The following is a 57,671-nucleotide window of genomic DNA, read 5'->3' on the forward strand; positions in this document are numbered from 1 at the left end:
TAAGTAATCAGCTCTTGCATTTGCAATATGTTCATGGATTCGTGCAACTTTCACACGTTGTTTATTCCAGTTCGAAGAACCTTTCTTTCTTCTAGAAAGGATACACTGTGCCTTTGCTAACTTCTCTTCTAATGTACGAAAGAATTTATGGTTCTTGTATGTTGTACCATCAGAAAGAATGACAAAATTTTTTAATCCAACGTCAATTCCACAAGTGGATTCCGTTTTAGGCATTTCTTGTACCTCTGTTTCGACGAGGATAGATACAAAGTATTTACCACTTGGGTTACGGCAAATCGTTGCATTTAGAATACGACCTTCTACTTCACGACTTTTGGCAAAGCGAACAAAGCCAAGTTTCGGCAATTTCATTTTGTTGCCTACAATTGCAATGTTTCCGTTCGTTTGCTTAGTTGTGTAGGATTGAATCTTATTCTTTTTAGACTTGAAACGTGGAACATCATTTTGTTTCTTGAAAAAACGTGAAAAAGCATCTGCGAGGTTTTTTAATGTGGATTGAAGAGCAATACTATCTACTTCCTTTAACCAGATTGTACCTTGCTTCTTTTTTAATTGAGTGAGCTCGGCAGAGCAAGAAGGATAGGTTAATCCTTTTCCTGTTTCTTTATAGGTGTTATTCCATAGAGCAAGAAAATGGTTAAATACAAAGCGACTGCAACCAATCTTTTTAGCAATTACTATTTCTTGTTTCTTATTTGGGTAGATACGAAATTTATATGCTTTATTTACTAACATAGGTTGCACCTCACTTTGTTATAGGATATCTACAGTATACAAAAAAACGTAGGCTTACGCCTACTGACATTCATCTCCCACCTACCGTTGGGCTAGCGCCCTTCACACGCTTGAGGAAGGAGTATTCTATCAGAAAACGATAAAATTAGATAAAAATATCAGATGAAAGGTGAGGAAACAGTGAAAAGGATTACCATTTCTTTTATTTCATTGTTATCGCTAATGATATTATTGAGTGGATGTAGTCTAAATGCTGATTCAAAAACAGATTTGTTTCAATATAAGAATTCATATGTAGGTGACAACAGTGCAGTTGGAAATATCGTAAAACAATTGGCACATAACAAAGAGTTAAATCAAATTTCACTTGAAACAGAAATAACGAAGGCGAATCATGAATTGCTTATTTTACAAAATAGTGATGCTGTGCAAATGGATATTAAAACAATAAAACAAGCTTTTGAGCAGTTGCAACACCAAGAGCAAGGTTTAATCCATGTATTTCAGACATTAATTCAAAAAATTAGTATTCATCAAGATAGGACGGTGGATATTACATATACTTTTGAAAGTCCATTATAAGAAGGGAATGTACATATCCCTTCTTATTTTTGTTAGGGTTAGAATTAACTGTACAAGTAGTTATATATTCTTTTGCTTTGCATAGCTGTAATTGACGTGGAAAGAAAATGGATATTATAAATGCTTATTTTGAAGGAGATAAAATTACATATACGTTGCCAATGAGGAGATTCCGAATCAATTTACGGTAAATTCTTACAAGTGATAATTGTTTATTGACGTATAAAATATAAAGACCTATACTTTTGTTAGCGATTTCAATGATAATGATTTTCAATATTGATTATATTTCATTTAATGGGAATTTGTTGAAATATAGAAATGAGGGGTTAGCATGAGGTGGAAAGTACGTACTTTTTTACTAATTATGTTATTAGGTTTCATAAGTTTTCCATTCCGTGGGTTTGCTGCAACAGCGGCAGATGATTTAGGAAAAGCAAATAAATCCGTTATACAAGCACTTCAGCTTGTGCAAGAAGGGGATATAAATGGAGCTTCCAAACAATATGAAGCTTTTAGGTCCACGTGGCTTTCCATTGAAGAGGGAATTAAAAAACAATCTTCACAAGCGTATCGCGATATTGAAGATTCGATGGGGCAGGTGCAATTTGCGTTTGCTCAACAACCAGCAAATAAAGAAAAGGTAGAGACAGCACTTCAAAAATTAAAGGACGTAGATGATAAATTTATTGCCGGTAAGTTCTCTGCTACATCTACTCAAAAAGACGAGGGAAATACAAAAAAAGCGGATGTGGCTAGCTTGATTGTTCTTTTAGATGATTCGCTTTCCAAAATCGATAAACATGACATTAAAGGAGCGAAAAAGGATATTGAGACATTCCGCTCTTCATGGTTGGATGTAGAAGGCGTAGTGTTGACGCAGTCCTCCAAAATATATGGAGATGCTGAGCGTGATATGGTTACTTCGTATGCTATGCTTTCTTCCGATTCTCCTGATATAGCAGGGGCTAAACAAACAATCGAAGACATGCGGAATTACTTAGCGCCGCTTGTTGAGAAAACGAGCTACAGCATGTTAGATGCAACTACTATTCTATTGCGAGAAGGATTGGAAGGGCTATTGGTTGTTGTAGCGTTGCTCGGATTCTTGAAAAAGGCTGGACATGAAGAAAAAAGCAAATGGATTTGGATTGGTGTTGGAACAGGGCTTGGCGTTAGTATCATTCTCGGTGTTATTGTAAATATGCTTTTCTCCGCAGGTGCATTTGGAAGTAATAACTTTCTAATTGCTGGATGGACGGGAGTATTTGCTGCAGTAATGCTGATGTACATGAGTTATTGGCTTCATAGTAAATCTAGTATCGCGGAGTGGCAGCGGTATATTCGTAGCCAAAGTACAAAAGCATTGGATACAGGAAGTCTCTGGTCATTAGCGATTCTGTCATTCCTTGCGGTATTTCGTGAAGGAACAGAAACTGTATTGTTTTTCATTGGTATGGCATCTTCCATTAAAATATCAAGTCTGCTAATCGGCATTGCGCTTGGAGCTTTTATACTCATCATCCTATCGTATTTAATTTTAAAGGTAGGCTTGAAAATTCCGATGCGTCCATTTTTCTTAGTTTCAAGTATTCTCATGTTTTACTTGTGCTTTAAATTCACAGGAATGGGTATTCATGGCTTGCAACTTGCTGGATTATTGCCAGCTACGCACCTTTCAATACCAACTATAGACTTTTTCGCGATTTATCCATCATGGGAAAGTACGATTCCACAAGTAATTCTTCTAGTTGTCGCAGTAATACTTGCAGTATGGAATAAGAAAAAAGATACAAAATTAGAACCACAACAACAAAAAAAACAGGCATAATAGGAGGAAACAATATGAAATCTCGTAAACTAATTTTACCGGTTATAGTAGCAACTTCTCTAGCACTAGGGGCTTGCGGAACGCAAGGAGAAAAGAAAGCTGAAAGTACGAAAACTACGGAGCAGGCATCTGAGAAAAAAGCAGTCTCTATTGCTGATGGAGCAACTAGTATGAAACAAACTGTGAGTGATTTGAAAGCTCAATTACAGGCAAAAGATGCTGCTAAAGTAAAAGACGATGCAGAACAATTAGAGAAAACATGGCAAACGTTTGAAGATACAGTAAAAGAAAAGAATGCTGATCTATATGAAAAATTAGAAACACCGCTTCATACAATCGAGGCAGGTGCAAAGGTTGAACCGCTTGATGTACAAACTTTAAATAAAGCAGCGGAAGATTTAGATACTGTGTTAACTGAAGTAGGAAAACTAAAATAATAAAACAAAAAAGCATCTTATCGAATAAGATGCTTTTTTGTTTTATTAATGCTATGTTCTAAAAGATTGTTGCTATTGTATTTTATATTCATAAATTCCAGAAAAAGATTTACTTATCTTTCTCCATATATTCTTTAATCTTTCGTTCTTCCCACTTTTTTCCGAATATCCCTAATGGAAGAGTTGTCAAACCGTGTATAACAATACCTATTCCCCAGCCTCCAAGTGGATATAAAAACCATAATTTACTTGAGTCAGAGATCATATTTATTAAAAAAAGCATCAGATTAACTAGTATATAGACCGTTAAATGAATGTAAAACGCTTTTAAATTCTCCACCCTTTTTTTAGCTCGTAAATAAATCTCATCTTGCTCCATCTTTAAACACCTCTTTCATTATGGTATCTTTTTTACACTCGATTCGATTTCACCATATATTTCTAATAACAAAATGGTGTTTTGCTTTTTTGCAGGCATTCAATCTCAGCAACAAATTATACGAACATAGCCTTTATTAAATAGGCAATGCATATAACTACGGAATACAGTTATTTTACCGGTTGTTCCATTTGTTTTTGTTTTAATCGCTGTTCTAAAACGCTAATCATAAAGGGGAAATGATTCGCTTCTCTTAAAACGTGATCAGCTAGTAAAGGATTAATTACATTTTTAACTTGGCATGTTTGGATGAAATCCAGTCCTGCTTTTTTGAAGTTTTTTAATTTAATAGTCGCATTTTCGCTATCTTTATTCATTTTACCGATAATAGGATATGTCGGGTGTTTCTTGTATAACATGGATTCAACATCTCTAGCCTGATTGAGGAGGACCTAAAAATCGTCACCGAATTTCGACGCAGTATGAACTAAATTTCTTTCTGATTGATCAAGCAGAGAGGCAATAAAACGAGAGTGCTCCATCATGATTCGTAACCAAAATACATTTTCACTAATGATTGAATCTTGAATCGGATCCATTTTCCCCTCGTTAAATTTCTGGAGTGTTCTCATAAAATATTCCGCTTCTCGTGCAGTATGGTCCACTAATAGTGGGAAATTAAACCCTTTTGCTTTACAATTAATAATTAAAATTAAAAGATTTCTTTTATAATTACGGAAAGCGTAAACTAGCTCAATACTTTCTTCATTTAATTTCCGAACTGCTTGAACTGTGTGAGGAACAGAAAATGCTTTTTGTAAGTGTCGGTCAAACAAATGATAAAATTGATCTACTTGTTGAATTAAACTTTTCTCATGTCTATCAAACCCTTCACTCAGAAAAAGAGCATGCTCTTTCATAATCCGCAGCCAAAATTGATTTTCTGTTAATGATCTTTCAATAAATAATTGTTCTGTTAACGACTCAGGGGGGGCGCTTTCAATTCTGGAGGTAGAGCATAGCGCGTTGAGGATCCATAACAAAGTGTTCAGGAACATGTTGATTTTGAGACATATAATCACTCCTCATCTTTTGAGTAGCATTACTGTGTTATGAGAGAAGATACATATAATTCGGGGATAAATGGTAATTAATTTTTGACACTAAAAATAAAGAAAACTTCATTTAACCGCAAAAGAGTTTTCGTTTATGCTTTTAGCTTTAACAGATGTATAATTGGTTGAATGATGACTATAATTTCAAAACATAACATTTGTTTATTTTATTTTTCTTATACTGAAAGACAGAATATATAAACTAATATGCCTCCAATACTAGGATAATTCCAATAAGTATTTAATTAAAGCCAAGCAATCGTCTCATAATTGCTTGGCTTTATAATTCAAAACTCTTATGATCTTATTTTTTTTCATACCATGGATTTAAGTGAATAAGTACCTCATATACTTCCGAATCCTGTTTCATAATCGTTGTTTTTATTTCTCTACAAATATCGTGCCCTTGTTGAATACTTAAATAGGCTGGGACACTAATCCTAACATCGATTAAAATATAGTGCCCATGGTTGCGCGCGCGTATTCTGTCAATTCTTTTTACATATGGATGTGCAAGAATCATTTTCTTATATTCACTACATTTTTCAGTAGGAAGACCACCTTCCATTAATATATATATAGCTTCTTTTCCCATACCAAATGCAAGCTTTAATACAAAAAAAGAAACGATGATTCCAGCTAATGGGTCGCCATAAGCGGCAAATGGGATTGGATAGATATTGTTTAGTAAAGCAATTCCAATTCCGATTACAGCTGCAATGGAAGCATAGACATCAGCGAGATGATCATAAGCAGTTGCGATAAGCCCTTTACTGTTTGCTTGTCGACCGATTTGTATTGTATATACATATAAAATTTGTTTCCAAATTAAAGAAATAATAGCCGCTATAAAAGCAATCATATGGGGCTCAGTTGCTGGATGAAACAATGCTTTTATTGATTCATAGGTCATAAATAAAGCTGCAAAAATTAAAATAATAGCTACAAATCCTGAAGAAACGACTTCAGCTTTTCCGTGACCATACGGATGGTCTTCATCGGCAGGTTGATTTGAAATTTTCATTGATCCTAAAGATACTACAGATGCTACAACATCAGCAGCGTTATGAATACCATCAGCTAATAACACCTGACTTTTGGAAAAGATTCCAACTGTTATTTTAATGAGAGTTAAAAGCACATTACTTATAACACTAATCCAGGCTGCAAATAAAGAAGATTTCCGACTTTCATTCATATTCCTCTTCTCCTTGTTTTTTAATTCTAAAATGAAACTAGTTTATTTGATTGGATATTCTTGTTAAATTATCTATCTCTTTTTCAGGATATTCTTTGGAAAAACAAACTACATTTTAGAGGGTTTAAAATCCTTTCATACCTTATCAAATTATAAGTGGGTGGGTCTATACAAACATTTTTGCCTAGAAATAGATATTTAGGATGAGACTTACATTCTTTCTTTTATGCTTATTTTTTTACTTAATGCAAAAGTGGTATCGAATTGTTATGCATTGTTCATATGTAATTTAATGGGCGATTTCAAGTTGCAAGCTAAAACAATTCATGAAAGATTTCAAAGTGAGTATCTTCCATATATATTCGAACAGGTAACGCAGCAGAAAAAAGAGCATGTGGAATCAGAAATAGAAAAAAGGTTAAAGAAATGAAAAATTTAAAAGATGCAAATAAAAAGTTAGATGAGAAAATCGTAAAATTAAATCAACAAATTGAAGAATTAAGCGAAGAGATTAAATCTTATTATGAGAAAGAAATAATTGAAGACGAAGTATTGGAGTTCATGAAGATTATCATGTTGCATCGTACCAATAAAATACATGAACTGAACACGGTAAAGGATAACAAAATTGGAGTGCAGGAACGCATTGATCGCGTATCGCGCAGACTATACAGCAAAAAAATATCTTCCGCCGCATGAGGTGCTCAATAGGTTTATGAAAAAAATGTAGATACAAAAAAGTTAAGAGCTTTTTTATTTCAATTTTTCTTTGTGCTAAAATAAAAACAAGATTTATGCAAAGCGAAAATGGAATGGGCTAGTCTAAAAAGGACAGGGGAACAAGTATTTTTGGAGGCTTGTTCGAAAAATTTCTTTTAATATTTTGGTGATAAAAGAAATAAAGATTGGGATGTCGAATAGTGAGGAAAAACATAATTTGTATAATGTAGACCATAAAATTTCACGAAAATTACGAACCTAATCTACAAGGTCAGTATTTTTATGCTATGAAAATATTATTTTGGATAGGCTTGAATTTCGGCTTTGGGAAAGGTTACTTAAAACGCAATTGTCTACATACTCGGTCTAGGGTTAAGAAGGGAGATATCCTCAAATTTTTAGAATGTATATTGAAATAGGCTAAAGCTCTTTTGCTTTTGCAGGGGGAAAATATAAAAGACATTTAACCGGCGAAGTGTTGGATTATAAACAATCATTTAAGATTCAAAACCACAACATACTTATTCCTGAACTATATTAATATTAGGTCAGGAATAAGCTTGTAATTTTGTGAGGAGTTAAGTACTAAAAAGACCTAATTTTGTTTAGGTATTTGTAGTAGTTTAAAGGATTTTGGAATGGTTATGATATAATAAAATTCAAATATACTAAGGGGGATTAATTAAATGATTTTTCAAAGCATGATAACAGCTATTATAGAAAAATTACAAGAGACGGTGAATCCCTATTGGATAATTGTGTTTGGATCAACGGCTGAGAACAGAGAACGGGAAGATAGTGATATTGATATAGCTTATTTAAGTGACATAACTTTAGGGAATTATGAACGTTTTTTATTAGCACAGGAGTTAGCAAACATCGTTAATAGAGATGTTGATTTAGTTGATTTATCCGAAGCTTCTACAGTTTTTCAAGCTCAGATTATACATACAGGAAAGACAATATTTTGTTCTGATGAAGAACGGAAGATTATTTTTGAAATGAAAACTTTAAAAATGTATTCAAAATTGAATGAGGAACGCCAGATAGTATTCGATGATATAAAGAAAAGAGGTTCTATATATGAAGAATGAGGTTATTTTAAATAAAATTTCCACAATAGAGCGTTGTATAAAAAGAATCCAAGATGTGTATGGAAATGACCCTGGAAATTTAGAGGATTATACAAAGCAAGATTCAATAATATTGAACATACAAAGAGCTTGTGAAGCGAGTATTGATTTAGCAATGCATATTGTTGCTGGGAAAAAGTTAGGACTACCTCAATCTAGTCGAGAGGCCTTTGATTTATTGGTTACAGCAGGCTTACTTAGCGCAGAGCTAGCAAATAAGTTAAAGGCGATGGTTGGATTTCGTAATATTGCTGTTCATGATTATCAAAGTGTAAATTTAGATATTGTTCGTCAAATTATTGAAAAACATTTAACCGATTTTAAACTATTTACGAAAGAAGTTATGGGGATATTAGAATTTTAGGCAAAAGAACAGAATAATGAAGTTGAGAAAGAAAGTAATTATGAGACTTCTGAACCAGCCATTGAAACGATCACTTATTGTCGTAAGAAGAAACGTGGTCATATGGATGAGTCTGTCCAAAACCTTCCGATTGAAATGGTTGAATATCGTTAGCCTAATGAGGAGCAGGTTTGTTTGTGTTGTGGTGGTGCTTTCTTCGAAAAAATTTCAAAATCTGCACAATCTGTTACAAATCAAATTAAAGCGACTTCAAGTAATTCAAGTGATATTTTGCAAAATAGTTAAACTATCGTTCGAGTTGTAAATGAATTATCACACATTGCAAATACATACGCGAACAGTAGTAGTAATGTTGAGGGAAGTATGAAAGAGCAGGAAATGTATGTACAAGATATTGCAGAACTAGCAACTTCTTTAAGGTGGCTTTTACAAGAGTTGCAAGAGTTAATTGGAGAGTTTAAAAGTTAATAGAATAAATAAGGTGTAGGATTAATCCATTTGAAAAAACTTTTTTGATATTGGATAGAAGAAACAGTATATGTAGCAAAGAAGGCACAACTGTACATAAAGGGCTCATTCTAATTAGAATGAGTCTTTTTGTTAATTAGAATTTATATTACGTAAATTGCGGGATTACTTTAATAAATGTAAAAAGTGAGTCGTTTGGGCTGCAATTTTGATTGAGGTAATTGTCTCTTTAATAATGTAACAGTGTGTGTGAACTACTCGCCACTTAGCAAACCTTGAAGTGGGAGCTTCTCAGTTCCACGACGAAAGCAACCTTTCATCTCCCTGAGCGTTACTTCGGAGTGTTCCAACCCTAGATGTCCAACGCTTGGACGCTCTTTTGGTACGGTTGATATTTTACGCAGGAACCGAATGGCTTGGTTTTCGCACTCTATTTTCTTCCTGCAACCTCATATATCAAGTTATCAAGGAACTTCATATAGCTAGTTTATCAAAAGTTTTTGGCTATGCTAAACCGAAATTCATCTCCCACCTACCGTTGGGCTAGTGCCCTTCATACGCTTGAGGAAGGAGAATTCTTTCGGCAAATTCGCTAAAGTGACACTTGATTACCTATAAAAACTCATTGTATTTGATGTATGGTCGATAGATGTGTAGATAAATGAATTATACAACTAAAAGAATATTTTTTTGTATATTTTATTGGAAATAGAGCATGATATTACCAAAATCAATGGAGGTGTGTAAGAAATGCAAATTCGCGAAAATAATAATTCAAATGAAATTTTGGTAGCAGCTGCAGCAAGTGCTATTGAGCAAATGAAGTATGAAATTGCTCAGGAGTTTGGTGTTACACTTGGACCGGATTCAACAGCACGAGCAAATGGTTCAGTAGGTGGGGAAATTACAAAACGCTTAGTGCGTATGGCGCAAGAACAGTTATCAGGGCAATATAAAATTCACTAAGAGAAAATATGTGTTTGAACCAAAAGATAGGGAAGGAGTGTGAAAGTATTATTCACACTCCTGTTTTATCGTGTATAGGTAAAGTGTTTAAATCAACTAAATGGCTAACGTTGCTCATTTAATGACAGTTAGCTTTTTAGATGTACTCCAACAGTAGAGTAGTTGATTCATTTAATGTTTTCAATGGAGATAAATTAGCATTCATAAGCTAAATTTCATGGAAAAATAGAAAAACCACCCTTAATGAGTGGTTTCTAATAATTATTTTTGGATTATACATTTAAAATTAGGCGATAAGATAATTGGGCAAAGCTAAATCAATAAGAGATACTTTATACAATTCTATTATTTTGGTTCTGGATAATGATTGTAGTACGAGATTCTAATAAATTCTTGGTAGACATTTGTTAATTTAGCATCTCTAAGAGCATCGTTGAATCTTTGCATACGTACACTACCTTGAGCGTAGCCTCCACCAGGAGTATAAGGATTTCTAGCTTCAAAGTCATCCATAAATGCTTTTAATTTTTTATAGTCTTGAGATTGATAGAAAGCAGCGGCTTCTTCAGGAGTAACATCAAAGTAAGAAGATGTTGAGTTATAAGAAGCTGCTTGAGCAGTAGGTGCCTCTAGCATAGTTGCAGCTCCACCAAACATAGTAAGTGCCATAGAAGACACAATGATTTTTTTAAACATAATAAAACCTCCACATAGAATATTTGGATTAATAGCAATACTGTAATCATTATAGTTACAATGAAAACAGTTATCAAATGCAATGTTGCATAATTTATGATGTGAACGAGAAGTCCTTCAATCTCTAAATGAAGGAATGTAACAGGGAATTAGTAGGTTAAAAGTGGTATACATACTATTTGGATTAACAAGAAAACCAAATAGAAAGGCTATTTTTAGTTGGAGAAATTTAAAAGCCCCTGTCATTAAAGATAGAGCCTTTCAAAAAGGAATGACAGTTGATAACTGAAGGCACCATTATTGGGATTTGAATTCCATTCGTTTTGTGTTGAGAAATATAAATTCTATTTTGTAGAAGGTGAGATGAAGAGATGCTTCTTATAGATTTTGCAATACGAGAAAGCAAAAGTAGAATTTAAATACGTCTTTAAACAAGGGATAGAAGAATTACTTTTGCTTAGCAAAGTATGTTAAGCCTCATTCAAAGTCATGTAATAGACTATAAAATAATTCTTTTAAAATCAAATATAGTCTGGCTAAAAATTAGAGGGCATCAATTCATTGAAGCAGTAAAAAAACTGTTTTCAGGATAGGTGTCCTTTTTGTTTTAAAAAGATTATATATTTTCTCAACAGGACAAATGGTAATCATCTATAAGTACTACTTATAAGGATAATAGGAAAATAGAAATTAATAATAAAGGAGAATACGAAATGATAACATTAGTATCTGATAGAGATCTAGCTGAAATCCGCGAAGAGGATGTAGATGTATTAAAGGTAATGGCACATCCGGTTCGATTACAAATTGTAAATGAATTAATGCACCATAAAATGTGTAATGTTACACAGTTAACGGAAATATTAAGACTCCCGCAATCCACTGTTTCACAGCATTTATCAAAATTGAGAGGAATCGTACTCCGTGCAGAAAGAAGAGGATTAGAGATGCATTATTATATTAATAATGCTAAAGCTCGTCAGATTGTAGGAATTTTAGGCTTGTAAGTAAATAATATGCAAAAAAGTTCCCTGTTATAAAGCAGGGAACTTTTGTATGTTTATCAAAGTGCGCACCATTACAAAGAAACATGAAATTTAGATAGGATGTCAATCTAGAATTAGAATATTTTTATATAGAGCGAATGGGGGGAAGGGATGAGCATCAGCTACATTACATCGTGAAAGCAATCTATAGTTAAAATGACACACATGTAAAATTGCATACAATCTATCCTTGATACCTAAATAAAAATGTAACTATAATGATTACATTGAATAGATATCCAAATTATTTATGCACATAGGATATCAATGGTAGTGATAGAAAATGTATATGAAAAAGATAATTTTAGCTATTTCACTTGATTTTGTTCTACCGTATGAAAATAACACGTATGAAATAGTTCAAATTGTTCAGTAGTATTATGAAATTTTGAGTAATAGAGATACAATCGTTAATTCTTATTAAAAGAATTTATAGCGCAGGAATTATTTTAACACAATGAAATGCAAAAAGGGCTAGCTAAAAAATCAAAGCAAGCTCTAGCAGAAAGCTTATGTTTAAAAATCCAATTGTAACGAAAATTCGTCAAGCAGCTCCTTTCTTTGAAGCAGCAGAATATCATCAACATTTTTATAAAGAGAACCCGGTGAAATATGCTCAAGAGCGCAAAGAATCTGATCGTGAAGACTTTATTAAAGAAAATTGGCAAAAAAATAATAAATAAGTGTTTAAAGGTCTATGAAAAATAATTTCATAGACCTTTATTATATTTCGATATAAATTTTCTGCTTACTTATTCTGTTCATTTTTCAACTGCAACGCAATCAAACTCGCAAAATCATGCACAAGTGTGGCAGCTAAAAGGGACGTGATTTGCGCTTGATCATATGGCGGTAATACTTCTACTAAGTCGAAACCAATATAATTAAAACCGCTTAATGCTCGCACCATGTCCAGCGTCTCTCGACTATTAAATCCCCCTACCTCTAGCGTACCTGTACCAGGCGCACAAGATGGATCTACAAAATCAATATCAAATGTTAAGAAACATGGCGTATCACCAATTGTTTCTCGCATTTGCTGGAGAATGCTTTCAAAACCACGATTGCATAATTCTGCTGTTGTAATGACGTTATAGCCTAAATCACTACTAGCTTCTATATCACCAGGATGATTCAACGTTCCTCGGATTCCAATTTGGAATACCTTATCTGGTTGTAATAATCCTTCCTCATGTGCACGTATAAATGGCGAACCATGCCAATATTTTTCTTCATAATATGTATCCCACGTATCTGTGTGAGAATCAAAATGAATCATCGCGACAGGGCCATGAACTTTAGCTGCTGCACGAAGACTTGCTAATGTAATAGAATGATCTCCGCCAAGTCCTATTGGAATGATTCCTTGCTGCATTAATCCAAAAACAGCTTCTTCAATTAAATCATAGCTACGATGAATATTATGCGGGATAACAGAAACATCCCCAATATCAATTGCATTTGTATCATCAAACGGGTATACATGGTGAATTGGATGATAGGGAAACAACGTCATTGATGCTTGACGAATTGCTTGCGGGGCAAAGCGCGCACCAACGCGAAATGACGCTGCTGTATCAAATGGCATTCCTAAAATAGCAATTTTTGCTTGGTCATTACTAGAAGGTAACCTCATAAATGTACCTGTCGTACAAAATTCTGGTTTTACGTCTGGTGTGAGTGGATATTTCATTTTGCATTTCCCCTTTTTAAGCATGATTCTTCACATTTAAGGAAACATCCCTTAAATCATTTTTTCTTTTATTATGCAAAAATTGTGCCATGTAAAAAGGGATGCATTACTTTCTCTCCTTGCTTTTTGGCCTATGTAAAATTGAATAAACCATACTATAATGCATAAAAAGGACGTAAACGTAAAGTATCTTCTAATATTTTTATTCGGCGGTTTATTAATATATGTTATTGGAACAACGATTCCTATTTTAGTGATTTTGATTCTATTTTTGGACCTATGTTTAATTCATAAAAATTAATTAATGGGCTACTTTTAGAATTCTTTCTAAAAAAAGAAGTGTAGCTGTATAAAAAAGTTTGATTAAAGCTGTAGTACTATATGTAAGTATATTGTTTATAATCCTAGACATAGTAACTATGCTGAACGGATTCGGTATTGGTTGCTTGGGTTTCGTGGGATATGGACTTCTTATTTTAACAATTCTTTTTAGTATTGGTTTTGCTACGATTTAATAATAGGGGCAGTTAAAAGAAAGGATGTCAATTAAATGATAGGCTCATTGTATACATTATTAGGTTCAAACTTCTTTTTGGAGTAATTTGTATCATATCTAGCTTGTAACAATAAAGACGTGGTATGAGCTAAAGGCAGTTATGATAAGGGAATGAGGAAACGAGAGTAGTTTTTCGTATTATGTCCGTATGTAAACTATTTCTTCATGATTTTGGTCATTTTCATAATAAAGTTAATCTGTGGTTAATTGAAGGGTTTACAGACTGGAGAGGGGGGGAGGAACTGGTATATTTAATTCTAATATTTTTGTTTGCAGTTGGATTATATTTCTTAGTTTTCGATAACCCTTATATAACTATATTTCTTATAATGGTAGGGAAGTCATTATATGACAGTAGAAAGAACAAACAGTAATCAAGACTACAGGAGGGAGTTTGCGAGTAATAGTGATTTATGTGGTTCTACTGTTCGAGAAGGAGATTACGGACAATCGAAATATATGTGAGAACATTAAGGGAGTAGCCAAAATACTACCTCTTTTTTACTTATAACCTACCATGAAACTAATTTTTGATATGTATCCAATGTACCATTCACCTCTATATGAAATGCTAGATCAGATATTAATTTCGACGAAAATAGAAGATGCCCTTTTATTTGTTAAATTCACAAAATGAAAGAAAAGTGTCTCTACAGTTCATACTTGTATATACACTTTTCTTTCAAAAATATTTTTATTTATGCCACGAATTTAAATGACCCACCAGGTAGCACCATTAAAACCGTCAAAACGATGTAGTACCATTAAAACTATCAAAACCATCAAAACAATTAGAGCAACCACCGCAACCACCGCAACCACCACAACCAAAACCAAAACAACCGAAGCAACCAAAACAACGGAATCCACCACAACGAAATCCACCACAACGAAATCCACCACAACGAAATCCACCACAACGAAATCCACCACCACAACGGAATCCACCACCGCCACAACGGAATCCACCACCGCCACAGCGACGAGCATCATCTTCAATATAGTAATATGGATATTGGTTTTGCTGGTCCCAATACACAACATTTCCAGACTGATAATCATTAAGGCTTAACGATTGTAGTTCTTGTTGAAAATTATTCATTTTCATGCCCCCCGTTTATAAACTAAAACCCCATCGATGTTTTCCTATATTTCCGTTCGCTAAATCTAAGTAGAAATAGCGCTATAAACTAAGTTCAATACGTACACCAACAAAATATGACCTATCACTAGATGATGCAGCTTGTTCATATGCCTATTTTTAGGTTGTTTTTACTTTGGGCTCATTTTTATAAATGGAAATTATAAAATATGAATTTAAACAATAACATTTAGATTTATGTCATCATCTTCTAGTTCTATAGCTTAAGCGTGGTAGTTTTTTGCGTGATATCTTTTAGTCATAACCTTTCTTTAAAAGTTGCCTTTGAATTAGGTTGCTTTGAAACAACAAAAGAATTTTTTAGTATCGCTCATAAAAAGTCAGAGGGAAGGTGTTTTGAATATAAAGATGTGAAGTATCTTAAATTCTTTAAAAGTTAGGATCGTAGGATAAGTGGTAGATAGATTAATTAATATATTATAGATAGAGTAGTAGTTTGTTATTGGAGATGGATTTTAGTATTAAAAAAGAAGTATGGGAGTGTAACTTGTGATAAGTTTTGGTGCTGAAAATTGGTAAGTAGGTGGGGGGACATATATTCTGGCAAGCTTTATATATTTAATTTGTGAAGCAATTTCAGCGATAGCTTGGTCTACACCTCCTTATAAGTATTATTTTAATTTTATTAGTGATTTAGGTGTACCGATGTATGCAGTTTTTGATGATTGGATTGTAAACTCGCCGTTGGATTATGTGATGAATTTTGGATTTTTTGCACATGGTATCCTATTTTTATGGGGTTTTTGTATAATCATGAATCTATTCTCTGTAAGAGATAGAACGGTTATCTTGGGATTATCTATAGTTCATTGTATTGGAATTATAATGGTTGCAATTTTTACAGGTTATGATTATTGGGGATTAAAATATCATTTTATAGGTGCTGTAATGGCTATATGTGCAGGGAATTTTGCTTTGCTATATACAGGACTAGCATTAAGTAAATGTAAGGATTGCAGAAATTTTTCTCATTTAAGTGTGAGTTTAGGAGTAATAGTAATCATTAGTGCGTGCTTGTGTAAATTCAACACCCTTGGATATCCAGCAGTGTTTGAAAGAATATCTGTTTATACAATTATGGGATGGGGCATATTGTTTGGAATACTTCTAATAAAGGGGGTGTATGGAAATATCGTTCGTGAATCTAAAAAGTGTGTAACCTGAAAATAAAATTTAAAAATAATCATGACTTTATTCTAAATAGGCAGTTGTTTTTTTGAAGAAAAACAATAAAAGTATATATTTATTAGTCTCATCTAATAGATATATACTTTTATTTTGTTTGCGATTTAAATTATAACTTCCCCATTCTGGAAAGGCTCGAACTTAAGACCTCCACGCTGTAAAGATAAGAAACATATATTTTACGTTTCGGGAATATCGAGAAAAAAGTTAGTCGTATCAAGGTGTATAGGGGATTCTATATTTTCTTATGTAAATTCTGTAGCGTAGAAAAATGAAATTTCTTGACCAGAATCTTGGCCGATTTTTACTTGGTTTCTTATGAGTTTTTTTGAAGAGTGATCTAATGGATTGCTTTTTTTATTAGGAAGTTTATTGAAGTAATGAATTCACTTGTACTTTTGGTGCCTGCCCCCTGATGCATTAAAGTTTTAATATACTGGGGGTGGGCACCAATTTGGATATGGAATATATAGAAGTTACTCTAGTTGTCCGGATTTTAAATTAGCTGTAAATATATATAAACATCGTTATATATTGGTCTTTTAGTATCTAGTATTAATGGTTCAATTTAATATTAAACTTTCATAACGGAAAGGAAGCATCCGAACAAAGAAATAAAATTTTGTAATTTTGGAGTCAAATGATGTATTTTAATTTATTAATGAAATAAAAATGCCCAGACTTGTTAGAAAAAACAACAGGCTAAGGTATTTTTTATCTCACAGTATAAATGTTTGTCAGAATTAACAAAGTGCACATCCATCATTTTAAGACATAGTACCATTTATTGTTAAAATAATTGTTATCACCGACACAGCCGAGTAAAGCGATACGATTCCCCATCCAACTATTCGTTTCCACCGAGAGTTAGCGTGTTCCCCCATAACCTTTCGATCGTTGGTAAGTAGAACTAAAAAGATTAGATCCGGAACAAACAGCATAATCGCAAAAATTTGAGTAAAGACAGCTATCATACTTAATGGCAAACCAGGGATTAAAATAATCACTGCTCCCAGTAACAGACAGCCAAAATAGAGGCCATAGAACTTTGGTGCTTCTGATATTTTATGGTTTTGACTCCTCTTCCAGCCAAAGGCTCCGGCAATAGTATAGGACGAAGAAAAGGAAATTGTGATAGCAGCAAGCCAGCCGGCATTAAATAATCCTAAAGCAAATAAAATGCTACCTAAGTGGCCGGTAACCGGTATGAAAGCAGTAATCAACTCAGCCGGATTGGACTCATCGAGATTAGCCACCTGTCCTACGAGTGCAGCACCGCAGATCATGACAGCAGCCGCAAAAATCGGCTGTAACAGGGAGCCCAGTGCAATGTCAATACGCCCTAACCGTAGATCTTTGCGTGTTAGCCCTTTATCTAGGGTTGTGTTATTGTTGTAATACAACATAAATGGAGCGATGGCATTTCCGATTGTTGCCAAGATAAACACCAACATCCCATTTTCCTTTAGATCCCATGATATACTCGGCCAACTGGTAAATACTTTACCAATTTCAGTCGGATCGGGGTGGGACATAAAGGCGACAATGATAAATACAATATTGATTACTCCGACAAATATCCCTAATCTCTCTTTTGACCAATATCCCATAAAAAACATAACAAAACAGACAAAGGCGAAGCTGATGAGATCACTTATCAATAGTGGTAGACCTATCAGTGTCAGCCCAGCCGTCATTCCTATAAACTCAGTTACAATGTACATCAAGTTTGCCAACGCTAATGCCGCCACACTGGCGTAATGCCAAAACGATCCGAAATGGCGAAGAAGCAGTTCCCTATACTCGGTTTTGGTTACCGCTCCTAGACGCATTGACATCTCCTGCATGTTATAGTCAATAGGCGCGAGCAGAAATAGCAGAGGAAGAAAAAAGCTTATGCCAAACGTGGCTCCTGTCATCGTATAACTGATCATACCTCCAGCGTCATTATTGGCTAGCGACGAGATAATACCTGGTCCTAAAAGCGCCCAAAATAGCCATAGTTTTCTTTTAAATCCTGACCTGCCTTTTGTCACCTTTTCTTTAAAGGAAATACTTTCGTCCGATTGACTTTCTTTTGAAGAACCTGAATATGAATCTATTTCGCTCATTCCTTTTTCACTTCCCCTATGATTTTTTAAATACATCCGTATTCTATTCTCGGTTGTTGAATAATTTGCATGGTCCTATAATTTTTTTGATAAAAACTCAACAAGTGTTGTAATTTTATCAACAGTAATTAGAATAAGTGAAACCTTTTCTCAACAGCTAAGATAACATATACAAACTATAGGGAGATGGTGATTGATGGTAACAGAATATGTGTCTGGGATGATTACATCCATTTGTAGGTTCTGGTGCAAAAACTTTGAAGTATATGAAAATGGTCTATCAAACTTGGGCATACTGATACTAGCACTCTAAAAAAGGATGTGATTGGTATGGAAAAGCAAAATCTATTCAAGTGGAAACATTATCAAAGGATATTATTTTATTAACCGTGAGATGGTACCTACGGTACAACCTCAGTTTTCGTGATTTAGTCGAAATGATGGAAGAACGTGGGCTATCCCTTGCTCATACAACTATCATGCGATGGGTTCATCAATATGGTCCCGAATTAGATAAGCGCGTACGATGTCATCTTAAATCAACCAATGATTCTTGGCGAGTCGATGAGACGTATTTGAAAGTCAAAGGTCGATGGATGTACCTATATCGTGCTGTTGATTCAAAAGGAAATACAATTGATTTTCATTTAAGCAAAACAAGAGATTATAGGGTTGCAAAGCGTTTTTTCAAGAAAGCTTTGCAGTCTTTTCATGTTTCAAAGCCCCGTGTGATTACAGTAGACAAAAATCCGGCCTATCCTATAGCGATTGAAGAGTTGAAGACAGAGAAAAAGATGCCTGTAGGCATCCAAATAAGGCAGATAAAATACCTTAATAACATTGTAGAGCAAGATTATCGTTTTATTAAAAAGAGAGTTTGTTCAATGTTGGGATTGAAATCTTTTCGTACAGCTAAATCTATTCTTTCAGGAATAGAAGCGATGCATATCATTAAAAAAGGCCAACTTATTTTACGGGACAAGTCTGTCCAAAATGAAATGAAGTTTATTCATCAACTATTCGGAATGGCTGCATAAGAATAGATTCCATTAGGAATCTATATGCCTCTTTCAAATAGGTGCAATCTTTGCACCAGAACCTTTTTTTCTCCAAGCCGACAGAAAAAACGCAAGATAATGGTTCTCGACTTGGATAAGCAAGTATACGAGCCGAACCGCTTAGATCAATCGCTCAAAAATTCTTTTTATTCAATATGTTGATACGTTTAACTCGTGGGGTTTCGCCCTCACACGACGAGCCAGCACTCTAGCCAAAACGCAAGTTTCTAACCAAAAACAAAACCATAAAAAAGAAAAGTTATATATTAAACTTTTTTTATTGAATAATTTAGGAACTAAACTGAAACCCTTGCATAATATGTAATTAGGAAAAACAGTTTTGGAAACAAAACGCCCTTTCCGTCGGGGCAACCCGAAGGGAAGACCGATGTCTTCCCACCCTACATAAAAAGATCACCTTAGGGTGGTCTTTTTTAATTTTAGGTAATTTTCAGGTTTGATGAATTCCTCTCACTCTTTATTTTTTTATGTATTAATAAAAAAATCGAGTATAAAACATTTGCGGTTTCATACTCGATTTACTATGTTTTTTTATTTCCAGAATTTCCACCAATGTTATTTAGGATAAGTTTGGGTATCGCTCCAATGTAAAGACTAAATGACTTTAGTAACTAATTTTGAGCTTTCTCCTATAATCTCTAGTATAGAAACGGAATAATTCGCCAAGTCTTGGACTGATATTGTTTATATTGTTCACCAAACAGTGTAACAAGAATTCTCTCTTCAATTTTTATACGATACGAATACGCAAGGAAAAATAAAATGATATTTATGATAATGGCAATGATCGAAGATGAAGATATAGCAAATCCTAAAAAGGTCAAAAAAGACCCTAAATAACCAGGATGGCGAATATATTTATATAGACCGTTTTGAATTAACTTATGTTCCCCCTGCATTCCGACATTCCTACTGTAAAATCTCCCTAATATTTTCATTGAAGAAAATCTTATCCATACACCAATTAGCCCGACAATAACACCAAAAAACAACAATGAATTAATCTTATTTATTGTAAAGAAATACATAATCTCTGGAATGGTTAACATCAAGGCTAAAACTACTCCGATAAAAAAACTAGAACCACGATTTTGTTTTTCTTCTTTAACAGGTGAACTTCTATAAAATTCTAATAATAAATACAGAAAAATAGGTAAATATGCTATGAAAAACATAATTCTTTTTCCTTTCAATAAAAGTATCTTATGATTAACTCATTTATTTTTATCAATTAGGTCACGCAATTTGGAGATCCCTTCAGAAATAACTAATTGCTCTTACTTGTTCGATGCCTTTATTTTTGCAAGTAATGGCACATAATAATCAGGGATTAACTTTTCAATATAGTCTGTAACTTGTTCTGAAGGGTTTTTTAACTTATATAATCTTCGTTATTGGAAGTTATTGCTACACCTCCGTTCGGAAAGAGAGTTAATTTTTGTTTTTCTAACAGTTGAATAATCTTATCTAACTTTTGCTCAACTGGATTTTGCTTTTTGTGACTGCTGGTATACCGAAGTATACGTATAATTCCGCCAAACAGTGCACAGATGATTACTGCAATAATGATGTAATAAATAGTGGTTCCTAAAGGCATTATTCAGAATTATCTTTTTCCTTATTATACCATTTAGAAGAAGTGATATGTTGTGTAATTTTGGTAGTATATCGTATTCATGTGAGGTTAACATAACGTCTCATTATCGGTAGCAAAGAAAAAGAGAAATCCTAGTTATATCAAGATTTTGCTTTTTTTTTCACTTATTAACGTTATGCATAATTTTATACATAGTTGAGATATTAGGGTTTTGCAGGTTTAGGAATGCCCTATATTAGTACAAAAATATGTATAGAATTCTGTAAAAAAAAGCCTTGCATATAAGCAAGGCTTTTTCTATTTCTAAAATTGCCACCACTTTTTTTGTTGGGTGGCTGCAATCAATTTTTTAGTCTCCTGGGTTTCACGGATCATAGCCATTAGGTTTTGGTCACGTTCATCCATTCTTTGAATTACAGATTTTTGAAAATCCTGTTGTTGTTTTTGCTGTTCATTTAACCATTCTCTTAAATTTTCTTCATGTTTTTTAAGTTGTTCAGATACTCTTTCAGCAACAATTCTATCTAACTCCTGAACAGCTACAACTTCTTGTCCTACTTGGATTTGTTCAGGTTGTTCTTTAGTTGTTTGGATAGATTCAATATTTATAAATTTAGGGAATCCTTCTTTACTGAGGAGCTCAATAATTTGTTTTGTTTGGAGGTTTCTTTTATTTCTCATTTTAGCTATAAATTGAAAAACAGGTATACATTCTTGACGGATTAAATACTTGTTCTTTTCACCTTGTTGGAATTTTAAAAAACTACCGTAGGTTTGACAGTTTCGTTTTATAGTCATAGCTGATACTTTTATTTCTTTGGCTACTTCTTCAGCTGATAACCAGTCTTTTTGTTGCACTGTTCAGGTCACCATCCTTTTAAACATCTGAACTAAACATTATTCAAACAACTAAACAGTTCTATAGATGACAAGGGATTCCTTGTTTTTTTGTTTAGATGGTTGTTTAGATAATATACCACTAATTTAACACTTGAACATCTAAACAGTCATCTGAGATATATTGACTACTGATAAGTGGTGTTATGTAGATTAAATATGAATATTATTACTTTAAAATAGGGAATGTAGACTGGTAAACAAGCTGTTTTTGTTTTTAAGCATAGAATATGATGAATTCTATTGTTGAGAGGAGGTAATCATATTCATGAGAGACAATTGTCATTTCGAAAACTTTCGAGATTTTGATAGATTTGAGGATGATTTAATATTTGGAAGACGTAGGCGTAATCGGGATTGTGACTTTGATTGTGATTGTGATGAATGTCGATTTAGACGTAGACGTAATCGGGATTGTGACTTTGATTGTGATTGTGATGAATGTCGATTTAGACGTAGACATAATCGAGATGAATGTCGAGATTGGTAAATTTCTTTGAACGAGTGCTTTGAAGAAAAGTACTCGTTTTTTGTTTTCATAAAAATATAGATTTTGGAGTTGGCTTTGGGAGTTTGAGGGTTTGGAGGCTCGTTGTCAAGGGAATCGTGGAATGAAAAGCGAGGATGGGATCCCCCAGGACAGGGTAAAAACCAATATCTTCGCCAAGATTTGTGTTTTAAATGTTTGAAAAAGGCGAATAAGAATATAGCATACATTAGAATAAGAGAATACAGTGCAAATCAGTATATAAGAACTTCTTTGTTATATACATGTTTATTCAAATTTTCTGAGGAGACTTTTTCTGTTGCTAGATATATTGAGTATCAATAATTATAGATTATGTTAGTTCAATATGATTATTGGTAATTAAGTTTTATATAAGTTATTTTTCGGAAAGTATGTAATTAAAAAGAGACAGTTTAAAAACTGTCTCTTTTTTGCTATCCGTATATGGGTAGCAAGTTTACTTGGTAATCTATGGGATGGGGTTATGGTTTGGATGATCTTCATCCTATGGTTAGTATATGTATAAGATGAAAAAAAGCTTGTACATATACTAACCATTTTTGTCTATTTAATGCTTTGTTAGTAATAAATTTATTTGTTTTTTTAATGGCATAAGTTTAATCAATTATTTTATTAATTTCATAGAATATAAAGTAACAAAATAAAAAAAGGGGTTGTGCAAAAATGTTTTGTGAACGAAGATGTGAATGTGATGAGTGCTTCGAGAGAAGACTCAGAAATGTGAGAAGAAATGTAAGAAGAAGATTTGAATTTGAAAGAGAAAATATTTTTGAATGTGAAAGAGAAAGTGTTTTTGGAAGAAGACGACGATTAGATGGTATAAGAGAAGGCGATAAAATCCAAGTGTTTTCTGGTGGAGATCGAATTAATGGTACAGGCGTATTTATTAATGTAGAAGATGGATTTCTTGTTTGGGTTGACAATAATGCGAATATTAATATTACAAGCCTAGATGTTATTAATGTTCGAAGAATTTCTTAACAGAGAAATTTTTAGAATGCTGGTAATACTCTTTAGTTAATAAAAAGATCAAAGATAAGAGCAGGGAGCTCTTATCTTATTTTGTTATAAGGAGACATGTTTATAAATTTATATGTTTTTTCACATTAATGGGTTATATATAGGTTTGGGGATTTTAAAGATGCTTTATTTTATAGATTAATAAATGAAATGCGATAAAAAATAAAAGTTAATATCATATTAAAATTTATTATAAATGTACAAGCGTAAATTTTATTATGTTCATATATATGTATTAGTTTTTAAATAAAGGAGGAGTAATCATGGGAGATCGAAGAGAATTTGAAGATGACAGATTTCGAAGACGATTAGATGGTATAAGAGAAGGCGATAAAATCCGAGTGTTTTCTGGTGGAGATCAAATTGATGGAGTAGGAGTCTTTATTCGTATAGAAGATGGATTTCTTATTTGGGTTGATAATAATGCAAATATTAATGTTACAAGCTTAGATGTTATTAGTGTTACACGGGTTCGCTAAATAGGTAATTTGCTCAAAGTTTTAAACCTCTTTATTTATAGCATTTTGAATGTATACTTTTGTTATATGAATTGAGGATATCAGGTGATTTGGTGTAAAGTCAATGTTTAAAGGGATTTGAATATAAACTAATATTCAAAAGTTTACTTTCAAATCCGATTCAGAAACGGTAACTTTCATTTTTTTAGTTACGGGATTTTTGTTGATATAAGGTATCACGACAAATTGGCGCCATGCTTTATATTAGGGTTTTAATAGTGGAAACTTTTCTAAATCAACACTTCAAACTGTAACTTGCAAAATGAAAGTTACGAGTTTTCATTAATATAAAGCGTCACGATAATAGAAATATGGCATTCATATAATAAGGGGATGCAGTATAGATCAGCATACAAGCATTCCCTTGCTATTGTTATGTTTTTTATTTAGTGTGTCAATTTTTAAAAAATCTGTATTTTATTAATAAAACATTTATATATTGGACAAGCGGATACGCTGTCACCTCAAGAAGGATAATGATTCTTGGCGGGTCGATGAAACGTATATCAAAGTAAAGAGGGGGATGGATGTACCCCTATCGTGCGATTGATATAGAAAGGCACACATTGGATATTCAACTTCGTAAAAAGCGAGATCATCAGACCGCTTAAAGTATTTTTATTATTTCCACTGTCTACTTGACAGGAAGCTGTTCAATCTTTTTTCAAAATGGATTCTTTTTATTTACCGTAGAATACGGGTTAACACGATATTTTTGATCAAACTTTATTTTAAAGCTACAATAGTATCAGTATGTCCAAGATTTAGAAATTACTTGCAATTGTCCTGAAGTATTTGCACCAGAACCGTTTCTATTGCATTTTCATTTATAGAAGTAAATCCAAGCGTTCCAGAGAAGTTAACTCCCTCAAATCTTCTATGCATTGCTTCATCCACCTATTTCACACCTCCTCCCTTCAAAGATTTTGTATTAGTGACCATTATTAGTCACCAATATAGGTGACTAATAGGTTAAATTCCTATTGTTTTTTCATGAGATCCTCTCATTTAATTATTAATGTCAACTTAAAAAAACCTTTATTTATAAGCGTTTAGCATTAGACACCAATATTAGTCACCAATATTGGTGTCTAATATGTTTAATGCACAATATTTTCATGAAATTTCTTCATCTTCGGCATGTATTTAACAGAAAAACGACGATAAATTAGTAGCTAATATAGCTAAAGCCTTGCGTATCAACGCTTAGCGATTGGTACTAATATTGGTACCAATATTGGTGTCTAATATGTTTAATGCACAATATTTTCATGAAATTTCTTCATCTTCGGCATGTATTTAACAGAAAAACGACGATAAATTAGTGGCTAATATAGCTAAAGCCTTGCGTATCAACGCTTAGCGATTGGTACTAATATTGGTGTCTAATATGTTTAATGCACAATATTTTCATGAAATTTCTTCATCTTCGGCATGTATTTAACAGAAAAGCGACGATAAATTAGTAGCAAATATAGCTAAAGCCTTGCGTATCAACGCTTAGCGATTGGTCACCAATATTGGTGACTAATACATAAATATTAAATTTCGTAATCAATACATTTTTTTCTTCGGCATCTGATTTATTTCTCTTCATAGATCCTCTTCTTTACAAGTCTTGCTATAACGCATAGTATCATTTAATTTTTAGTACCTGTTTGCTATATTGTTAAACATCTAACTGTTTCTCCTTGCTATCTCCTATATATCTTCTTCTCGTCAAATGTATATATACTTTGAACTTACTTTTCTTACATAAGAATTTTTTATTTAATACCTTCTAATGAACTCATTTACAATCATCTAAGAAAATACAAATAAATCGACTCAACCAGCGATATCCACTCATACTTACTTACATAGACTTAGGTTCACATATCTAGGCATGTGAACCTAAGTCAATTTTTGGGTCCATATCTTATATTCACATACCATCTGGTTCAATAAACCTTTTAATATCAACGGTTTTGGTATTTTCTCACTTCTTTCCATCGAGCGAAATTACAATGCTTAAAAACCGCAACTTAATATATCTAGAAATCCCTTAAAATATTATATATTTGTGTATATAATGCTTCATAACTCCCAATGTAAAACTCATGTTATTTTCAACCTTTTTATTATCTCAAATTCGGATTGAATTCTGTGCAATAAGTAAGAATACTTTTACTGATTCTTTCTTCAATCATGTTTTTCTTATATATTAAATGGATTTTACACTTTTCTACCAAATTTCAATATCTAAAATTTAAACTGTGAGGTGCTTTATGGGAAAAGAAGATTGGGTAATAAAATACATTACGGGGGCAAATCATTCTGGAATGTATCTAGGTGTAAGTGATATATATACATTGTTTTTTTTATATGAGCAACGGTTGTTGACTGTGAGGCAGCTTCATAGCTTCTATAATCACTATCATGAACAACCGATCAGCTATAATGCCTTAATAAATCGTCTTAATAAGATGGTTAAATTGAGATTTATAAAAAAGGAGAATTACTACTTAAAAAAAAGACATGGCTTTGAAATGAGTATGTACTCTATTGGTGATAAAGGACTTTACATTCTTGAACATGCTGGATTCATTACAAACAGAAAAGAAAACCCACATGTTGGGAGAAGACAATATGAACATACTCTTGGTGTAAAAGAAGTAGTTATTCGAACCATTGATTTAGAGATTAAAAGAAAAGGTTGGTTTTGTAGCCAAAATGGAGAAAATCTATATGTTTTTAAAAAACTTATAAATGAATATGGTATTTCAAATGTAGCTCCATTTTCGAAATGGTCTAGTATCCCCAAGTTTATTTATGAATCTGAAGAATGGGGAGAAAACGAAAATGTGGAGCGAGGAGCGAGGGGCGAGCGTATGCATGGTAAAGATGATGTACTTTACAGCATGCAACCATTCCCTTTATTTAGAGATACCAAAGATGAAGATGATAATTTGAAGCCTGATTGGATTTTCCGTTTTAACAAACACCAACTTAGTATAGAAGTTGACACGGGTTCTGAACGTAATTCTGTCATTATAAGTAAAATTAAAAAATATATACGATTAACAAAGCTCATGCCAACCATTCAGCACCATGTCATTTTTGCTATTATTGATAATTCATATCAAACCATTTCCGATCATGGTTCGCGAAAACAGCGAACGTCAAACTTAAAAGAGCTGATAAGAGAAATTCCAGAATTAGCTACATCTAACCTTCAGGTGTATGTATCACCTATGCGAAGAATCTCGGCCGTAATGCACCATGTATTAAACAATGCGCGTAATACTATGAACAATAACATTGATTATCATAAACAATTAATACAACGGCTGAATTACTCTTTATCATTCTCATATAACACCAATTTAATAGAATCTAAAGAACAGCTAGAGGACCATGGTTTTTACCACCAAGGCTTTTTAACAACAAATTTACCTGTATATCATTTTCAAAAAAAAGTTACACAAAATGCAGTTGGGCTATTAGAATTTAGGGCAATCGTGACTAAAATAATTGAAGGTAATGTAAATAGTTATAAAACGCTAGCAGAATTATCTCAGCTGCTTGCAAAAAATAATTCACATGAGGGAAGGTGGGTGTTTCCAAGAGATACTAAAATCATCGCTATTTATCCTAATGAATTACCTGAAACTGAATCATCTGTTCTGCACGATATTTTTCACTCTTCAATTTCTGATAATGTCATTCTAGTACGCGAGGAAGATATAAAACAATTCTATCCTCAATTTTATGATATCAGACACAGGGAGTTGAAACAATTTGAAGATTTTTTCTATCAATAATATAGACTATAAGAAAGTCTATTGGTTTGTTCTATGCCTAATTGGTTTATCGGCTTTATTTTCCTTTAGAGGAATTGTTAAATATATCTTATTGTGGTTTATCCAATTAGGGTATTCACCTATAGCTATTCCAGTACTTATAGGTGAACCATTAAATATTCCTTATTTCCTTGAACCAATATTTTCATTTGGCTTATTTATTGTTACATGGTTAATTTCTACAAAAATAAAACAATTACAAGAGCTAAAATATCGTTATGCAGTACTTGGTATATGTTTCTTAGGTATAACTTTTCAATACTTATGGTCATGTAGTACATCAATCGTAAGGACACTACTCCCTTACTTTTACTTAAAGAAGGAAATATTATTTGTACCTAGTCTTGAAATGCAAAATGCATTTGTACAAACCTTCGATAATCTTATGTTATTTATCTTAGCTTTCCCGTTAATTTTCTTACTCTTAACCTTACTATTGGCTCTTCTAATTGATTAACGCACATTGGGAGGAAATTAAAAATTTATCATTTTAGCCAAGAAGACTCCTTCCTTAAGGAACGTGAAGGATCGCAGCCCAGTGAGTAGGTGGGAGATGAATTGGCTTCGGACAAGGGATGGCATGAAGCCATCTTAATTGTTCGACATATGTAAAGTGTTACTGGACAATTTGTCATTATCACTTCACTATCTATCGAATATACGTTCGTTGTATAATAGACAAATGTCGAAATGGAGGTGAAACGAATGATTATCAATAAAGCATATAAATTTCGTATATATCCAAATAAAGCACAAGCAACTTTAATCAATAAAACGATTGGTTGTTCTCGTTTTGTATTCAATCATTTCCTATCTCTATGGGATAACGCATACAAAGAAACAGGAAAAGGTTTGACATATGGTACATGCTCTGCCAAACTTCCTGCCATGAAGAAAGAGTTTGTTTGGTTAAAAGAAGTAGATAGCATTGCTATTCAGTCGTCTGTTCGCAACCTTGCGGATGCTTATACACGTTTTTTCAAAAAACAAAACAGTGCCCCGCGTTTCAAATCTAAGAAGAACACTGTACAATCTTACACCACAAAACAAACAAATGAAAACATTGCCGTTGTAGGAAATAAAATTAAATTGCCAAAACTAGGTCTTGTTCGATTTGCCAAAAGTCGTGAAGTAAGAGGGCGTATTTTAAATGCTACGGTTAGACGGAACACTTCTGGCAGATACTTTGTGTCATTGTTAGTGGAAACAGAAGTGCAAGAACTTCCGAAAACACATTCTTACATTGGAATTGATGTAGGATTAAAAGATTTTGCCATTTTGTCAGATGGAACAACCTATAAAAATCCGAAGTTTTTTCGATCATTAGAAGAGAAGTTAGCGAAAGCACAGCGTGTTCTTTCTAGAAGAACGAAAGGATCTTCTCATTGGAATAAACAACGAATAAAGGTTGCTAGAATTCATGAATATATGACAAACGCTAGAAAAGATTACTTGGACAAAATCTCAACTGAAATCATCAAAAACCACGATGTTATCGGTATAGAAGATTTGCAAGTATCGAATATGTTAAAGAATCATAAGTTAGCAAAAGCAATTAGTGAGGTATCATGGTCACAGTTTCGAACCATGTTGGAATATAAAGCAACATGGTACGGCAAACAAGTCATTGTCGTATCGAAAACATTTGCTTCAAGCCAATTATGTTCTTGTTGTGGATATCAAAACAAAGACGTTAAAAATCTAAACCTATGTAAATGGGATTGCCCTTCTTGTAGTACACATCATGATAGGGATATTAACGCAAGTATCAATCTAAAGAATGAAGCGATAAGGCTTCTAACCGCAAGGACTGCGGAGATAGCCTAATAAATTAGAGTTCAATCGAAGAATTAAAAATAGAAGGTGAAACTTACTGTTACTATTTCTACACCTATGTAACATCATCAGCATCAGAGTATTTTAAATACGGTCTTGGAGTATTGGCAGACCTTGAGCATTTAATCATATGTTTTACCGATAAAAGACTTATGGTATTAGAAATATCAATGAGTGGTAAGTTCACTGGTAATATAAAGTGTATAGACATGAAGGATATATAAAGTGTGAATATTAAGAAAAGTTTGTTTAGGACTAAGATAACTGTCACTTCAACAGGTAACAGGAGAGATATTGTAATTAAAGCAAATAGTTTTACAATAGGCTTATCGAATCAGAAGAAAAACCTAATAAAATTAGAAGAGAAGTATAGTTAAAGATAAGAGACAAATAGGTTTTTATTTGAAGAAGGATTACAAAAAAAATCAATCTTTTTTATAAAAGAATAATTCGATTAAATACTATAAGAGCATGTTTTGATTAATCTTTTTTTCAAAACACGCTCTTTTCTTTTGTTCTTTTATCACGGTTAATAGCATTAATTTGATCAAAGTTTATTCGAAACCTACATTAAGAAGCATCCGCACCTTCAAATTGACTATTATAAAGCGAAGCATAAAAACCATCAGCCTTCAATAACTCTTCATGATTACCTTGTTCTACAATATCCCCGTCTTTCATGACAAGAATTAAGTTTGCATCACGGATTGTTGATAATCTGTGAGCGATGATAAAGCTTGTTCTGCCTTCCATGAGGTTTTCCATCGCTTTTTGGATGAGTACTTCTGTACGAGTGTCAATGGAGCTAGTTGCTTCGTCGAGTATTAATATTTTCGGATCCGCTAGAAGGGCGCGGGCAATTGTTAGTAGTTGCTTTTGTCCTTGGGATACGTTGCTTGCTTCTTCATTTAGTTCCATTTGATATTTATTTGGTAATGTTTTTACGAAGCTGTGAACGTGAGCTGCTTTCGCTGCTTCAATTACTTCTTCGTCGGTAGCGTCCAGTCTACCGTAACGTATATTTTCCATGATGGAGCCGTTAAATAGCCAAGTGTCTTGAAGTACCATACCAAACATGTTGCGCAGGTCTTCTCGCGTGAAGTCTTTTATATCGTGACCGTCGATACATATTGCACCGCTGTTTACGTCATAGAAACGCATTAACAGTTTTACGATCGTTGTTTTACCAGCTCCGGTTGGTCCGACGATTGCTACTTTTTGTCCAGGCTTAATGTTAGCTGAAAAATTATTGATGATGATCTTATCTGGATTGTATCCAAATTGAACATCTTGGAAGGTAACTTCTCCTTGAACTTTTTGTAGCTTCACTGGATTTTCTGATTCTGGCACTTCCTCTTCTTCTTCTAAAAATTCGAAGACTCTTTCTGCAGCAGCTGCAGTGGATTGAAGTACGTTCGCGATTTGCGCTACTTGAGCGATTGGTTGCGTAAAGCTTCTAACATATTGCACAAAGGCTAAAATATCTCCAACTGCGATGGTTCTCTTTACCGCAAGCCATCCACCTAAAATAGATACAGCGACGTAACCGATATTACCGATAAATGTCATAATTGGCATCATCATTCCAGATAAAAATTGAGATTTCCATGCGGAGTGATAAAGGGTATCATTTACCTCTTCGAATTTTTTTACTTCTTCTTCTTCTTTGTTAAAGGCTTTTACGATATTGTGACCACTATAAATTTCTTCGACCTGACCGTTTACGTGTCCTAAATATTCTTGCTGAGATTTGAAGTGTTTTTGTGATCTCTTTACGACTCCCATGATAAGAATCATGGATACTGGCAATATTAAAAGCGCCACTAATGTCATTTGCCAGCTGATTGATAACATCATGATAAGTACACCGATGATTGTAATAACGGATGTGATGATTTGCGACATACTTTGGTTTAAAGTTTGGCTCACCGTATCTACGTCATTCGTAATTCTCGATAATACTTCTCCGTGCGTTGTTTTATCAAAGTACTTTAGCGGCATACGGTTAATTTTTTCATCGATTTCTTTTCTGAAGTTATAAGATACTTTTTGGGCTACTCCAGAAATAATGTACCCCTGGATAATACCAAACGCAGTGCTCAGTAAATATAATCCAAGGAGTAAAATGACAATGTTTCCGATATAGGTAAAGTCAATGGCCGCACCGGGTGCGCCTGATACTTTGCTTACGAGTCCTTCGAAAAGTTTTGTTGTCGCATTTCCTAAAATTTTTGGACCAACGATTGTAAAGGCTGCACTACCGATTGCGAAAAGGATAACGACTAAGATTGATAATTTATAGGGCTTCAAGTATTGAAGGAGTTTATTCATCGTTCCTTTGAAGTTTTTTGCCTTCTCAATCTTTCTCATGCCGCCGCCCATATGACCGCCACCACCAGGACCAGGGCCGCCTTGTCTTCTATTTTCTATTTTTCTATCACTCATGATGACAACTCCTCTCTTGAAAGTTGTGATAAAGCAATTTGCTTATAAACTTCACAGTTTTTCATAAGCTCTTCATGAGTACCAGTTCCAACTATTTTTCCTTCGTCAAGTACTATGATCTTATCGGCATTCATGATTGTACTGATTCTTTGGGCAATAAGTAAAACAGTACTTCCTGTAATCTCATTGTTTAAAGCTCTGCGCAATGCTGCATCTGTCTTAAAGTCAAGAGCTGAGAAACTATCATCGAATATGAAGATTTCCGATCTTTTCGTAAGAGCACGCGCAATAGAAAGTCTTTGTTTTTGACCACCGGAAACGTTCGTACCACCTTGTGATATTTCTGTACGGAAGTTTTCAGGTTTCGCTTTAATAAACTCCATAGCTTGCGCGATTTCTGCCGCTTTTGCGAGTTCTTCTTCAGTTGCTTCTTTCTTACCGTATTTCAAATTACTCTCGATTGTACCTGAGAATAGAACTCCTTTTTGCGGTACATAACCAATTTTCTCTCTTAATTCCTTCTGAGATACTTCTCTAATATCCGTGCCATCTATTAATATTTGGCCGCTTGTGACATCGTAAAAGCGTGGAATTAAGTTGATTAATGTTGATTTACCACTACCTGTACTTCCGATGAAAGCTGTCGTTTCACCAGGTTTTGCAGTAAAGGTGATATTGGAAAGCACATCTTCTTCTGCACCTGGATATTTAAAGTTAACATTTTTAAATTCAACGTAACCTTTCTTGTCTGAGGCAAATATTTTCGGCTCTTTTACATCACTAATGGTAACGTCAGTATCTAAAACTTCTGCGATACGTTGTGCGGAAACTGAAGCACGTGGAACCATAATAGATACCATTGAAATCATTAAGAAGGCCATGATGATTTGCATTGTATATTGCATAAATGCCATTAAATCACCAACTTGCATATGTCCCATATCCACTTGGTGTGATCCAACCCAAATAATAAGTACAGTAACGGCATTCATGATAAGCATCATCATTGGCATCATAAATGACATTAAACGGCTTACAAATAAATTTGTTTTTGTTAAATCTTGATTTCCTTTTTCAAATTTCTTTTCTTCATGTTTTTGATTATTAAAAGCACGAATAACGAGCATACCTGTTAAAGATTCACGAGTGATTAAGTTAATTTTATCTACTAACTTTTGGATACTCTTAAACTTAGGAATCGCGATGCTAAATAAACCAATGACTAAGCTTAAAATTGCGATTACCGCAACTCCGATAATCCATCCCATTGAAACGTCTGTAGTAAGTACCTTAATAATGCCGCCTATACCTAAAATCGGTGCATAGAATACGATACGAAGCATCATAACCATAAGCGTTTGCACTTGCTGGATATCATTTGTACTTCTTGTGATTAAAGATGCAGTGGAAAACTTATCAAACTCCGCATTCGAGAAGTTTGTAACTTTCCGGAATACTTTCTTTCTAAGGTCTCTACCTAATCCAGCAGCTACTTTTGCAGCAAGTAAACTCACGATAACGGTAGCTGCCATACTTACTAAGGATAAAAGCAGCATTTTCCCGCCGGAAGTAAGAATATAATTAGATTGAAGCTTATCAATATTGATACCGATCTTTTTATACTCATTCTCAATGAATGAAACGGCTGATTGTGTTACCATGCTGCCTGGCATATTCTTAAACTTTTCATTTGCCTTTTCTTTCATTGCATTGATTTGATCTTGGGGAAGTTTCGCAATGACTGCAAAAGGATCTGTATTTGGCGGAAGCTTCGCTGGTGTTTTGTTGTCACCTGTCGCAGCAGGAGGGAAAGCAGATGGGCCGCCTTTTTCAATTCCTTGTGTAATTAACATTGGTTTCCCAAAGATATCGTTAAGTTCGTTAATTGTATTTTTATCTTCAGTATGTAGCTTATAAAGTGGTTCTTTATCAAGCTGCGGATAATCTTTTAAGTCATTTTTCAGTTCACTTTGAGAGAGGCTGTTCTTATCTAAAAGCGCATAGTTGTCAGCTACTTTTTTCTTCTCATTTTCATTCATAAAGAGCGTAAGTTTATCCATTTCACTTTTACGAATAACCTCAGGTACTGCATTTTCTACACCTTTTTGTTGAATCCCTACATTGACAATGTTAGACATATAGTCTGGCAGTGATAGATCGCATACTGCCTGCACAGTTAAAAGACATACAACTGCAATGATGGAAGCAACAAATGGTTTTAAATGTTTGATGATCTTTAACATTTAATTCATCTCTCCATTTTCCTTGTCTAATTTTTTTAGTTTTTACTCCGTTTCACTCCTTTATTCTTCGTATTCTCAGTAATTCATTCTAGCAGCTCTTTACGTATTTTCGACTACAGATTAATTTTATGACTATATGAAGATATGATGCAACTTTTAGGGGAGAGAGCAGGTCATGTTTTGTTCTGTATACCAGTGATTTATATGTTTTTTAACGAATTATCCGAAAGAATTCTCCCACCTAAAATTGGTGTTTTACACCTTCACATTTTTGAGGAAGGAGTCTTCTGTCGGAAAATGGTTCTGCTGCAAAAGGATGGATTGTGCAACGCTTTAAAAGACTGGGATATGAATTAGAAAAGGGCATTGCTGAAGATATTATTTTTAGTCTTGACATAAGAGAACTAGGAGAGAATGAATTAGAAGAATATATCGAAATGTTTGAATTGTCAGGTTGGGAATATATTTGTTCAAGTTATAATATGCACCTATTTAAAGCGAAACCTGGTACAAAACCAATTTATACAGACAAAGCAACAAAACAGGAAAAAATAAAAAATCTTAGAAAGCCAGTTAAAGTAACAGTTGCGATCAGTACGGCTCTACTTATTGTAGGCTATATTGTTTATTCAATTAGTTCAGGGCTATTAAGTACAATATTTGAAACAGTTTTCTTATTTTCACTTGTCATTACCATTCCAATGTTAATGACATTAATAGCGACTTACTACCATTCGTTGCGAACAAGATAATATAGAAAGTGAATTTGTAAGTTTATAAAGAAAAGGTGGTTGTTATAAGTTATTCGCCCACCAAAACGATCAATCTTTTTTATGAAATTTTTGAGAGGTAAGTTATAAATCCCTTATATTTAGAACAATCTTTGTTCAAAATATAAGGGATTCTTTTTATGATGAAATGAATGTTCACTGCAACTTTTTATTAAACTTTACTTTAAAGCAATAGTTTTTGTAATTGACATCACTTCTCACTGTAACTATAATAGTTACAGTTGGTTTGGCGAATTGCTTTGCACTTCAAAGTTCATGATTGTGTATTTTTATTTCTTCTAAGTGTGATAGTTATCAACTAACTATGTTCTAATGAAAGCTTATATTAAATCTCACATTCAAAGAGTAGTTAGCTGTATCATTCAAATTTACAGTGTGTAAATCCTTTAAAGAAACCACTATTTTCATCTTATTCTTTTTGTAATCCTCGGTATAAAAAATAGTAAACATCTACAGATATTAAATAAGACTGCATTATTTAGAAAGAAATCTTTTAAAAAGGTCATAATATGGATAATAGGCGGAAACTAATTTAATTAATATGAGTTGTTCCACCATAAAGACATTTTTTAATAAAAGTATAGAAAGACTCAAGAAGGTGAATCCATTGCGTAAACATTCACATGTGCAATTTTATGTATTGATATTGGCTCTAATAGCTTATTTAAGCTTTTGCTTTATCTTTTTATTTATTTTTCCGAATCATTATTTTGTATCTGATTTTAATATACGACTCTCATCTTTAGTTGTTGAAACTACTGTATTTATCTCATTGCTTTACTCTTTATTATCCAGAAAAATTAACTTAGGAGTCTTCTGGGTTTGCATTACCATTGCAATAGGTTGTTTCTTGATAGGGAATTTCATATCTGCATTTCAAGTACTTAATCTAGAATTACCAATACAAAATTTTAATATCTCCGATGTATTTTTGTTGTTTTTCTTATTCTTCTTTCTTTTTGCGTTCTTTTATAAAATCATTATGGAATGTAACAAGTGGGAAAAAGCGTATTTACTTTGTGATTTATGTATTGTTGTTACTGCCATTTTTACATTAGAGTGGTATCTATTTAATAAACCTTCTGTAAATATCTTATTCTTATCAATTGGAGATGTTTTTCTTTCATTTATTTTTCCTATTATAGATTTATTACTTCTTTTACTAGGAGTTAGCCTAATATTTCGGCCAGCCATATTTAATACGAAAAGTAAATTATACATCTTTATCGTAGTATTAACTGGATTAGCTATTACGGACTACTTATATTTCTATTTACAAGATGATCTGTCAGATCGTTCAGTTATATTATTAAGGTGTTTGTATAGAGTGTTCCTATTATTTATCGCCATTGCGGCTACAATCCCAAAGAATGCATCTTCTAAAAGAAATTATTTTATTATTGATCCGACATTTGGAAAGAAACTTCTTGTCATATTTCCTTATCTTGCAGTTGCAATCTTAATTGCTTTTACTCTTAAAGAGCAAACTTCCTCGGCTACACTGATTACAGGGAATTGTATTGCATTTGTATTTGTACTTATTCGTCATACAATCGTACGAATGGAAAACAGAGATTTAACCGGAAAATTAAAAGTATTTAATAATCAATTAGAACAAAAAGTATCTCAAAGAACAGCAGATTTAATAAACAAATCTAATGATTTGGTGAAAAACCAAGAAAAATTTAAGTCTTTATATGAGTATCATCCGGATCCTATTTTGACTATTGATTCAAGTGGCATGGTATTAAATATAAACCAGGCCGGAAGTATGTTATTAGGAAAAAACAGTGATGAATTAATAGGTAAAGAGTGCTTCTCAATTTTTTTAGATGAAGATAGATCTGAATTGGAAGCAGCTCTACAGGAAGGTAAACGATGCAGTTCGGCTTCGTTACAATTACGTGTGAAAAATAATAATGAGAAGGACATTCATTTTTGGTACGTCACCATTGTTCCTATTATGATAGAAGGACAAATTTTTGGAAGTTATGTAATGGTAAAAGACATTACGAGAATGAAGCAACAACAAGATGAGATAAACTATCTAGCATTCCATGATACAGTGACGGAGATTGGAAATCGAATATTCTTCCAACAAGAATTAGAAAAATCCATTGAGCGTGCACAAAAAACGCAGGATGAATTTGGACTCCTGTATATAGATTTAAATCGTTTTAAGACCATTAATGATACACTGGGACATTCAATTGGTGACAGTGTTTTAAAAGAAGTTGCTAAACGTTTTAGGACATGTCTGTCCCCGGCTATTCCTCTAGCGAGAATAGGGGGAGATGAGTTTGCAATCATAGTCCATAACCGCACAGAGCAACAGCTATTGGATTTGTGTGAAACTCTATTTCGTATAACTGAAGAACCATTTGTAGTAAATCAGCATAGTTTTTACTTATCTCTTAGTATAGGAATAGCAGTGTATCCGTTTGGAGGAATAAATACTACTACACTTTTACAACATGCTGATATTGCTATGTATAGTGCAAAGGAAAAAGGTAACAATGCTGTTTGCATGTATGACGAGACATTATCAAAAAAAATAACAAGACGATTACGATTAGAACAGGATTTACCGAATGCATTAGAAAATAATGAGTTGTTTTTATTGTATCAACCACAAGTTGACAGTAAGACCGGTATGGTTATTGGTGCAGAGGCTTTAATTCGTTGGCAACATCCAGAGCTGGGACTTATTTCACCTTTTGAGTTCATACCTATTGCGGAAGAAACCTCGCAAATTATTCCAATCGGAAAATGGACGTTACAGGAAGCATGTCAACAATTGAAAAAGTGGCATTCTGTGGGCTATGTAAATCTAAAAATGGGGATAAATTTATCAGCTATAGAGTTTGAACAGAAGGACTTTGTTCAAACAATCATATCTACCATAGAAGAAGTAGGGGTACCTGCTAGTTCGATTGATTTAGAATTAACGGAGCGGATGGCAATGGTAGATGAAAAGGAAACGTTAGAGAAATTAAAAGTATTAAAATCATATGGTGTACATTTATCAATTGATGATTTTGGTACAGGATATTCTTCATTAGCATATCTCCCTTTGTATCCAATTGATACCTTAAAAATTCCAAGAGAATTTGTTAATAGAATTGGAAATTCTACGGATGGAAATGAAATTATTCATACCATTATCTCACTGGCTCATACTTTAAACATGAAAGTGATAGCAGAAGGGGTAGAAACGAAGGAACAATTAACAGTATTACAACATAATGCATGCTATCTAATTCAGGGTTATTACTACAGTAAACCTGTTAATGAAGATGAATTCATTAAGTTTATAAGCTTGATATAAAATAAGTAAGTGCTCTTTGACACTCCCACCCCTAAAGGGGCAAGCTGACTAACGTCAGTGGGATTCTTGCTACCAAAAGCGAAGTCCATTTCTGGTATCGCTGACGTGCAAGATTGCGGTGTGCCATCACCACTCCCACGACAGACCATATAGGTTCGTGAGCTACGGTACTATAACCATACCGTACAGATCGTTTGCGTGTTCATATGTTTTAGCGTCTTGTTCTTGACGACACTAAATTTCCTATTAAAAAGCCTAATTTCTCAATTCTTAGTAGAGAAATTAGGCTTTTTTCATCACATCATTAAATTGCTTTATAGATTAATGACTTGATTTATTAATTATATCTTTAATTATTCGAGTTGAGCTACATAGGTATAGTTTTTGTTGCAACTGTTTGTTGAAATGCCTTATCATGCTCAACAATAACCATTGTAGGATTAAATTGTTGAATAAGCTCTTCAATCTGCATACGCGAATAAATATCTATAAAGTTTAATGGTTCATCCCATATATATAAATGAGCTTTTTCACATAAACTTTTAGCGATAAGCAGTTTTTTCTTTTGTCCACCAGAATAATGAGATATATCTTTCTCAAATTGAATTCGGTCAAAATCCATCTTTCGTAGGATGGATTTAAATAACGTCTCATCAATCTTGTGCTCTTCAATAAAGTCTGATAGCGATCCCTTCAAATGAGAAGTATCTTGTTGGACATAGGAAATGATGAGTCCTGTACCTAAAGTAACTGAGCCTGTATGCTGTATCGGATGTCCTAGAATTAGTTTTAGGATACTACTTTTCCCGCTTCCATTCTTTCCATCAAGCACAATCCGGTCACCTTGTTCAACTATGAAGCTAATCGGCTCATTCACGAATTGGTCATCGTACTTAACAGATACGTCAGCCAAAGTAACCAATTCATTTGACTTAAACTTCAATGCTTCTAATTTTAATGACTCAGTTTTCTCCACATTTTTTAGTAATTTTGACTTTTCTTCAATAGCTTTTTGTTGCCTTGATTCTAGGTTTTTTGCTCTTTTCATCATCTTGGCTGCTTTATGCCCTACAAACCCCTTATCCAACTTAGAGCCTGAATTCCTCGTTCCGTTTTTTGAAGCCTCCACATCATGAGACCAACCTGCTGAACGTTTGGAAGACTGTTTTAATCTTCCTATGTCTTTTTGCAAACGTTCATTTGTAGCCTCTTCGTGTTCTTGCTGTCTATCAAAATTTAACTTCCAAGAAGAATAGTTGCCACTTTGAACTTCAATATTTGATTTATTTATAGATAAGATATGGTCAACGCATCCATCTAAAAAGATTCTGTCATGTGAAATTAAAATAAACCCTTTTTTCTTCCTTAGATAATCAGAGACCATCTTTCGTGCATCAGTGTCTAGATGATTTGTTGGCTCATCAATTAATAGAAATTGCCCCTCATTCAAAAACAATGCAGCAAGTAACACCTTTGTTTGTTCTCCATTTGATAATGTTTTAAATGGTCGGTACATGGCCTCCGCATCAACATTTAAATAGGATATTTCCCGAAGAAATTCCCAATCTTCTGCCAGGGGACAAATTTCTTCAAGGATTTCATGAGTAAACTTATTCTTATCCGAAACAGGGTAGGGGAAATAATTGAATTCTACCGAAGCAAGGATCTTCCCACTGTACTCATAATTCCCTAATAATAAATTAAAAAATGTCGTTTTACCTCGTCCGTTTCTACCGATAAATCCCAGTTTCCAATCTGTATCTATTTGAAAGTTTACACCTTCAAAAATATTATCAAAGCTACCTGGGTATGAAAAAGTTAAGTCTTGAACTTTTATCATTGACATAATAATTCCTCCTTTATATATCGAAACTTTTCATATAAAGTCGGAATATCCATCCATTTTTTTATTCCTCTATATAAGTTTGATGGATATTAACGACTTATATAGAGGATTACATGTGTAACAATAGTGTCTGAATTACTCATTTTTCTCTCTCCTTTATTTGTTAGGTAAATTTACTGATTAATAAATACCAGCGTACATATAAGGGAATAAAAAAAACCTCCAATTTGTAATTGGAAGGATTAGTCTTTCGTTTGTACTTAATAAGTACTTATTAATCATTTGAATCATGACAAATAAAGTATGAACTGAATTATAAAAAATGGATAGACTAACCCTATATTTTGTAGTGTGAAGTTATAAATTTCAACTTAAAATATAAATTAGTTAATCATTATTCATCCATCATTCCTTTCATAATTCTATTTTTAGAGTAACATTCTTTTTTAGGAGATGCAATATCTCCTTCACCTAATCCTAAATCATTTAAAATTCTTCGATTAGGGAGATAAAACATAGCATCATTATTATAAACATCACATTTTCGTTCAAAATGTCACGTCTTTTGTCCATTAAAAGGGGAGTTATTTGAAATTGACATCACCCGTAATGTAACTATAATAGTTACATGAAGCGGTTAACTATGATCCAATGGCAGCTTAGATTCTATCTCATATTCAAGGGGGAGTTAAGCTGTATCATTCAAATTTACGGTGTGCAAATACTTTAAAGAAACCACATTTTGCATCTTATTCTTTTTGGAATCCTTGGTATAAAAAAATAGTAAACATCTACAGATATTAAATAAGACTGTAGTATGTAGAAAGAAATCTTTTAAAAAGGTCATAATAGAGATAATAGGCAGCACCCATTTTAATTCAGATGGGTTGTTCAGCCATAATGATATTTTTTAATAAAAGTATAGAAAAACTCAAGAAGGTAAATCTATTGCGTCAAAAATCATATGTGCATTTTTATTTATTATTTATAGCTCTAATAGCTTATTTAAGCTTTTGCTTTATCTTTTTATTTGTTTTTCCAAATCATTATTTTGTATCAGATTTTAATATACGATTATCATCCTTAGTTATTGAGACTATTGTATTTATTTCATTATTTTATTCTATATTATCCAGGAAAATTAAGTTAGGAATTTTCTGGGTTTGCATTACCATTGCAATAGGTTGTTTCTTGTTAGGGAATTTCATATCTGCTTTTCAAGTACTTAATTTAGAATTACCAATACAAAATTTTAATATCTCCGATGTATTTTTGTTGTTTTTCTTATTCTTCTTTCTTTAAAGTGACATGAAATGACTCCATTCAAGAATTATCATATGGACACCCCTTTTTGCTGAAGGAGGGTTTGATCTTATAATTTGTGCGATTTTGAAGTAGAGTCACTGTGCTTGTAAGAAAGGCGCGAAGTTTTGAATGAAGTTGCAATGTTTATAAAAAAGAAAGGGTGCATATTAATAATAGTAGTATAATAGTGAATGAGGTGTTAATAGTATGGAAGATATAACATTAGGCTTACTACTAGATGTCGTTGGTGAATTATTTTCAGATGAAATTTCAATTGCCGTTTCAAATACAAAAGAATATATCTACTATAGGCCAAGTAAACGAATTGATTTAAAGATTAGCGTTGGAGATCCTATAAAGGAAGGAACGATTGCCCATAAAGCAATGGTGACGAAGCAAAAGGCCTCTGAGTTTATTAACCGGGATGTTTTTGGTATTCCTTATCATGGAATGGCCGTACCATTTTTAAATAATGGAAAGCTTGAGGGTTGCGTGACGGCAATTTATCCAGCTTTAACGGATGGAAAATCGGTCGTTACCTTAAAAACAACAGACGGCTGGATTCCGGTTCCTTTTTCAAAGGTCCTGTATTTAGAGGCTAAAGATAAAAAGACGTATGTGAATTCGGAAGAGTTATCAGGAACACATAAATACTCTCTGCAAGAATTCGAATACTTGCTTCCGAAGGATTCATTTATTAGATGCCACCGTTCATTTATTGTAAATGTTAATCATATTAAAGCGATTTATCCTGATACCCATTCTACTTTTTTACTTTCGATGAATAATGGTGAGCGGGTACCAGTTAGTCAATCATATGCCAGTTATTTTCGGAAGCTTCTAGGATTCTAGACTTTCTGCTTTAGAACCTAGATTCGCTACTTTATCTGAATTTTCCATATCGTATACCAAAATCCCTATTTTGATAGTGTTAAAGTGTAAAATAATTATGAATATTCATTGAGAGAGGGATTACATATGGAGAATAATTTGGATAGAATCAGGGACCATCGTCTGAAGGACCGGGTAGTTACACCTGAAGAAGCGGCTTCCTGGATTCAAAGTGGAATGACTTTAGGCTTAAGTGGGTTTACACGTGCAGGAGATGTGAAAGCAGTCCCATTTGCGCTGGTGAACCGAGTTAAGCATGATAAATCTTTTAAAGTAAATGTTTATACTGGAGCCTCCTTAGGTTCGGATGTAGATAAATTATTTGCTGAGGCAGGAATTTTAGGAAAAAGATTGCCTTTCCAAGCTGATACGACTATGCGAAAAGGAATTAATAATGGAGACTTTTTATTTGTGGATCAGCACTTGTCTCATACAGCAGAGCTACTCCGTGCTGACGTTATGGATATAGATGTCGCTATATTGGAAGCGGTTGCAATAACTGAGGATGGAATGATTATTCCAACCACTTCAATTGGAAATTCCTTAGCGTTTTCCCTAAATGCGAAGTCCATTATTATTGAAATGAATATGGCTCAATCTACACAACTAGAGGGGCTGCATGATTTATATGAACCGGGAAAACAAGGGGAAAGGCTTCCAATTCCGCTCGTGAAATCGGATGACCGAATTGGAACAATCGGTATTCCGATTGATGTTGAAAAAGTGAAAGGGATTGTGTTTACGAACCAACTTGATTCGCCATCGACAATTGTTCCTCCAGATGAAGAAACTGTTATTATGGCACAGCATTTAATAGATTTCCTTCGAAAAGAAGTAAAGGTAGGCCGATTAACGAATCGTTTAGCACCGTTACAATCGGGAATTGGTTCAGTAGCCAATGCAGTTCTGCATGGCATGTTAGATTCGGAGTTTGAAGATTTAGAAGTGTATTCCGAGGTATTACAGGATGCGGTCTTTGATCTTATGGATGCTGGGAAAGTACATTTTGCTTCCTGCTGCTCCATCACGCTTTCTGAAGAGAAAATGCAACAAGTATTTTCCAACTTTGAAAAATATCGCAACAAATTAATGATGCGCCCACAAGAGATTTCTAATCATCCTGAAATCATTCGCCGCCTTGGATTAATCTCGATTAATACTGCTTTAGAATTAGATATATACGGAAATGTCAACTCCACTCACGTTTTAGGTACAAAAATGATGAACGGTATTGGTGGTTCTGGTGATTTTGCAAGAAATGCACGCCTAGCTATCTTTGTTACTAAATCCATTGCGAAAGGTGGTAACATTTCAAGTATCGTTCCTTTCGTCTCGCATGTAGACCATACTGAACACGATGTAGATGTTATCGTCACTGAACAGGGGTACGCTGACCTAAGGGGACTAGCGCCAAGGGAAAGAGTGGAACTGATTATTGAGAATTGTGCACATCCAATGTATCGTGACCAACTACGAACTTATTACCAAGAAGCACTAACAAGGGGTGGACAAACTCCTCATGTTTTAGAAAAAGCTTTTTCTTGGCATACGAATTATGCTAAGAATGGAACAATGCTTGAAGCGGTAGTAGAAACTGTATAGGTGCGTATCGTATCATAAGTAATAGTAAAGCGGAAGATTGAGTTTGAAGTTGAATACAATATGTTGTAAATATAAAGTGCCTTAGAGGGTTAAATTTAGAAAAAAGAACGCCAATTTTCAGGGATGGCGTTCTTTTTCTTTAATTAAACTTTTGGTAAAAGTCATATAGTGTAGAGTGATAATAAAGTTGTTAAATTTACAAAAAAAGTCGTTTGAAAAATAATAAAGTTGTTGAAAAAATGCGGGTCATTCTATTCAACAATCGGGCCATAATCTGGAATAACTTATTGTGAAAGTGATGTTAATTTGACATAATCGTTATTAAGTTAAAGAACATCCTATCGACATAAGAAGCATTTAAGCTTATGTCCCAAAGAGGGGTTAAAGGTATGGTAGACGTAATTATTCTGAATGGTGGATCGAGTTCCGGGAAGACCACTATCGCAAAGTGTCTTCAGAATTTATTGCCAACGTCATGGTTAAGGTTCAGTATCGACGATTTAATCGACGCTATGCCTGATGCAATGTTGAAAGCAGACAGCGGAATTAAATTTGGTGACGATGGGTCTGTCAGTCCAGGTACGGAATTTCGCAAATTAGAATCTGCATGGATGAACGGTATTGGTGAGATGGCCCGTAGAGGAGCCCAGGTGATTATCGATGATGTCTTCATTAGCGGAGTAGATGCTTGTAATCGCTGGGGAGCTGCCTTAGAAGGGTTGCAGGTGTTGTGGGTTGGTGTTTTCTGTGATCCCATCGTGGCATCCACTCGTGAAAGCGTACGAGGAGACCGAGTTGCAGGAATGGCAGTTTCGCAAGCGACTGCAGTTCACATTGGCATACATTATAACATCAAAGTTGACACAACAAAGACATCGCCAGAAGAATGTGCTCAAATTATCGGACAAAGAATCAACCCATGAGAGCCTACGAGGTGTTTTAAAAGAGAGATTTTAGTAAGTAAAATATTGTGACTTTTCATGACTAAATTTCTCTTTTAATTAATGATAGGATATTACTTTGATAAAAGTTAATCAAATAAACAAAGACCCTGTAAAAAATACAGGGCCGGATACAGGGTTAAGGGAACGCATAGTTTCTTAAAAACATAATAGCATATATTTTTTGTATAGTTATATGAAGATTTTGACGAATTTAAGAACAAGATAGAAGATTTTTAAGAGAACAAATATAGTACTGGAAATTTGATTTGGAAATGAGATATTAATCTAATTATATAGATGAAAAATGGTGAGTACTTTAATCGTAATACCTTTTAATAAGCAATATAAATTAGAGAAATACACTGGATTTTTAGAAATATATAGAAAAATTTTTGATTAGATAAAAAAAGAAAAGACACCCGAAAGGTGTCTTTTCTTTTGGTATATAGCTCACACGTTGCTGAATTAGATATGAAACCATAATTCGATTATGAAATAAACAACATAAGAAATTCTAACATGATCTGGACTAAAAAGAATATGTAATACTGCATTTTTTAAGTTTTTATTTACTTTATTGAATATAGTGCAGAAATGTAGGCGAAAAGGGCATGTCGATGGTAAGTTCCATTATTACATCTGTTTTAAGATTGGCGATTGCATCGTATTTTAGTAAGAAAAAGTGATTGAGATAGTCCTCAATCACTTTTTTTTTATTTTTATTCATATTTTTAAAGTTTTTACCAATAATATACAAGGAAGGTAAATTTGGTTATAAAGTTACTTGAGCATACTTACTGTATTTAGGGGTGTCAAATATGAAAGTATCAATATTTATCACTTGTGTTGCAGATATTTTTTATCCAGAAGTAGGAAGAGATGTTGTGGAAATTCTTGAAGATTTAGGGTGTGAAGTTGATTTTCCTAAAACTCAAACTTGCTGCGGACAACCTGCTTATAATAGCGGGTATGTTAAAGAAACAAAAACAGCTGCAAAACATATGATTGAAGCCTTTGCTGGTGCAGAATATGTTGTGGCACCGTCGGGGTCTTGCGCTATGATGGTTCACGAGTTTTCTAGCTTATTTTCTGAAAGTGAAGCAGAGTGGAAGAGAAAAGCTACGGAACTTGCAAATAAAACATATGAGTTCACGCAATTTCTTGTTGAAGTATTAGGGAAAGAAGACTTAGGTGCGGAGCTTCATAAAAAAGCAACGGTTCATACATCTTGTCATATGAGCCGATTAATGGGAATTAAGGAACCACCGCAAAAATTATTAAAATGTGTAAAGGGACTGGAAGTTGTTTCGTTACCACATAACTATGATTGCTGTGGATTTGGTGGTACATTCTCAGTGAAAATGCCAGAAATCTCTGAACAAATGGTCGATGAAAAAGTAAAGCATATTATGGAAACCGGTGCGGAAGTGTTAATCGGGATGGATTGTAGCTGTTTAATGAATATAAAAGGGCGTTTAACTCGCAATGGTTATCCAATTGAAGTAAAACATATTGCTCAAGTATTGAATGAAGATCGAAAATAGGAGGGGGATATACAGATGGGAATGAAAATTGGGAATGATCCCTTTCATAAGCGTGCTGAAACAGGTATTGGGGATCAATTTATGCGGCAAGCTGTCAGGAAAGCGCAAGATGGTCTTAGAGTAAAGAAATTAAAAGCTACTGAGAGTCTAGGGAATTGGGAGGAATGGCGAGCTTTAGGAGAAGAAATTCGAAAGCATACATTAGAAAACCTTGATTATTATTTATATCAGCTGAGTGAAAATATTGAGAAAAACGGTGGTTTTGTTTATTTTGCAAAGACTGCAGAAGACGCAAGGGAATATGTAAAAGAGATTGTAAAAAAGAAAAATGCGAAAAAAATTGTGAAATCAAAATCTATGGTAACGGAAGAGATTAGTTTAAATGAAGCAATTGAAGAAGCTGGAGCGGAAGTGTTAGAAACGGATCTTGCTGAATTTATTTTACAAGTGAACGACCATGATCCTCCGTCACATATTGTTGTTCCATGTCTTCATAAGGATAAAGAACATATTTGTGAAATATTTAAAACAAAGTTAAATTATACTGGAACATCTGATCCAACGGAAATGGCGAGGTTTGTAAGATCATATTTACGTGATGATTTTTTTGCAGCGGATATAGGAGTGACCGGATGTAACTTTGCTGTTGCAGAGTCTGGGTCGATTTCTATCGTAGCAAACGAAGGAAATGCAAGACTTACTACGACGCTTCCGAAAACGTTAATTACAGTTATGGGGATGGAACGTATTGTTCCAACATGGGAAGAGCTTGATGTTTTAGTAACACTTCTATGCCGAAGTTCTGTAGGACAAAAGTTAACAAGTTATATTACAGGGTTAACTGAGCCTGGTGGGACAGATGGACCTGAGGAATTTCATTTAGTCATTGTTGATAATGGTCGTTCTGATATTGTAGGAACAGAATTCCAAAGTGTCCTTCAGTGTATTCGTTGCGCGGCATGTATTAATGTGTGTCCTGTATATCGACATATTGGTGGACATGCATATGGCTCTATTTATCCAGGACCAATTGGTGCTGTGTTGACACCGCTTTTAGGGGGATATGATGAATATAAGGATTTACCTTATGCATCTAGCCTTTGTGGTGCTTGTACAGAAGCGTGTCCAGTGAAAATCCCGTTACACGACTTATTAATTAAACATCGTAGCCGCATTGTAGCAGAAAAACAATCACCTGTAGCTTGGAACGTGGCTATGAAAGGTTTTGAAAAAGCGGTGAAGAGTCCTAGATTATTTTCTTTTGCTGCGAAGAGCGCTCCGTATGCATTAAAACCTCTTGCAAAAGGGGATAAGATCGAGCGTGGAATTGGACCGTTAAAAGCTTGGACGGATGCGAGAGATTTTCCAGTTCCGAAAAAACAACCGTTTCGAGAGTGGTTTGAAAAACACGAAAAGGAGAACGATGATGGCCATCCAAAATCGTGAGGAATTTTTACTCCAATTATCAGAAAAGCTTGGTAGGGAACGTCCAGAAGCAGTGAAAAAACCGAACTGGTCTTTTTCCCCGCAGTGGACTGTTTTTGAAGGATTCACACAAGATGAACTTGTATTAAAGTTAATGGAGCACTGCGAAGTTATTCATACAGAGGTGAAGCGAACAACAAAGGAAAATCTTGTTGAAACGTTTCAATCTTTTATAAAAGAATGGAATATCAAATCTGTTATGTATTCGAATGATGAGCGCTTTAACGAGTATGGTCTTACTCCATTTTTCAGAAATGAAGGTACAACACATTTTCGTACATGGGGATTAGATCATAAAGAAGAGGACATAGAATTTGCGAAAGCTGCTGACCTTGGCATTACGTTCAGTGATATCACTCTGGCAGAATCGGGAACCGTTGTGCTATTTAATGATGGGTTAAAAGGAAGACATGTTAGTCTTCTTCCAGAGTCATATATTGCAATCGTTCCTAAAAGTACGATTGTACCAAGATTAACCCATGCTACCAAACTTATTCATAATCAAAATAAAGCGGGAGAAAAACTACCGGCTTGTGTGAATTTCGTTTCTGGTCCGTCAAATAGCGCGGATATTGAAATGAACCTTGTCGTAGGTGTACACGGGCCAATCAGAACAGCATATATTATTGTGGATGATCAATAATGATTTACGTTTGCGAAATAGCGCTGGCGCATACGAGTTGGAAATATAGATGAAACACACAATCACATTTATAAGAATACTGAAAATAGAAAGCCCTGGCTATTAAATATAACCAGGGCTTTCTATTTTTAGAAGGATGGGTCCGATAGATTCTACGCTTGCAAAATTTCCATTCTATTGCAAGTGTTGAAACCATGGAGAAAAATATAAAATTCTAATTTATTCATGCGATATTTCCTTCTACACAACATTCTTTTTTTTGTAACATATTTAATAATCTATCTAATTCTTGACTGACACATATTATCTCTGGAGAAGTGAGCATATAGTGTTTAGTTAAGCGAATCATTTCCTGTCTTTTCTTCTCTATTTGGCTTCTTAGTGTTGTACAGTTCATTTCTTGACTCATTATAAAATCTGCTCCTTTCACTTTGAAGATCTAGCTTTAAAAAACATGTCCAAATTATATAATGGAATTATCTCATTAAAAGGGAATTTACAAAAGATGTAATATTTCCCTTTTTAAGTGAAAAAATTACGCGAAATCCGGATTTATCTTATAATTAGAGGCCACAGTATAGTTCACCATCACAAATACCACATTCATTAATACAAGTAATATTTCATTTTTAAAAAGATATCCTCTAAAAAACTCTGCCTTATGGCAATATTATAGTTTAAATTATGCCGGATTTATGGTTCAAATCGCATAGTAATAAGCATTTCTTTAATAACAATGAAGCATTTATTTTTATATTTTTAAAAAAATCTTGATATAAAAATCTAAAATATATAATATATAGGTATAATGATGGTTTGTTTGATTTCGTTTATTCTCACACCTTATGTGTTGTGGTTGAGTTGTAGAAGCAAGTTGTGTTCTTGTTTCAATTGTGAAAGGGCTTCTTTGAGTCGATTAGTGTATATATAGCTTATTTTGCTATGCACATTTTTAATCGACTTGAAGAAGCCGTTTTGTGTTGTCTTTAAGTTTGGGTTTATTGTATAGCCAACACTTTAGGCGATTATTTCATTACTTAGGGGGAACATCATGAATACAATCATGGAAAAATCACAAGAGAAGTTACAGAACAATGCTTATTTACATTGCATCATTGAAGAAATTAAAGAACTAGCTAATCCATTATGGATCAGTTCTATCGATATGTTAAATGCACACAATCAAAATTTCAATGCGAAAGCTACAACGTTTAAGGATATTACCATTTCTGATTTAAGAGATTTGAAAGTGAGTCTAAATCTAATTTATGCAGCACATAATATCAGTCGTGCAAGTAAAGAAGAGTTGAATCTACGCTTATCCATTCAATCAGGAAAGGATATTACTTCCTATGAGGAATGGCTGTTTCATGAAAACAAAGGGATCATATGTGAAATGATTGATGAATTTCGAAATAAAGAGTGGGTACACTCAAATTCGAAATAATAATTTATTTCACATAAATTGTACAAAATCAAATAATGTAGGGGGATTATTATGACTAACATGATGGAAAATTTACAAGCGGAATTTCCATTAGAACAATTGGGATGGAAGATTACACACATTCGAAAGCCAAGGGGAATTTTTCGCGTATGTAGCTCCATTTGTTGACGCTCGCGCCATTCAGGACCGATTTGACGAAGTCTTTGGTATCGATAAATGGCAAGTGTCTTATGAAAAATGGGGTGAGAATGCAACAAAGTGTACCATTTCGGTGTTTTTGAATGAACGCTGGATATCAAAAGAGGATGGAAGTGAAGAATCTGACTACAGTTCTGTAAAAGGTGGTTTTTCAAATAGTTTAATGAGGGACTCTCTTTTTCTATCTAAAAAAAATAGAAATGACTCATCCAAAGGTGTTGGGTAAATACCCTATTCGAATAATAATAACTAAGATTATTTTTGTTAAATATTTAACCGTTTATAATTTCCCCACCATTCACGTGCAGAATTTGCCCTGATATGTAAGATGCATCATCGGAAGCCAAGAATACATAAGCAGGTGCCACTTCAAACGGTTGGCCGGCTCGCTTCATAGGAACATGGTCTCCAAATGTGGCAAGCCATTCTGGAGGCAAAGAAGATGGAATTAATGGAGTCCAAATTGGTCCTGGGGCCACACCATTAACTCGAATCCCTTGCGGTGCCAGTGACAATGACAGCGAACGTGTAAATGAAACAATGGCTCCTTTAGATGCCGCGTAGTCAATTGCATCTTGATCTCCATGATAGGCACTAAGGGATGTTGTATTTATTATAGAGCTCCCTGAATTCATATATGGAAGAGCAGCTTTCGTCAAAATAAACTGCGAAAAAATATTTGTGTGAAAAGTACTTGCTCGTTGGTTTGAATCTACATCAAGTAGACCGTTCTTTATGTATAGTACACCGGCATTATTCACCAAAATGTCAATACGACCAAATTGGTGAATTGTTTGCATTACTGCTTGTTGGCAATGCTGCTCATACCCAATATCACCTGGAATGGTAATGCAACTACGGCCATACTTTTTGACATAGAACTCCGTTTCTTTTGCATCACTATGTTCATTTAGGTATGAGATTGCTATGTCTGCACCCTCTTTCGCGAAGGCTACAGCGACAGCCCTCCCAATTCCACTATCCCCACCAGTTATAAGCGCTACCTTATTTATAAGTTTACCAGCTGGTTTGTAATCGGGGTTATCAAATATAGGTCTAGGTATCATTAATGATTCAATGCCAGGTTTACTTTGTTGTTGAGGTGGGAAACCCATCACAATCAATCCTTTCTGAATTTTCCTATAATAAATGAAATTCTGATATAGGTTATGATTATCATCAGGAAAATATATCCTCCCCAAAGAATTAAATAGAGGAAGTGAAGGGGGATTTACTCCATCAAGGTGTAATGTAATTTTCTATCATTTGTAAAAAGCATTCATTTTTTTCTTTAGGAAAAGTTAACACACAGGTACTATTTTAACAAACTTCAGCCATTCATCTCCTTCCTCTAAGCGCAGCGTAGGTGGGAGATGAATGGCCCGACCTAACAAAAGTACTTCTGAGTGGTAAAGCATCGTACAATTTGTTTATAATAGAGTTATAAGAACGAACGTTCGAAGGTGGCGACATAATGAAATTGAACTACAGGTTTGAAATCCATCCTACAGAAGAACAACAACATACATTAGAGAGATGGATTTCCATTTGTCGCCAGCAATATAACTCCGCTTTGCTAGATAAACAACGATATTATAAACAAAACAAAAAAGACTTAACACGGTATGAATTACAAGATCAGCAAAAACTTGATAAAAAGATATATCATTTCTTAAAAGACCTCTTCAGGAAGTGTTTGCGCGCTTGGAAAAAGCCTATAAAAAGTTCTTTAAAAAGGATGCTGGCTATCCAAAAAGGAAAAGTTTTAAAGAATATCGTTCTATTACTCTTACTCAATTTGGTATGTTCAAATATAAAAAGAAGTTCCTTTTTTCTGAAAATGTATATAGATGCAAAGTATATCATGAATATCCGAAAAGAATTTTATATTTCATTAATTTATTCCTTTCCATCTACATTAATCATTTATTGCAACAGCTTTCACGTCTAAAATAAGATGTTTCAACAAAGGAAAGTATACGTATCTTTATAATGATTTTCCAATATAATCAAGGTGTTAATAAAAGGAACTCTGTGTTATTTTTGCTTTTCTACTAACTAATACAGCTTCAAACAATGGACACAATTGCTACATGCCAAGTGTAATTTATTATCCATTCAAGATTCTGTTTATTCAATCTTTCGGAAAATAAAAAAATATTAAACTCATAAATATACAAGTTATAATGAGGGCGTCGAGAGATAATCTATTACCTCTAGAGAAAATATCAAACCTAGTTCTGGAGCAAAAATTCTAAAGACCTTGCAAGTAACCATCTAAAATTGGACATATTGATACGATTACTCTAAGAAAGGTGTGTGATCAGAAGGGAAATTTATTAACACGAAAAATGAAAGCGTTATCAATTGGATCTTATTTTGAATTGGTCATTCTAATAACTTAGATTCAACTGCAATTAAAAATAATAAATTATGGGGGTGCTTATATGAACATGAATGTAGCATCTATTAAAGAAAAAAAGGTTGTTAAATACAAAAGTTGTTTTGATGTGATTGGGCCGGTAATGATAGGTCCTTCAAGTTCACATACTGCAGGTGCTTTGGCTATTGGAACAGTTGCCAATAAATTATTTCAAGGTCTTCCAAAAAAAGTCGTGGTAAGGTATTATGAATCATTTGCTGAAACCCATAAAGGACACGGAACTGATTTTGCAATTATTGCTGGGATATTAGGATTTGCTGCCGATGACAGCAAAGTGCCAGATGCTATTAAAATAGCAGAATCTAAAGGAATTGACATTACCTTTATTGAAAAAGCCAGTGATAGTCCTGCTGGTCATCCAAATACGGCAGATGTATATTTAGAGGATGAAAACCGAGGTATTAGAACGATGGGTATTTCGGTCGGCGGTGGATTAATTGAAGTCAAACATGTTGAAATTGACGGATTTAGCTTAGATCTGCAGGGGCCATTGCCAGTTATTATTGCGATTTCCGAAAGAGCTGACTTTGAATTTGTCTTACGCAGGATCTTTAAACAATATGATGTGGAAATTAACAACTTTCATAGTTTAGAAGAAAACGGAAAATATTTATATGCATTCGCTTTGGATTCGCTATTGCCTGGTAATGTTCAGAAGGAATTAGGAAATTTAAGCAATATAGCTAATCTCATTATTCTATAGTTACATTAAGGGGTGAAAAAATATGTATATGATCATAAAAGAAATTGTGGATGCAGCTAATAAAAGCCAAAAGCCAATTTATGAATTAGCAATCGAACAGGAAATCGAACAAACTAAAACGTCTTATGAAGAAGTTTGGAGTAAAATGGAAAGAAATTTAGCGACTATGGAAAATGCCATAAATAAAAGTATCGAGGGAGACGGGGTATTTTCTCCGACCGGTTTAACCGGAGGTGATGCTGTTAAAATTAAAAACTATCGAGAAAATAGGAAAACTCTTTCTGGAGATTTGATGGTGTTAGGGATTCAAAGTGCTATCGGTGTTAATGAAGTAAATGCTGCATTAGGGGCTATTTGTGCAACTCCAACAGCAGGTGCGAGTGGGACAATCCCGGGAGTCCTATTTAGTATTAAAGATACGTTGCAGTTAAGTCATGAAGATATGATCCATTTTCTATTCACTTCAGCGTTATTTGGAACGATAGTCGCAAATAACGCTTGTATTTCAGGAGCGTACGGAGGATGTCAAGCTGAAGTAGGCAGTGCCTCAGCAATGGCTGCAGCAGCAGCGGTAGAAGCTGCCGGAGGAACGCCACAGCAATCTTCTGAAGCTTTCTCAACCGCATTACAAAATTTACTCGGTTTAGTTTGTGATCCGGTCGCTGGTTTGGTAGAAATTCCTTGTGTAAAGAGAAACGCCATTGGAACGGCAAATGCTCTAGCAGCAGCGGACATCGCATTAGCCGGCGTAAACAATATCATCAATGCTGATGAAGTTATTGAAGCGATGTATAGAGTTGGAAGACAGATGCCTCGCGAATTAAGAGAGACAGGTTTAGGTGGAATTGCGGCCACACCTACAGGGATTGCCATTAAAAATAAAATCTTTGGAGAGAAACAATCAAATCAATAAACAGTTATCGGAAATATTGTGAAATAGTTAACAATTCTATTCTCTATTGTTCTCCTAAGGATTTCTGTATATTGAGAGACATTATCACTAAAATATACTACTATATAATTAAAATGTTTTGTAAGCGCTAATAAACCCATCAGGTTGATAACTAGCGAATTTTTCAATTTGATCAACTTAGAAGAAGGGCACACGATGTGGCGCACTTTGTAAGCAATACATTTTTCAAGAATAGCCTATATTCCTAAGCCTTAAAAAGAGACGTAAGAATAGGATACAAGGGGGAATTATTATATGAATGGGAATACTGCAAAAAAAATAGAATTTCAGGCTGAAAATACTGCAGTAAAAAATGAGAAATATCTAGACCCTAAAAAGTGGCATAAACAAGATACTACCTGGGCATTGAGCCTTTTTGGAACAGCAATCGGAGCAGGTGTACTCTTCTTACCTATTAATGCAGGTTCAGGTGGTTTATTATCATTACTGTTAATTACCATACTTGCATATCCTGTTATGTATTACTCACATAGGGCGCTTGCTAAAATGATATACGCTTCAAATTCTGCTGATGAGGGGATTACAGGTACAATAAGAGAGTATTTTGGAAATAAGGCAAGTATCATTTTTAACATAGTATATTTCGTCTCAATTTATACGATCGTGCTGATGTATTCGGTTGCACTTACAAATACTGCAAGTAGTTTTATGGTGCATCAATTGCACATGCAAGAGCCTCCAAGGGCTATTTTATCGCTTGTATTAGTACTCGGTCTTATCGCTATACTAAATTTTGGTCAAGATATCACTGTAAAGATAATGAGCATGCTAGTATATCCTTTCATAGCTTCTCTACTTTTTATCGCAATATCTTTAATTCCACAGTGGAATACGTCAATGCTTAGTTTTTCAAGTGTTTCTACTGCTTCAACAGGAACAGGATATTTTGGAACAATATGGATGATACTACCAATCATAGTGTTCTCGTTTAATCATTCTCCTATGATTTCGTCATTCGTTATGAAACAGAGAGCTACGTATGGAATAGACGCTACTGATGCCAAGTGTGCTCAAATACAAAAAGTTTGTTATATCATGACATTCGCTGTTGTTATGTTCTTTGTTTGGAGCAGTACTTTAAGTTTGACTCCAGATGATCTTAAGGTGGCAAAAGAACAGAACTTGTCAATCCTATCCTATCTTGCTAATGAGCTTAATTCTCCTGTAATCACTATTGCGGCTCCTATCATTGCGTTTGTGGCTATTACAAAGTCTTTCCTTGGCCACTATATAGGAGCGTATGAGGTAATGCGTGACATGATTATCAAGTCCGGTAAAAAACGTGGGAAAGATATAGGAGAAAAAACAGTTAAGACAATGATTCTTACTTTTGTCGTATTAACATGCTGGTATGTTGCTTATGCAAACCCAAGTATTCTTGGAATCATTGATGCCCTTAGCGGTCCGTTAGTTGCTGCCATCTTATGTTTATTACCAATGTATGCAATTCGTAAAGTGCCAGTACTAGCTAAATATAGAGGGAAAGCGAGCAATGTATTTGTCATTATTATAGGTATCCTTACTGTCCTAGCAAGTATTAAGTCATTATTCTAATTCACTATTGTTGGTTCTCATGCAAAAATAGTGGGATATGAAAAAAGAACGAAAGATTCCTAGCGGAATTGAATTTTATATTGTTAAACCAAAGAAATCATGGTTTTGGACAAACTTCTCATCTTGGAGAGTTTGTCCTTTTTTGATCATATGCATAACTTCTATTCCAGCAATCACTTTTTTAGTTGTTTGCAATGATTTTAACGAACTTCAGCCATTCATCTCCTTCCTCTAAGCGCAGCTGTACAGAGATAATAAAGTCGTTTAAAACATAATAAAGTTGTTTAAAAAACGCCAGTCATGTTATTCAACAATCGGGCCAGATTGTTGAATAACAGAAGAAGGGATTCTATCGGTCAGCACGAATTAAATAAAAAATCAGGTCCCCAATGAAAGGAGGTTCATCTATTCATGGAATTATCAATGCCACAAAAATTTGCTTTAGAATATATTACAAGTTATGCCAAGAACCATAAAAATGAAGCTAAAGCAACAATTAATCATATCCTTCAAATGTCTAATATCGATGGTAAAGCATTTAGAAATGCAATCATGAAATTAATGGAAAATGCAAGGGTTGCTTTACACTTTCATCCAGATCGACCCGATTCGTCTATGAAATGTGTTGCTAAAGCACTGCTTGAGCAGGGGACATATAAGAGCCAATTTGAAACGCTTTTATCTAATGGAAGTGTATCCGCTTTGCCTGGCGGTGAACGTGACCTTTGGGAAAAGAGAATTTTTGGAGGAGCTTATCAACTGAAGGATACAACAAATAATCAACGTCCTAAATATGGGGCTCTCAATTTGATGTTACATTCAGATGGACCATCTCCACGTTTTGGATCTTGCTATTTTCTTCTATACCCAGATGTTTCATATCGCTGCACATTTACGTATATGGATTCGCATCAAGACCCCAGGGAAAAAGGTACATATGAAGAGTTTGATATGATTATGGCTGCACTTTTGGAGGAGGCATTCACAAGAGATTACGCAATTGGTGAAAAAAATTTGACGCCGTCAAAATTAATTAATCATTTGCTAGTTAATCTTGAGAAGCCATTCTTGAATCCGGCAAACAAAGAGCCAGACCGTAATCTTAACCACTATATTGAAGCCCAGATTCATGGTGATATTTCTCTGAAAGAAGACGTGGAAATACTTGTTGCAGATCCTTCATTTAAGGACACGGATGTAGGGCGAGTCCTTGAAGAAATATGCCTGAAGTATTCCATTGATCTTTTCTGGCACTCAGGCTTTGCACTTCTAGTAGATGACGTTCCTGTAGATTTTAGAGGCCCATCAATGCCTTCTCTGGCAAAACGCATTGCACGTAATCATATTTTAGACACGAACATGATTGGAGCTGCTGCAATAGACTTGAAACGTAATCCAGATTCTTGGAGCGATCGTGGGACCTATAAAGAGGTGCTTCAAGAATTAAAACTCTTATGGCACGTTTTAGTTAGGTATGGAAAGCCAATTCGAAACTTTAAATTAAACGGCACGTAATTGGATAGAGATAGGTATTCCATTAAACCAGCTAATAGAAGCGTAAGCGTTATTC

At 34.1% G+C, this 57,671-nt stretch carries 44 protein-coding genes and 9 pseudogenes; 35 read left to right on the top strand and 18 right to left on the bottom strand.

The annotated features are described in order from the left end of the window. Positions 1 to 756, bottom strand: a 756-nt coding sequence (locus ACTFQM_RS22400) for an RNA-guided endonuclease TnpB family protein (RefSeq protein WP_440036324.1), incomplete at its 3' end; no start/stop codon positions are given. Positions 757 to 936: 180 nt separating this feature from the next. Here ACTFQM_RS22400 and ACTFQM_RS22405 point away from each other — a divergent pair. From ACTFQM_RS22405 to ACTFQM_RS22415, 3 genes are all read left to right on the top strand, one after another. Beyond that, positions 937 to 1,338: a DUF4825 domain-containing protein gene (locus ACTFQM_RS22405; protein ID WP_427296539.1), complete on the top strand. Its 402-nt coding sequence runs from the start codon at positions 937 to 939 to the stop codon at positions 1,336 to 1,338. A gap of 334 nt (positions 1,339 to 1,672) precedes the next feature. Then, on the top strand, positions 1,673 to 3,169 hold the full coding sequence (locus tag ACTFQM_RS22410) for an FTR1 family iron permease (RefSeq protein WP_440036325.1): 1,497 nt from the start codon (positions 1,673 to 1,675) through the stop codon (positions 3,167 to 3,169). A 14-nt stretch (positions 3,170 to 3,183) separates the two neighbouring features. Beyond that, positions 3,184 to 3,606, top strand: a complete 423-nt coding sequence (locus tag ACTFQM_RS22415; protein ID WP_098475938.1) for a hypothetical protein — start codon at positions 3,184 to 3,186, stop codon at positions 3,604 to 3,606. A gap of 109 nt (positions 3,607 to 3,715) precedes the next feature. Here ACTFQM_RS22415 and ACTFQM_RS22420 read toward each other — a convergent pair whose 3' ends face one another. The 3 genes and pseudogenes from ACTFQM_RS22420 to ACTFQM_RS22430 form a co-directional block, all read right to left on the bottom strand. Continuing rightward, positions 3,716 to 3,985, bottom strand: coding sequence for a 2TM domain-containing protein (locus ACTFQM_RS22420; RefSeq protein WP_400531310.1), 270 nt, complete (start codon positions 3,983 to 3,985; stop codon positions 3,716 to 3,718). Between the two features lie 170 nt (positions 3,986 to 4,155). After that, positions 4,156 to 5,059, bottom strand: a pseudogene (locus tag ACTFQM_RS22425) (DUF2935 domain-containing protein). A 345-nt stretch (positions 5,060 to 5,404) separates the two neighbouring features. Next, positions 5,405 to 6,298 (bottom strand): cation diffusion facilitator family transporter, encoded by an 894-nt coding sequence (locus ACTFQM_RS22430; protein WP_427295842.1) that lies wholly within the window; start codon positions 6,296 to 6,298, stop codon positions 5,405 to 5,407. Positions 6,299 to 6,724: 426 nt separating this feature from the next. Here ACTFQM_RS22430 and ACTFQM_RS22435 point away from each other — a divergent pair, with 426 nt between their 5' ends. The 5 genes and pseudogenes from ACTFQM_RS22435 (at position 6,725) to ACTFQM_RS22455 (ending at position 9,949) form a co-directional block, all read left to right on the top strand. After that, positions 6,725 to 6,997: a hypothetical protein gene (locus ACTFQM_RS22435; protein ID WP_440036326.1), complete on the top strand. Its 273-nt coding sequence runs from the start codon at positions 6,725 to 6,727 to the stop codon at positions 6,995 to 6,997. A gap of 707 nt (positions 6,998 to 7,704) precedes the next feature. Continuing rightward, complete coding sequence (gene mntA / locus ACTFQM_RS22440) at positions 7,705 to 8,112, top strand: type VII toxin-antitoxin system MntA family adenylyltransferase antitoxin (RefSeq protein ID WP_098304926.1); 408 nt, start codon at positions 7,705 to 7,707, stop codon at positions 8,110 to 8,112. Beyond that, the gene (hepT, locus tag ACTFQM_RS22445) at positions 8,102 to 8,515 is read left to right on the top strand and encodes a type VII toxin-antitoxin system HepT family RNase toxin (RefSeq protein ID WP_046960289.1); all 414 of its coding nucleotides are present in this window, start codon (positions 8,102 to 8,104) and stop codon (positions 8,513 to 8,515) included. The genes mntA and hepT overlap by 11 nt, the downstream gene beginning before the upstream one ends. A 186-nt stretch (positions 8,516 to 8,701) precedes the next feature. Next, a pseudogene (locus ACTFQM_RS22450) lies at positions 8,702 to 8,983 on the top strand (methyl-accepting chemotaxis protein); the annotation flags it as partial. A 750-nt stretch (positions 8,984 to 9,733) separates the two neighbouring features. Then, positions 9,734 to 9,949 carry an alpha/beta-type small acid-soluble spore protein gene (locus ACTFQM_RS22455; RefSeq protein WP_001167050.1) on the top strand — a complete coding sequence of 72 codons (216 nt, stop codon included), beginning with the start codon at positions 9,734 to 9,736 and terminating at the stop codon, positions 9,947 to 9,949. Between the two features lie 345 nt (positions 9,950 to 10,294). Here the strand turns inward: ACTFQM_RS22455 and ACTFQM_RS22460 are convergent, their stop codons facing one another. Continuing rightward, entirely contained in the window at positions 10,295 to 10,645 is a 351-nt protein-coding gene (locus ACTFQM_RS22460; RefSeq protein ID WP_440036328.1) for a hypothetical protein, read from the bottom strand. A gap of 713 nt (positions 10,646 to 11,358) precedes the next feature. On the opposite strand from ACTFQM_RS22460, the gene ACTFQM_RS22465 reads away from it, so the two are divergent. Together ACTFQM_RS22465 and ACTFQM_RS22470 are read left to right on the top strand one after the other, a co-directional pair. Beyond that, positions 11,359 to 11,652 carry an ArsR/SmtB family transcription factor gene (locus ACTFQM_RS22465; protein ID WP_002175022.1) on the top strand — a complete coding sequence of 98 codons (294 nt, stop codon included), beginning with the start codon at positions 11,359 to 11,361 and terminating at the stop codon, positions 11,650 to 11,652. A 492-nt stretch (positions 11,653 to 12,144) separates the two neighbouring features. Further along, a pseudogene (locus tag ACTFQM_RS22470) lies at positions 12,145 to 12,374 on the top strand (peptide-methionine (S)-S-oxide reductase); the annotation flags it as partial. A gap of 65 nt (positions 12,375 to 12,439) precedes the next feature. Here ACTFQM_RS22470 and speB read toward each other — a convergent pair. Then, positions 12,440 to 13,384, bottom strand: coding sequence for an agmatinase (gene speB, locus ACTFQM_RS22475; protein ID WP_098271035.1), 945 nt, complete (start codon positions 13,382 to 13,384; stop codon positions 12,440 to 12,442). A gap of 1,301 nt (positions 13,385 to 14,685) precedes the next feature. Further along, entirely contained in the window at positions 14,686 to 15,042 is a 357-nt protein-coding gene (locus ACTFQM_RS22480; protein ID WP_440036329.1) for a heterocycloanthracin/sonorensin family bacteriocin, read from the bottom strand. A gap of 600 nt (positions 15,043 to 15,642) precedes the next feature. Here ACTFQM_RS22480 and ACTFQM_RS22485 point away from each other — a divergent pair. Next, positions 15,643 to 16,266: a DUF998 domain-containing protein gene (locus ACTFQM_RS22485; RefSeq protein ID WP_440036428.1), complete on the top strand. Its 624-nt coding sequence runs from the start codon at positions 15,643 to 15,645 to the stop codon at positions 16,264 to 16,266. A gap of 788 nt (positions 16,267 to 17,054) precedes the next feature. On the opposite strand, the gene ACTFQM_RS22490 is transcribed toward ACTFQM_RS22485, so the two are convergent. Next, positions 17,055 to 18,398: an NRAMP family divalent metal transporter gene (locus tag ACTFQM_RS22490; protein WP_002175029.1), complete on the bottom strand. Its 1,344-nt coding sequence runs from the start codon at positions 18,396 to 18,398 to the stop codon at positions 17,055 to 17,057. Between the two features lie 330 nt (positions 18,399 to 18,728). Here ACTFQM_RS22490 and ACTFQM_RS22495 point away from each other — a divergent pair. Further along, a pseudogene (locus ACTFQM_RS22495) lies at positions 18,729 to 19,435 on the top strand (IS6 family transposase). A gap of 680 nt (positions 19,436 to 20,115) precedes the next feature. On the opposite strand, the gene ACTFQM_RS22500 reads toward ACTFQM_RS22495, so the two are convergent. From ACTFQM_RS22500 to ACTFQM_RS22510, 3 genes and pseudogenes are all read right to left on the bottom strand, one after another. Further along, on the bottom strand, positions 20,116 to 20,652 hold the full coding sequence (locus ACTFQM_RS22500; RefSeq protein ID WP_048374256.1) for a methyltransferase family protein: 537 nt from the start codon (positions 20,650 to 20,652) through the stop codon (positions 20,116 to 20,118). Between the two features lie 254 nt (positions 20,653 to 20,906). Then, a pseudogene (locus ACTFQM_RS22505) lies at positions 20,907 to 21,074 on the bottom strand (DUF4083 family protein); the annotation flags it as partial. Between the two features lie 303 nt (positions 21,075 to 21,377). Then, entirely contained in the window at positions 21,378 to 21,932 is a 555-nt protein-coding gene (locus tag ACTFQM_RS22510; protein ID WP_440036330.1) for a DUF3967 domain-containing protein, read from the bottom strand. Between the two features lie 307 nt (positions 21,933 to 22,239). On the opposite strand from ACTFQM_RS22510, the gene ACTFQM_RS22515 reads away from it, so the two are divergent. The 4 genes and pseudogenes from ACTFQM_RS22515 to ACTFQM_RS22530 all read left to right on the top strand — a co-directional run. Beyond that, positions 22,240 to 22,461, top strand: coding sequence for a hypothetical protein (locus tag ACTFQM_RS22515; RefSeq protein WP_440036332.1), 222 nt, complete (start codon positions 22,240 to 22,242; stop codon positions 22,459 to 22,461). Positions 22,462 to 23,163: 702 nt separating this feature from the next. Next, on the top strand, positions 23,164 to 23,481 hold the full coding sequence (locus tag ACTFQM_RS22520; RefSeq protein WP_440036333.1) for a hypothetical protein: 318 nt from the start codon (positions 23,164 to 23,166) through the stop codon (positions 23,479 to 23,481). Positions 23,482 to 23,783: 302 nt separating this feature from the next. Beyond that, positions 23,784 to 23,999: a hypothetical protein gene (locus tag ACTFQM_RS22525; protein ID WP_440036335.1), complete on the top strand. Its 216-nt coding sequence runs from the start codon at positions 23,784 to 23,786 to the stop codon at positions 23,997 to 23,999. A 520-nt stretch (positions 24,000 to 24,519) separates the two neighbouring features. Beyond that, positions 24,520 to 24,646: pseudogene (locus ACTFQM_RS22530) on the top strand (DDE-type integrase/transposase/recombinase); the annotation flags it as partial. A 163-nt stretch (positions 24,647 to 24,809) separates the two neighbouring features. On the opposite strand, the gene ACTFQM_RS22535 reads toward ACTFQM_RS22530, so the two are convergent. After that, the gene (locus ACTFQM_RS22535; RefSeq protein ID WP_440036336.1) at positions 24,810 to 24,935 is read right to left on the bottom strand and encodes a hypothetical protein; all 126 of its coding nucleotides are present in this window, start codon (positions 24,933 to 24,935) and stop codon (positions 24,810 to 24,812) included. 1,370 nt (positions 24,936 to 26,305) lie between these two features. On the opposite strand from ACTFQM_RS22535, the gene ACTFQM_RS22540 reads away from it, so the two are divergent. From ACTFQM_RS22540 to tnpB, 3 genes are all read left to right on the top strand, one after another. Then, the gene (locus tag ACTFQM_RS22540; RefSeq protein ID WP_440036337.1) at positions 26,306 to 27,841 is read left to right on the top strand and encodes a replication-relaxation family protein; all 1,536 of its coding nucleotides are present in this window, start codon (positions 26,306 to 26,308) and stop codon (positions 27,839 to 27,841) included. Next, positions 27,819 to 28,337 carry a hypothetical protein gene (locus ACTFQM_RS22545; RefSeq protein WP_440036338.1) on the top strand — a complete coding sequence of 173 codons (519 nt, stop codon included), beginning with the start codon at positions 27,819 to 27,821 and terminating at the stop codon, positions 28,335 to 28,337. Before ACTFQM_RS22540 ends, ACTFQM_RS22545 begins: the two co-directional genes overlap by 23 nt. Positions 28,338 to 28,585: 248 nt before the next feature. After that, on the top strand, positions 28,586 to 29,707 hold the full coding sequence (gene tnpB / locus ACTFQM_RS22550; RefSeq protein WP_440036339.1) for an IS200/IS605 family element RNA-guided endonuclease TnpB: 1,122 nt from the start codon (positions 28,586 to 28,588) through the stop codon (positions 29,705 to 29,707). A 579-nt stretch (positions 29,708 to 30,286) separates the two neighbouring features. Here the strand turns inward: tnpB and ACTFQM_RS22555 are convergent. Both ACTFQM_RS22555 and ACTFQM_RS22560 read right to left on the bottom strand, forming a co-directional pair. Continuing rightward, positions 30,287 to 32,161 (bottom strand): ABC transporter ATP-binding protein, encoded by a 1,875-nt coding sequence (locus ACTFQM_RS22555; protein WP_440036340.1) that lies wholly within the window; start codon positions 32,159 to 32,161, stop codon positions 30,287 to 30,289. Further along, a complete protein-coding gene (locus tag ACTFQM_RS22560) occupies positions 32,158 to 34,404 on the bottom strand; it encodes an ABC transporter ATP-binding protein (protein ID WP_440036341.1) in 2,247 nt (748 codons plus the stop codon). The genes ACTFQM_RS22555 and ACTFQM_RS22560 overlap by 4 nt, the downstream gene beginning before the upstream one ends. A gap of 323 nt (positions 34,405 to 34,727) precedes the next feature. On the opposite strand from ACTFQM_RS22560, the gene ACTFQM_RS22565 reads away from it, so the two are divergent. Both ACTFQM_RS22565 and ACTFQM_RS22570 read left to right on the top strand, forming a co-directional pair. After that, positions 34,728 to 35,156, top strand: coding sequence for a DUF2812 domain-containing protein (locus ACTFQM_RS22565; protein WP_244158223.1), 429 nt, complete (start codon positions 34,728 to 34,730; stop codon positions 35,154 to 35,156). Positions 35,157 to 35,802: 646 nt separating this feature from the next. Next, complete coding sequence (locus ACTFQM_RS22570; RefSeq protein WP_440036342.1) at positions 35,803 to 38,523, top strand: EAL domain-containing protein; 2,721 nt, start codon at positions 35,803 to 35,805, stop codon at positions 38,521 to 38,523. Between the two features lie 367 nt (positions 38,524 to 38,890). Here ACTFQM_RS22570 and ACTFQM_RS22575 read toward each other — a convergent pair whose 3' ends face one another. After that, positions 38,891 to 40,369 carry an Lsa family ABC-F type ribosomal protection protein gene (locus ACTFQM_RS22575; RefSeq protein ID WP_440036344.1) on the bottom strand — a complete coding sequence of 493 codons (1,479 nt, stop codon included), beginning with the start codon at positions 40,367 to 40,369 and terminating at the stop codon, positions 38,891 to 38,893. 948 nt (positions 40,370 to 41,317) lie between these two features. Between ACTFQM_RS22575 and ACTFQM_RS22580 the strand changes: the two are divergent. The 7 genes and pseudogenes from ACTFQM_RS22580 to ACTFQM_RS22610 form a co-directional block, all read left to right on the top strand. Beyond that, positions 41,318 to 41,668: pseudogene (locus ACTFQM_RS22580) on the top strand (GGDEF domain-containing protein); the annotation flags it as partial. Between the two features lie 213 nt (positions 41,669 to 41,881). Next, positions 41,882 to 42,526: a LytTR family DNA-binding domain-containing protein gene (locus tag ACTFQM_RS22585; protein WP_002175050.1), complete on the top strand. Its 645-nt coding sequence runs from the start codon at positions 41,882 to 41,884 to the stop codon at positions 42,524 to 42,526. A 126-nt stretch (positions 42,527 to 42,652) separates the two neighbouring features. Next, the gene (locus ACTFQM_RS22590) at positions 42,653 to 44,167 is read left to right on the top strand and encodes an acetyl-CoA hydrolase/transferase family protein (protein WP_440036347.1); all 1,515 of its coding nucleotides are present in this window, start codon (positions 42,653 to 42,655) and stop codon (positions 44,165 to 44,167) included. A gap of 389 nt (positions 44,168 to 44,556) precedes the next feature. After that, positions 44,557 to 45,090, top strand: a complete 534-nt coding sequence (locus tag ACTFQM_RS22595; protein WP_440036348.1) for a chloramphenicol phosphotransferase CPT family protein — start codon at positions 44,557 to 44,559, stop codon at positions 45,088 to 45,090. Between the two features lie 839 nt (positions 45,091 to 45,929). Next, positions 45,930 to 46,655 carry a (Fe-S)-binding protein gene (locus ACTFQM_RS22600; protein WP_440036350.1) on the top strand — a complete coding sequence of 242 codons (726 nt, stop codon included), beginning with the start codon at positions 45,930 to 45,932 and terminating at the stop codon, positions 46,653 to 46,655. Positions 46,656 to 46,670: 15 nt separating this feature from the next. Next, on the top strand, positions 46,671 to 48,101 hold the full coding sequence (locus tag ACTFQM_RS22605; RefSeq protein WP_440036351.1) for a LutB/LldF family L-lactate oxidation iron-sulfur protein: 1,431 nt from the start codon (positions 46,671 to 46,673) through the stop codon (positions 48,099 to 48,101). Continuing rightward, positions 48,082 to 48,783 (top strand): LutC/YkgG family protein, encoded by a 702-nt coding sequence (locus ACTFQM_RS22610; protein ID WP_440036353.1) that lies wholly within the window; start codon positions 48,082 to 48,084, stop codon positions 48,781 to 48,783. The genes ACTFQM_RS22605 and ACTFQM_RS22610 overlap by 20 nt, the downstream gene beginning before the upstream one ends. A 223-nt stretch (positions 48,784 to 49,006) precedes the next feature. On the opposite strand, the gene ACTFQM_RS22615 is transcribed toward ACTFQM_RS22610, so the two are convergent. Then, positions 49,007 to 49,192: an aspartyl-phosphate phosphatase Spo0E family protein gene (locus ACTFQM_RS22615; protein ID WP_002175056.1), complete on the bottom strand. Its 186-nt coding sequence runs from the start codon at positions 49,190 to 49,192 to the stop codon at positions 49,007 to 49,009. Between the two features lie 642 nt (positions 49,193 to 49,834). Between ACTFQM_RS22615 and ACTFQM_RS22620 the strand changes: the two genes are divergently transcribed. Both ACTFQM_RS22620 and ACTFQM_RS22625 read left to right on the top strand, forming a co-directional pair. After that, positions 49,835 to 50,230 (top strand): hypothetical protein, encoded by a 396-nt coding sequence (locus ACTFQM_RS22620; RefSeq protein WP_440036354.1) that lies wholly within the window; start codon positions 49,835 to 49,837, stop codon positions 50,228 to 50,230. 51 nt (positions 50,231 to 50,281) lie between these two features. Continuing rightward, positions 50,282 to 50,597: pseudogene (locus ACTFQM_RS22625) on the top strand (hypothetical protein); the annotation flags it as partial. 103 nt (positions 50,598 to 50,700) lie between these two features. Here the strand turns inward: ACTFQM_RS22625 and ACTFQM_RS22630 are convergent. Beyond that, the gene (locus ACTFQM_RS22630; RefSeq protein WP_002175059.1) at positions 50,701 to 51,543 is read right to left on the bottom strand and encodes an SDR family oxidoreductase; all 843 of its coding nucleotides are present in this window, start codon (positions 51,541 to 51,543) and stop codon (positions 50,701 to 50,703) included. 359 nt (positions 51,544 to 51,902) lie between these two features. Here ACTFQM_RS22630 and ACTFQM_RS22635 point away from each other — a divergent pair, with 359 nt between their 5' ends. The 4 genes from ACTFQM_RS22635 (at position 51,903) to ACTFQM_RS22650 (ending at position 56,101) form a co-directional block, all read left to right on the top strand. Next, entirely contained in the window at positions 51,903 to 52,379 is a 477-nt protein-coding gene (locus ACTFQM_RS22635) for a helix-turn-helix domain-containing protein (RefSeq protein ID WP_440036355.1), read from the top strand. A gap of 496 nt (positions 52,380 to 52,875) precedes the next feature. Next, on the top strand, positions 52,876 to 53,574 hold the full coding sequence (gene sdaAB / locus ACTFQM_RS22640) for an L-serine ammonia-lyase, iron-sulfur-dependent subunit beta (protein ID WP_440036356.1): 699 nt from the start codon (positions 52,876 to 52,878) through the stop codon (positions 53,572 to 53,574). A gap of 22 nt (positions 53,575 to 53,596) precedes the next feature. Then, on the top strand, positions 53,597 to 54,487 hold the full coding sequence (gene sdaAA / locus ACTFQM_RS22645) for an L-serine ammonia-lyase, iron-sulfur-dependent, subunit alpha (protein ID WP_025147696.1): 891 nt from the start codon (positions 53,597 to 53,599) through the stop codon (positions 54,485 to 54,487). Positions 54,488 to 54,781: 294 nt separating this feature from the next. Continuing rightward, on the top strand, positions 54,782 to 56,101 hold the full coding sequence (locus tag ACTFQM_RS22650; protein WP_440036358.1) for an aromatic amino acid transport family protein: 1,320 nt from the start codon (positions 54,782 to 54,784) through the stop codon (positions 56,099 to 56,101). A gap of 75 nt (positions 56,102 to 56,176) precedes the next feature. On the opposite strand, the pseudogene ACTFQM_RS22655 reads toward ACTFQM_RS22650, so the two are convergent. Next, positions 56,177 to 56,305: pseudogene (locus ACTFQM_RS22655) on the bottom strand (IS6 family transposase); the annotation flags it as partial. Between the two features lie 207 nt (positions 56,306 to 56,512). On the opposite strand from ACTFQM_RS22655, the gene ACTFQM_RS22660 reads away from it, so the two are divergent. Beyond that, a complete protein-coding gene (locus ACTFQM_RS22660) occupies positions 56,513 to 57,616 on the top strand; it encodes a DUF3626 domain-containing protein (RefSeq protein ID WP_048374233.1) in 1,104 nt (367 codons plus the stop codon). The last annotated feature ends 55 nt before the right edge of the window (positions 57,617 to 57,671 follow it).

Source organism: Bacillus cereus group sp. MYBK30-2, assembly GCF_051915945.1.
GTDB classification, from domain to species: domain Bacteria; phylum Bacillota; class Bacilli; order Bacillales; family Bacillaceae_G; genus Bacillus_A; species Bacillus_A paramycoides.

Coding starts and splice junctions, on each gene's coding strand:
- ACTFQM_RS22410 (WP_440036325.1), top strand. CDS start 1,673: ATGAGGTGGAAAGTACGTACTTTTTTACTAATTATGTTATTAGGTTTC.
- ACTFQM_RS22415 (WP_098475938.1), top strand. CDS start 3,184: ATGAAATCTCGTAAACTAATTTTACCGGTTATAGTAGCAACTTCTCTA.
- ACTFQM_RS22420 (WP_400531310.1), bottom strand. CDS start 3,985: ATGGAGCAAGATGAGATTTATTTACGAGCTAAAAAAAGGGTGGAGAAT.
- ACTFQM_RS22430 (WP_427295842.1), bottom strand. CDS start 6,298: ATGAATGAAAGTCGGAAATCTTCTTTATTTGCAGCCTGGATTAGTGTT.
- ACTFQM_RS22435 (WP_440036326.1), top strand. CDS start 6,725: ATGAAAAATTTAAAAGATGCAAATAAAAAGTTAGATGAGAAAATCGTA.
- mntA (WP_098304926.1), top strand. CDS start 7,705: ATGATTTTTCAAAGCATGATAACAGCTATTATAGAAAAATTACAAGAG.
- hepT (WP_046960289.1), top strand. CDS start 8,102: ATGAAGAATGAGGTTATTTTAAATAAAATTTCCACAATAGAGCGTTGT.
- ACTFQM_RS22455 (WP_001167050.1), top strand. CDS start 9,734: ATGCAAATTCGCGAAAATAATAATTCAAATGAAATTTTGGTAGCAGCT.
- ACTFQM_RS22460 (WP_440036328.1), bottom strand. CDS start 10,645: ATGTTTAAAAAAATCATTGTGTCTTCTATGGCACTTACTATGTTTGGT.
- ACTFQM_RS22465 (WP_002175022.1), top strand. CDS start 11,359: ATGATAACATTAGTATCTGATAGAGATCTAGCTGAAATCCGCGAAGAG.
- speB (WP_098271035.1), bottom strand. CDS start 13,384: ATGAAATATCCACTCACACCAGACGTAAAACCAGAATTTTGTACGACA.
- ACTFQM_RS22480 (WP_440036329.1), bottom strand. CDS start 15,042: ATGAATAATTTTCAACAAGAACTACAATCGTTAAGCCTTAATGATTAT.
- ACTFQM_RS22490 (WP_002175029.1), bottom strand. CDS start 18,398: ATGAGCGAAATAGATTCATATTCAGGTTCTTCAAAAGAAAGTCAATCG.
- ACTFQM_RS22500 (WP_048374256.1), bottom strand. CDS start 20,652: ATGTTTTTCATAGCATATTTACCTATTTTTCTGTATTTATTATTAGAA.
- ACTFQM_RS22515 (WP_440036332.1), top strand. CDS start 22,240: ATGAGAGACAATTGTCATTTCGAAAACTTTCGAGATTTTGATAGATTT.
- ACTFQM_RS22520 (WP_440036333.1), top strand. CDS start 23,164: ATGTTTTGTGAACGAAGATGTGAATGTGATGAGTGCTTCGAGAGAAGA.
- ACTFQM_RS22525 (WP_440036335.1), top strand. CDS start 23,784: ATGGGAGATCGAAGAGAATTTGAAGATGACAGATTTCGAAGACGATTA.
- ACTFQM_RS22540 (WP_440036337.1), top strand. CDS start 26,306: ATGGGAAAAGAAGATTGGGTAATAAAATACATTACGGGGGCAAATCAT.
- tnpB (WP_440036339.1), top strand. CDS start 28,586: ATGATTATCAATAAAGCATATAAATTTCGTATATATCCAAATAAAGCA.
- ACTFQM_RS22555 (WP_440036340.1), bottom strand. CDS start 32,161: ATGAGTGATAGAAAAATAGAAAATAGAAGACAAGGCGGCCCTGGTCCT.
- ACTFQM_RS22560 (WP_440036341.1), bottom strand. CDS start 34,404: ATGTTAAAGATCATCAAACATTTAAAACCATTTGTTGCTTCCATCATT.
- ACTFQM_RS22575 (WP_440036344.1), bottom strand. CDS start 40,369: ATGTCAATGATAAAAGTTCAAGACTTAACTTTTTCATACCCAGGTAGC.
- ACTFQM_RS22585 (WP_002175050.1), top strand. CDS start 41,882: ATGGAAGATATAACATTAGGCTTACTACTAGATGTCGTTGGTGAATTA.
- ACTFQM_RS22590 (WP_440036347.1), top strand. CDS start 42,653: ATGGAGAATAATTTGGATAGAATCAGGGACCATCGTCTGAAGGACCGG.
- ACTFQM_RS22595 (WP_440036348.1), top strand. CDS start 44,557: ATGGTAGACGTAATTATTCTGAATGGTGGATCGAGTTCCGGGAAGACC.
- ACTFQM_RS22600 (WP_440036350.1), top strand. CDS start 45,930: ATGAAAGTATCAATATTTATCACTTGTGTTGCAGATATTTTTTATCCA.
- ACTFQM_RS22605 (WP_440036351.1), top strand. CDS start 46,671: ATGGGAATGAAAATTGGGAATGATCCCTTTCATAAGCGTGCTGAAACA.
- ACTFQM_RS22610 (WP_440036353.1), top strand. CDS start 48,082: ATGGCCATCCAAAATCGTGAGGAATTTTTACTCCAATTATCAGAAAAG.
- ACTFQM_RS22615 (WP_002175056.1), bottom strand. CDS start 49,192: ATGAGTCAAGAAATGAACTGTACAACACTAAGAAGCCAAATAGAGAAG.
- ACTFQM_RS22620 (WP_440036354.1), top strand. CDS start 49,835: ATGAATACAATCATGGAAAAATCACAAGAGAAGTTACAGAACAATGCT.
- ACTFQM_RS22630 (WP_002175059.1), bottom strand. CDS start 51,543: ATGGGTTTCCCACCTCAACAACAAAGTAAACCTGGCATTGAATCATTA.
- ACTFQM_RS22635 (WP_440036355.1), top strand. CDS start 51,903: ATGAAATTGAACTACAGGTTTGAAATCCATCCTACAGAAGAACAACAA.
- sdaAB (WP_440036356.1), top strand. CDS start 52,876: ATGAACATGAATGTAGCATCTATTAAAGAAAAAAAGGTTGTTAAATAC.
- sdaAA (WP_025147696.1), top strand. CDS start 53,597: ATGTATATGATCATAAAAGAAATTGTGGATGCAGCTAATAAAAGCCAA.
- ACTFQM_RS22650 (WP_440036358.1), top strand. CDS start 54,782: ATGAATGGGAATACTGCAAAAAAAATAGAATTTCAGGCTGAAAATACT.
- ACTFQM_RS22660 (WP_048374233.1), top strand. CDS start 56,513: ATGGAATTATCAATGCCACAAAAATTTGCTTTAGAATATATTACAAGT.